Here is a 57,671-nt window from a genome sequence, read left to right on the forward strand (position 1 = left end):
CAATAACATATATGACGATCAGGTTTATATTTCTCATTATTATAATAATCAACACATTATATAAAGAATTAGTTCTGCAAAGACTTTGCAGATTTCGTATATTGGTATGCAAACACAAGAAGTCGTAATCAAACCTACTTTGAAAGTTTTGTTAAAGTCTGATTCTCAGAATCTTGAAGAGGTAGTGGTAACAGCTATGGGTATTAAGCGATCTGAAAAATCTTTAGGTTATGCAGTATCCAGTGTAAAAGGAGATGAGATAACTAAAGCGCGTGAAAGTAATGTGCTTAATTCATTGTCCGGTAAGATTGCAGGTTTGCAAATTGCACAGTCGTCTGGAACGGTAGGTGGTAGTTCAAGTATACAGATTCGTGGTGCTTCTTCTATTGGCACAGTTTCTTCCCCTTTATTTATTATTGACGGACTTCCTATCGACAATGGTTCTTACAATCCTGACAGAACCAATGGTATAGTCGATGTAGGTAACCGTGCAGGAGATATCAACTCTGACGATATTGAATCTATCAACGTATTGAAGGGGGCAGCTGCAACTGCATTGTATGGAGCACGTGCAAAAGACGGTGCAATTGTTATTACTACTAAGAAAGGGAAGAAGAATTCACCGGTATTTGTTACGGTAAACTCTTCAACACGATTTGAGAATGTACTTAAATTGCCTGATTTCCAGAATGAGTATGCACAAGGTAGCTACGGAGTATATAATGTAAAAATGCTGAATGGATGGGGACCGAAGATTTCATCGGTACAAGATCAGCAATTTACAGATTATAAAGGAGATAAAGTGACCTTGAAAGCAAATCCTGATAATGTGAAGGATTTCTATGAAACCGGAATGAGCTATATTAATAATGTGTCAGTAGCCGGAGGTGGTGAAAAGGCTGATTTCCGTTTGAGCTTTACTTCTACTAATCAGACCGGTGTTGTGCCAGGTTCTGACTATAACAAATATGCATTCTCTGTGAATGCAGGTATGAACTTTACTAGCAACTTCACAGGACGCATCTCTGCCCAATATATACGTTCAGATTCTGAAGGTCGTCCGGCACAGGGGGCAAATGATAGCAACTTGCTGATTCCTTTAATCAATGGATTGCCAAGAACGATTGATATTCATGATATTAAGCAGAACTGGATTGATGAAAATGGCAAACAGGTTACGTTGGATCCAGAAGGCAAAAGTAATAATCCGTACTGGATTATTAATAAGAATAAATTTACCAATAATCTGGATCGTATGATCGGTAATATCACATTGACTTATAAGCCGATTGAAGGATTGACTATCACTAACAATGCCGGAACTGACTTCTATACAGAAGGAAGACGTAAACTTTACGCAAAGGGTACTGTAGGAGCCTTAAATGGTAAGTTTCAGACTTGGAATTTGTATAAAAGAATTATAAATAATGACTTAATGGTTTCCTATGAGAAGACTTTTGCCAATGATTATCATTTTAAGGCGATGGTAGGTCATAATCTCTATCAGGAAGAATGGAAGAATGAAAATGTACAAGCTCAGAACCTGGTAGTTGACGGATTGTATACATATACTAATGCGAAATCTACTACTCCGGTGAATTATTATGAAAAGAAACGTCTTGTCGGTTTATACGGAGATATTAGCTTGGGATACAAAGATATGCTTTTTATTAATGTAACAGGACGTAATGACTGGTCGTCTACTCTGCCTATTAATAACCGTTCTTATTTCTATCCATCTATCAGCGGTAGCTTTATTTTCACAGAATTGATGGAGAATAAAGACATCCTGAATTACGGTAAGATTCGTTTAAGTTATGCGAATGTGGGTAGTGACGAAGATCCGTACAATTTGGCATTTAAATATACTCCAGCTAGTACTTACTTTTTGCAATATCTGGGTAATGTCAATACTTTCCCACACATGGGACTGGTTGGTTTTACCGGGCCTCGTGTTCTGCCGAATGAAAACTTGAAACCTCAGAACCAAAGTTCATTCGAAGTCGGAGCTGATTTACGTTTTTTTGGTGGAAAGATTCGTTTGGATATGACTTATTATAGCAATATCACAAAGAATCAGATTGTAAGTATTGATGTCCCGTTATCAACAGGTTACTTTGCTAATAATATCAATGCCGGAAAGATTGCCAATAAGGGTGTCGAAGTAACTTTGGGCTTGACTCCTGTAGAAACACGTAACTTTAAATGGGACTTGGATGCAACGTTTGCTTCTAATAAGCAGACTGTAGAAGAGTTGGCTGAAGGACTTGATGAATATACATTGACTAGCGGATTGAGTGGTTTGCAGATTAAGGCTGCCAAAGGTGATTCGTTCGGTTTGTACGGTACTGCCTGGAAGCGTGATGATCAAGGTAATTATGTAATTAACTCTAAGACAGGTTTGAGAGAAACAGTCAATAACGTACGTTTGGGAGACGTTTATCCTGACTTTACAATGGGTATCAACAATACACTTACTTATAAAGGGCTGACTTTTAGTTTCTTGATTGATATCCGTCATGGAGGTTCCTTATATTCGGAAACAGTAGCTAATTTGAGAAGCAGTGGTTTGGCTGCAGAAACAGTGGCTCACCGTGAAGATGCCTCTTTTATTGAACCGGGTGTTATTCTTCAGGATGACGGAACTTACAGACCTAATGATGTTCCGGTGAAGAGTATGCAGGACTACTGGCAGCATGTGGCGAACTCCAGTAATAATGAAGGAAATATCTATAATGCATCATTTGTGAAACTTAGAGAAGTGCAATTGTCCTATAGTTTTCCGCGTAAATGGTTTAAGAGTTTCTTTGTTAAATCATTGGATTTAGGCTTCGAGGCACGTAACTTATGGATCATCAAAGATCATGTGCCGCATATTGATCCGGAAGCTAACTTCTTCGGTCCTTCTCAGATCGGAGGCGGTGTAGAGTTTAACAGTATCCCTTCTACCAGAAGTTTCGGATTTAATCTCAGACTAACATTGTAAGAATTAAACGAACATGATTATGAAAAAGAAAATATTAGCATATGCATTGAGCGCTTTGACATGTGGGTTATTTACTTCATGCAGCGACTGGCTTGATATCAACCATGACCCCAATACTGCCGAGAAAGTTGATCCCGGATATTTGTTTAACTATGTAGCCGTAAACTGGGCCGGAACACGTACCGGTGGTGACTTCTATATTCCGTTATCAATGAGTTCACAGTGTCAGGTTGATGGTGGACTTGATTATGGTGGCTGGGATGAATCGGTATATACCATTTCCCCTTATAGTACAGGAAATACGTGGAAACATTACTACTCTGTCGGTGGTAATAACTTGATGCTGGCTATTAAAAATGCGGAAGAAGCAGATCCGGTGAATCACAATGCTATTGCACAGTGTAAGATTCTGTTGGCTGAACATATGTATGAAGCGACGATGCTATGGGGGGATATCCCTTTCACTGAATCTTGGAACGGAACAATTAAGTATCCGAAATTTGATTCTCAGGAAAGTGTATTGAATGGGGTGTTGTCATTGCTTGATGAAGCACTGCAGATCATGGATTTGAATGATGCCAATGCGATTGATGAATACGATATCTATTATAAAGGTGATATGAATAAATGGATGACTTTGGCCAAATCTTTAAAGTTCAGAACACTGATGGTTATGGTGGACAAAGATCCTTCTAAAGCTACTGCCATTGGTACGTTGTTACAGGCTGGAGGCATGGTATCATCAGCATCAGATAATTTGGTGTTCCCTTATTCTGCAGAACCGGGTAACCAGAATCCTAAGTATGAACTTATAGAATTGGTTGGCGGTACACAGATATTGTTTTTTGCCAGCAACTATATGCTGAAGCCGATGCAGGAACGTAATGACCCCCGTATTCCTTGTTATTTTGAACCGGGTGCCGACGGTGTATATAGAGGCTTAGGTAACCGTGAACCTGCTGTTACTGATGACAAAGATAATATGTTATCATCTGTTGTGAGCAGTTATCTTTTCAGAAAAGATGCACCGGAGTTAATATACTCTTGCCAGGAGCAGTTGCTTCTGGAAGCGGAAGCTTATGCGCGCGGTTTGGGAGTTGCTCAGAATTTGTCGAAGGCTAATGAATTGTATAAGAAAGGCATTCGGGAAGCATGTGCATTTTATGGAGTAGCGGAAGCGGATATTGATACATATGTTACAGGTTTGCCGGAATTGACAGCGCTGACTCAGGAGAAAGCACTGTATGAGATTCATATGCAGCAGTGGATTGATTTAATGGATCGTCCGTTTGAGGAGTTTGTACAGTGGAGACGTTCTGGTACTGCTGGAAATGAAGTCCCGACCTTACAAGTGCCGGAAGATGCAACTTCAAAAGAACTGATCAGAAGATGGGAGTATAGCCCGGAAGAGATGACTGCTAATATCAATGCACCGAAAGAATCTCCGAAGATTTGGGAAAAGTTATGGTTTGATTTATAATTGAATTACTATAAATGGTTACGAAAAAGAGGACAATACAACATTGTCCTCTTTTTTTTGTTATATTTGCGACCATATTTAGATTTATATAGTAGAAGTTAAAGAATGAAAGAATTTATAATATCCGAAGCCAAAGTAGAAACCGCAGTACTTGTCGGACTCATTACCCAGATGCAGGATGAGCGGAAAACGAACGAGTATCTGGATGAATTGGCTTTCCTTGCTGAGACGGCTGGGGCGGAGGTAGTGAAACGATTTACACAGAAATTACCGACAGCCAATTCGGTTACTTATGTCGGAAAAGGAAAACTGGAAGAGATCAGACAATATATACGGACAGAAGAGGAAGAAGAACGTGAAGTGGGAATGGTCATCTTTGACGATGAACTTTCCGCGAAACAAATACGTAACATTGAAGCCGAACTGAAAGTAAAGATACTAGACCGTACTTCATTGATCCTCGATATATTTGCGATGCGTGCACAGACTGCCAATGCGAAAACGCAGGTGGAACTGGCTCAGTACAAATACATGTTACCGCGTTTGCAACAACTCTGGACCCACTTGGAACGTCAGGGTGGTGGCTCCGGTAGCGGAAGCGGTAAAGGAGGTTCTGTGGGACTTCGCGGACCGGGTGAAACGCAGCTCGAAATGGACCGCCGTATCATCCTCAACCGTATGTCACTGTTGAAAGAACGTCTGGCGGAAATAGACAAACAGAAAGCCACTCAGCGCAAGAATCGCGGACGTATGATCCGTGTCGCATTGGTCGGCTATACAAACGTTGGAAAATCGACCATCATGAACTTGCTGTCAAAGAGCGAAGTGTTTGCCGAAAACAAGCTGTTCGCTACGCTTGATACAACGGTACGCAAAGTGATCATCGATAACCTGCCATTTCTTCTGTCGGACACGGTCGGATTTATCCGTAAGTTGCCCACTGATCTGGTAGACTCATTCAAATCGACTTTGGATGAGGTGCGTGAAGCCGATTTACTGGTGCATGTAGTAGACATCTCTCACCCCGGATTTGAAGAACAGATCGAAGTGGTGAACAAGACACTTGCCGACATTGGCGGCGGTGGCAAACCCATGATACTTATATTCAATAAAATAGACGCCTACACCTACGTGGAGAAAGCGCCGGACGACCTTACCCCCCGAACAAAGGAAAACTTAACACTCGAAGAACTGATGAAGACGTGGATGGCAAAGATGGAAGACAACTGCCTCTTTATTTCCGCCCGCGAACGAATCAATATAGACGAACTGAAAGATGTAGTTTATCAGCGAGTGAAAGAATTGCATGTTCAAAAGTACCCCTATAACGATTTTCTTTATCAGACTTACGAAGAGGAAGAATAATAATCAATGTACCGCTTACTGATTGGGGGAGGCGGTACATATCTATTTTTATCTATATGAAAGACTATCGTAAATTGACTGAGGACGAAGTGCTTCAGTTGAAGAGCCAGTCGTGTCTGGCTGATGATTGGGGAAATGTTTTGGTTGCCGAGGGGTTTAACTGTGAGTATGTTCACCATACCCGCTTTTCGGGTGAAGTGAAATTAGGCGTATTTGATGCCGAATTTACACTGCCCGGAGGGATCAGAAAACATTCGGGACTCCGTCATGTAACTCTGCACAATGTGGTAGTGGGGGATAACTGCTGCATTGAAAACATTCAAAACTACATTGCTAATTATGAAATCGGAAATGATACCTTCATTGAAAATGTGGATATCATTTTGGTAGACGGGCTAAGCACCTTTGGTAATGGGGTGGAAGCGACAGTGCTCAATGAAACGGGCGGACGTGAAGTGCTGATCAATGATAAATTGTCGGCACACCAGGCATACATACTTGCATTGTATCGTCACCGTCCGGAACTGATTAATCGCATGAAGGCGATTGCCGATTATTATTCCAACAAGCATGCTTCTGCGGTAGGTAGTATAGGTGATCATGTGATGATTCTGAACACAGGGTCTATCAAGAATGTACGGATCGGTGATTATTGCCATATCTGCGGTACTTGCCGTTTGACAAACGGTAGCGTCAACAGTAATGTGACAGCGCCAGTGCATATCGGGCATGGAGTAATATGTGATGATTTCATTATCTCTTCTGGTTCCGAAGTAGATGACGGAACGATGCTGACCCGTTGTTTTGTCGGTCAGTCTTGCAAACTGGGACATAACTATTCAGCCTCCGATTCCTTGTTTTTCAGTAACTGCCAGGGAGAGAACGGGGAGGCATGCGCCATCTTTGCGGGACCTTTCACGGTGACTCACCACAAATCGACTTTATTGATTGCCGGTATGTTCTCGTTTATGAATGCGGGATCGGGATCGAATCAGAGCAACCATATGTATAAACTGGGGCCTATCCATCAGGGAACCATGGAAAGAGGAGCCAAAACGACCTCCGACTCCTATATCTTATGGCCGGCACGTGTCGGAGCCTTTTCTCTGGTAATGGGACGCCACGTTAATCATGCCGATACCTCCAATCTTCCTTTCTCTTATCTGATCGAGCAACGGAACACGACTTATCTGGTTCCGGGAGTGAATCTGAGAAGTGTGGGTACCATTCGCGATGCTCAGAAGTGGCCGAAACGTGACAAGCGGAAAGACCCGAACCGATTGGATTATATCAATTATAATCTTCTGAGTCCATACACCATTCAGAAAATGTTCAAGGGACGTTCTATTCTGAAAGAGCTTAAGCGGGTATCCGGCGAAACATCCGAAATCTATTCCTATCAGAGCGCAAAGATCAAGAACTCCTCTTTAAATAATGGTATCCGTTTTTATGAGATCGCTATTCATAAGTTTTTGGGTAACTCCATCATAAAACGCCTGGAAGGCATTAATTTCCAGAGTAACGAAGAAATACGTCAGCGTCTGAAACCGGACACGGAAATCGGAACCGGCGAATGGGTGGATATGTCCGGACTGATCGCTCCTAAGAGTGAAATAGACCGTCTGCTCGATGGCATCGAAAATGGTTCTGTCAATCGGTTAAAGTCCATCAACGCCAGCTTTGCGGAAATGCATGAGAATTATTATACGTATGAATGGACCTGGGCTTACAACAAGATTCAGGAGTTTTACGGCTTGAATCCGGACGAAATAACGGCACAGGACATAATCCGTATCGTAAAAGCGTGGAAAGAGGCGGTAGTCGGTCTTGATAAAATGGTATATGATGATGCCCGTAAAGAGTTCTCGCTGTCTTCGATGACAGGATTCGGAGCCGATGGTTCTCACGATGAAATGAAGCAGGACTTCGAACAAGTACGTGGTGATTTTGAAAGTAACACGTTTGTGACGGCTGTCTTGAAGCATATTGAGGACAAAACTGCGCTTGGCAATGAATTGATCAAAAGAATCGGGTCCATTCAAGAGTAAAATCTAAAGTCGGCTTATTGGTTAGTCGCCTCATTAACAGTAGTTATTGTGATCTAAAGTTCTCAGACCATTCTCATCTCGATGAGAAAAAATTCTCACCACAATGAGAAAATTTTCTCATCGCAGTGAGAAAAAATACTCATAGGCATGAGAAAAAGTTCTCACTGCAATGAGAATAAATTCTTGTTGCGGTGGGCATAGTTCCTTTCTGCGTTATTCATTCTTAATTCTTCATTCTTCCGTTATCATTCTTTATTTTTAATTACTACCTTTGCCTCACTAACTAACATTACGTAATAAAATAAGAAATTATGGCAACACCTCCGTTTAAGTATCAACCCATGTTTGAAAAGGGAAAAGATACCACTGAGTATTATCTGCTTACAAAAGACTATGTATCGGTAAGCGAGTTTGAAGGAAATCCTATCCTGAAAATTGAGAAAGAAGGCTTGACTGCGATGGCAAATGCAGCTTTTCGTGATGTGTCATTCATGCTTCGCCGTTCGCACAATGAACAGGTTGCTAAGATTCTGAGTGATCCGGAAGCCAGCGAGAACGATAAGTACGTAGCACTGACTTTCCTGCGTAATGCGGAAGTGGCTGCCAAAGGTGTACTTCCATTCTGTCAGGATACCGGTACTGCTATTATCCACGGTGAAAAGGGACAGCAAGTGTGGACCGGCTATACCGACGAGGAAGCTCTGTCACTGGGTGTTTACAAAACATATACCGAAGAAAACCTGCGTTACTCTCAGAATGCGCCTCTGAATATGTATGATGAGGTAAATACAAAATGTAACCTGCCTGCACAGATTGACATCGAAGCTACCGAAGGCATGGAATACGAATTCCTCTGCGTAACGAAAGGTGGTGGTTCTGCCAACAAAACATATCTGTATCAGGAAACAAAAGCAATTTTGAACCCTGGTACACTGGTTCCGTTCCTGGTGGAAAAAATGAAGACTCTGGGAACTGCCGCTTGTCCTCCTTATCATATCGCTTTTGTGATCGGCGGTACTTCTGCTGAGAAGAACCTGCTGACAGTGAAACTGGCTTCTACTCACTTCTACGATAATCTGCCGACTACGGGAAATGAGTTTGGCCGTGCTTTCCGTGATATCGAACTGGAAAAACAAGTACTGGAAGAAGCTCATAAGATCGGTCTGGGTGCACAATTTGGCGGTAAATATCTGGCACATGATGTTCGTATCATTCGTCTGCCTCGTCACGGTGCTTCTTGTCCGGTAGGTCTGGGCGTGTCTTGTTCTGCCGACCGTAACATCAAATGTAAAATCAATAAAGATGGTATCTGGATTGAGAAACTGGATTCAAATCCGGGTAGCCTGATTCCGGCAGAATTGCGTCAGGCCGGTGAAGGTGATGTAGTGAAGATTGATCTGAACCGTCCGATGGCTGAGATTCTGAAAGAACTGACCAAATATCCTGTATCTACTCGTCTGTCACTGAACGGTACTATCATCGTTGGCCGTGACATCGCTCACGCTAAACTGAAAGAACGTCTGGATCGTGGAGAAGATTTACCTCAGTATATCAAGGATCATCCTATTTACTATGCTGGTCCAGCCAAGACTCCGGCTGGCATGGCTTGCGGTTCAATGGGACCGACAACTGCCGGACGTATGGACTCGTATGTTGAGTTGTTCCAGAGCCACGGTGGTAGCATGGTTATGTTGGCGAAAGGTAACCGTAGCCAGCAGGTTACAGATGCTTGTCAGAAATATGGCGGCTTCTATCTGGGTTCTATCGGCGGACCGGCTGCAATCCTAGCTCAGAACAACATCAAGAGCATTGAATGTGTGGAATATCCGGAACTGGGTATGGAAGCTATCTGGAAAATAGAAGTAGAAGATTTCCCGGCATTTATTTTGGTAGATGACAAAGGAAATGACTTCTTCAAACAGATTAAACCACGTTGTGCCAAATAACAAGTAATAAGTAACAAGTAATAAGTAATGGCAAGTAATTCTTGCGGTTGATTACATAAACATTCATTTGGGATACCTGTCAGTTTTCGTATGGGTATCCCTTTTTTTATAAACTTGCTTATCTAATAATTAAAACACCATGAAACCACCTGTGATGAATTTATCCAATCAAAAGAACCAGCATATTGTCTGGCTGGATGTCGTTCGTTTTATTGCGATGTTTACAGTTGTCTGCTGTCATTGCACCGATCCGTTTAATTTTTATCCCGGCACGGCTCCGAATATCGGAGAAATAAAACTTTGGGGTGCTATCTACGGATCTGTACTGCGTCCGTGCGTGCCTCTGTTTGTGATGATTACCGGTGCATTGCTTCTGCCTGTAAGAGGTGATGCTTCTACTTTTTACAAGAAACGTATTCCCCGTGTCTTTTATCCGTTCCTGATATGGTCGGTGCTCTATAATCTGTTCCCTTGGATTACAGGCCTGTTGGGACTGAATCCTCAGATTATTCTTGATTTCTTCCCGTATGCGGGAGAGGAAGTGATGCAGCAATCATTCTCTGTATCTTTGGAATATATTTTGATGATTCCGTTCAACTTCTCCATTTTAGCCGTGCATATGTGGTATATTTATCTGCTTATCGGGTTGTATCTGTATTTGCCGGTTTTCTCAGCTTGGGTAGAGAAGGCTTCGGAACGTGCCAAACTGATGTTTCTGCTGGCTTGGGGGGTAACTTTGCTGCTTCCTTATTATTATCAGTTTGTTTCTAATTATTTATGGGGTACCTGTTCATGGAACTCTTTTGGAATGCTGTATGCTTTTGCCGGTTTCAATGGCTATCTGTTGTTGGGGCATTATCTGAAAAATCTGGAATGGAGCTTGAAGAAAACGTTGGCGATTGGCATTCCGATGTTTGCAGTCGGTTATGCGGTGACATTCTTAGGTTTCAGACATATAACCGCATTGCCGGAATATACGGATGAGATGCTGGAACTTTTCTTTACCTATTGTTCTCTTAATGTTGTAATGATGACGATACCTGTGTTTATGTTGGCAAAGAAAGTAAAAGTGAACTCGGAAAGGATGAAAAAGGCATTGGCGAATCTCACTGTTTGCGGATTCGGTATTTATATGATACATTATTTCTTTACAGGGCCGTCAGTCGTGCTGATGAGAGCTATTAATATGCCGATTGGTTTGCAGATACCTGTAGCCGCTATTCTTGCTTTCGCCGTTTCATGGGGATTGGTATGGCTGATCTATCGTGCAGGAAAGGTTGCTAAATATATAGTAGGATAATAAGTCATAGAAAATAGAAATAGATGAGAGGTTATCAAAAGTCAATAGTAACTAAACTCCTTCAGGAAGGAGGAGAGTTTAGTTACTATTGACTTTTGACATCCCCTCTTATCGCATCCTCCGGTATTATTTCCTATTTAATTCCTTCTTCCATTTCTCATATTTTGCCAGTACTTTGCTGCCGTCTTTATTGTACCAGCTATATCCGTTCCGGCGTTCATGTCCGATTTCTGAGATATCGTATTTTTTAATTCCGTCGCGGTCGGAGAAGAAAGGACGATTGGTGTCCAGTTCATAAAAACGTGCCCATAGTACGGGACAATCTTCGCAAGGGATCATCTGGTAATCTCTTTTTCCGTCACTGTTGGTGAAGTATTCTTTTTGTATTCCTTTTATTTCGGACTTCTTGAACCATTTGACGGCTGATTCTATCGATTCAATTACTTTTTCCGATGGATGGGGGAGAGACATGAGCAAAAGCACGATATTGTCAGATTCTTGTCCGCTCAATGAAGGCAACTCATATGCACGTGCCTTGCAGGGCTCCAGTGTGATGCGGTCATGCTGCGCGCACCATACTGTCAGTTCCCCGTTTTGGCGAACCTGTGTCCGGAGGATACATTCTATTCCTTTGTCAAAGGCTTTACGTGCTTGCTGGCAGGTTTCATCGGGGATGAAAGTATAAGGGGACTGCTTTTCGTAGATTTCCCGTAACTGCTGCATGACTCTGACCATTGCGTTATCATTGTAGGTGATTTGGATATAGTATCCTGTAGGACGCGGATAAAACTGAGGCCATCCGCCATTGTCATATTGTGCTTTGAGCAGATATTGGATACCTTTCAGTACTCCTTCTTTGTATTTCTCTTTTTGTGTAGCTTGATAAAGACGGGCCAGATATTGAATTTCGGTTGTCGTGGCGTTGTTGTCAATGGTACTTTGGTTGACGTCTCCTTTCGCATTCCATGCTTTGGTGTATTCTTGCTCTGTCAGTTCTGCCGGCATGTAAATGTTTTTGGGCCAGCCTCCCGTGACTTGCTGATACAATAATACATTGTCTCCGATGCGTTGTGCTTCTTCTGTCCGGAAAAAGGCATCATTGAACTTGGGAGCGAGGTGTACCCATTCTTTGTAATTCTGTTGTTTCCTGTAATCTGTTGTTTGGGCTGAAACTCCGGTCTGAATGAAAAGTAACAGAAAGAAAAAGGCTGTTTGTCTCATGACTTCTATTGTTAAGTGAATGTTATGGTGTGTGCAAATGTAGAAGAAAAGGTCGGGAATGAAGGGTAATATCTGTTCTTAATGGCATAAAAATTGGGCTAATCGCTTTTATCAGATGATTAGCCCAATGAAAACAGGAGAATCAATGTTTTATTGCTCCAGATATTTGGTGATTTTTCCGCTGATTTGCAGTAGTGAAATTTCGCAAAGTTTGGTGTTGTATTCTGCCGAGAGAATACGTTCTTCGGCATCCAGCAGACTCTTTTGTGCCTCGCGTACTTCAAAACCGGAAAGGTCTCCCTGTATATAACGGTCCATGGCGATATCATGATTGTCTTTGGCAGTCACAAGATTCTGCCGTTCCAGATTCAGCAGCTGAAGATTATTACGGTATGCTTGCCACAAGTTGCTGAGATCGGAACGAAGGGCTAACTCCAGTTCCTGTCGTTCCAAACGACGATTCTTGAAGGCAAGGGTTGCGTTGCGCTTTTCACGGCGGCGGTTGCCGTCGAAGATATTAAAACCGACAGTAACTCCGGCATTAAAGCCTAAGTTGCCTCTTCTGCTATTTGCATTGATATCATACTTATTAAAGGTATATCCATAGCCGGTATTCAGTTTGAGGTATGGATAGTTGCGGGAGTTGATCTTTTTGTAATCCAGCTGTGCCAGTACGGTGTTCTGGTCGGCTTTCAGCAAAGAAGCATTGGTGGATAAGGTAGCATTCCATAAATCGTCGAACAGTAAGTCACTGTGTACGTCAATGGTAGAATCTTTGATGACGATAATCTGATTTACATTATTGTTGGCCATCAATTCATTAAGTTGGATGCGTGAGGAGTGCAGCAATTCCTGTTGCTTGATGTATTGGGCACTGTCCGCATTGAAGTCCACTTTGGCTTGCTGATAATCCAAACCTGAGAATTTACCGACAAGATGGCTCGCTTCTGCTATACGCAAGCGTTCTTTGGAAAGTGACATCGCATAATGAAAGTTCTTCAAACGGATCTTTTGCTGGATGAAGTTGTAGTATTCCGAGGCAAGATCGGCGATGAAGTCTTCAATGGCAATGCGGGTATTGATTTCGCCCTGCCGTTCCAGTTCCTTTAGTTGCTTGTACGTAGTGCTGATATTGAATCCGTCGAAGATGGTCCAGTTGAGGTTGAGGCCGACGTTAACTGTCTGGTCGTAGACTCCATTATTTTTGGTGACCTCTCCGGTGGCACGGGCTTTCGTCTCGATGTTGTCCAGGTTTCCGGTATATCCGGCAGAAAAGTCCAAAGTAGGCAGATAACCTGCATTTCCGAGTGTCGCGTTATTCTTGCTGATCTGTTCTTCGTTATGGACGATGCGCAGAGAATAATTGTTTTGCAGCCCTTCTTCCAGGCAGTCTTTTAAGGAATAGATTCGCTGTGCCTTCACTGGAGAAACTAATACGAAGACACATGCGGTAACTATGTATATGATTTGTTTCATGCAAATACTTTTCTGTTTCATTCTTTTGTTATTTTGATTCGGTTAGTCGAAATATAACTGTAGATGGCCGGCACGATATACATAGTAAGCAGTGTGGAAACAACCATACCACCTACTACAGCCGTACCCATGGCGATACGCTGATTGGCGCCTTCTCCGCTGGCAAATGCCAATGGAATAAGTCCCAGTACAGTAGAAGCACTTGTCATTAGAATCGGGCGCAGACGCTGTAATGCGGCATCTTTGATGGCGCTCATTTTATCCTCGCCTGCTTCTTGTTTCTGATTGGCGAATTCCACGATCAGGATACCGTTTTTAGCCACGAGACCAATCAGCATGATAATACCGATCTGGCTGAAAATATTCATTGTGATATCTCCGAAATACATGAATACCAAGGCTCCGGCGATAGCCAAAGGCACTGTTAACATGATTATTAACGGGTCCTTGAAACTTTCAAACTGTGCTGCCAGGATCAGATAAATCAGAAGGATAGCCAAAATAAAGGCAAACATCAGGCTCGAAGAACTTTCACGGTATTCCTTGGAGTCTCCGGATAATGCGGTACGGAAAGTATCATCCAATGTTTCTTTGGCAATCTTGTCCATTTCATCCAGTCCTTGTCCGATGGTCTTTCCGTCAGCCAGTCCGGCGGAAATTGTGGCTGATACAAATCGGTTGTAGCGGTACAGTTTGGGTGGAGCGATACCGTTTTCCAGCTCAATCAGATTATCCAGCTGTATCATATCTCCATTGCTGCTGCGGATGTAGATAGCTTTCAGGTCGGCAGGCTTGTTTCGTTGCTGGCGGTTGATTTCACCCAAAATTTCATACTGCTTTCCGTTCATATAGAAATATCCCATACGCTGGCCGCTCAATCCGTATTGCAGCGTTTGGGCGATGTTTTTGGTACTGACTCCCATTACACTTGCTTTGTCACGGTTGATCTTGATGCGGGCTTCCGGTTTGCTGAACTTCAAGTCTACGTCTGCCATCTGGAAAGCCGGATTCTCATATACTTTGGCCATGAACTGCGGTAATACCTCCTGCAGTTTTTCAAGATTGGTAGCCTGAAGTACGTATTGAACAGGCATACTTCCCCGGCGTCCGCCGAAAGAAGACTGCTGTTGTACGAACGAGCGTGCCATGGTCTTTTTCTGAACTGCCTTTGATATCTTTTCCGCAACTTCCATCTGCGTGTAGTCACGGTCTTTCATGTCTTTCAGTGTAATGCGTACGTTTCCGCTACCACTGGATACACGTGCTGTCACCGCTTCCGCATCCGGCAGAATAGAATCTACAAGCTGGTTGATATCTTCGGTATAGTCCCGGATATATTCATAAGTGACACCCTCCGCACCTCGGGTGTTGATCGAGATTTGCGACCGGTCTTCAAGCGGTGCCATTTCTGCCGGAATAGCATTCCATAAGAAGCCGATCAGGCAGATGGTTATAAAAGTGAACGGAAGTGCCAGCCAGCGCTTGCGCAAAAAAGCAGCGAGCGAACGGCTGTACCATCGGTTCATCCCTTCAAAAAACGGTTCTGTTTTAGTGTAGAACCAGTTTTGTTTCTCACGTTTGATGAGTAACTTCGTGGCCAGCATCGGTGTGAAAGTCAGTGCCGCAAATGAAGAGATAATGACAGAACCGGAAATTACAATACTGAATTCCCGGAACAAACGTCCTGTCATACCTTGCATAAAGACAATCGGGAAGAATACTGCAACTAGTGTGATGGTCGTTGAAATAACGGCAAAGAAGATCTCTTTGGCTCCTTCTATTCCCGCTTCTTTCGGACTCATTCCTTTTTCGATACGGATATAGATGTTCTCCGTCATTACGATGGCGTCATCCACCACCAGTCCCACGGCCAGCACAATGGCAAGCATGGAAAGTACGTTAATGGAGAATCCGGCAAGATACATGACGAAGAATGCTCCAATCAGCGATACGGGAATTACGATGCACGGAACCAGCGTCACCCGCCAGTCGCGTAAGAAAAGGAAGATGATGATGATAACCAGAATAAAGGCTACATATACAGTCTCTTTTACCTCATTGATAGATGCCCGGATAAATTTGGTATTATCAAAACCATAGCTATACGTCACATCTTCCGGCAGGTCCTTCTTCATCTGTTCCATGCGTTTGTACACAGCATCGGCAATTTCGATGTGATTGGCTCCCGGCTGTGGAATAACAACAACACCTACCATGGGTACACCGTTCATTTTCATGTAACTCTTGATGTCGGCAGGACCAAGTTCTGCACGTCCGATGTCACTGAAACGGACGATACGGTTGTTATCTTCTTTTACAATAAGATTATTGAACTCATCGGCAGTATGCATTAATCCCAATGTACGGATTGTCAGTTCGGTAGTGTTTCCTTCAATACTACCCGAAGGAAGTTCGACATTCTCATTGTCTACCGCATTCTTTACATCAATCGGAGTGATGCCATATCCTGCCATCTTGACCGGATCGAGCCAAAGGCGCATGGAATAACGCTTTTCACCCCAAATAGATACACTACTTACATCAGAGATGGTCTGTAACTGCTCTTTGACAGTCAAGTCTGCAATCTCACTTAATTCAAGCAGTGAGCGTTTGTCGCTTTGGAGGGCAACCATTAAAATAGGCATCGCATCGGCATCGGCTTTTGATACAGTCGGCGGGTCACAGTCCCGGGGCAGATAACGTTGGGCACGGGAAACTTTGTCACGTACGTCATTTGCTGCAGTTTCCAGATCGACTGAAAGTTCAAATTCTACCGTAATACGGCTTTGTCCCTGCTGGCTGACGCTGGATAGAGACCGGATGCCCGGGATACCATTGATATTTTGTTCCAGTGGCTCGGTTATCTGGTTCTCAATGACGTCGGCATTGGCTCCCGGATAAGAACAACTGACAGAAATGATCGGGTTGTCCACCGATGGATATTCACGGACACCCAGATAACTGTATCCGATAAATCCAAAAAGGAGAATAATGATTGTCAGTACCGTAGCTAATACCGGACGGCGTATACTTAATTCAGATATATTCATAAGGCATGGCAGGTATTAGTCAATATTATCCAATGTAACAGGAAGTCCCAGGCGAAGTTGCAGTGTTCCTGATGTAAGAATGGTATCTCCTACTTGAAGTCCTCTTACAATTTGTACTTCAGCATCTGTACGAATGCCTGTTGTCACTTCTACAGGTTCGGCTTTTCCTGATTTATACAAGAAAACTTTATCCTTTCCCATCTCCGGTACGATAGCTTCCGTCGGAATGGCAATCGCATTCGGGATTTCTTCTTTCTTTAATTGGATACTTGTATATCGGCCGGGAAGTAAGGCGCGATTGGTATTTGGATAAAGTGCGCGTGCTGTAAATTGATGCAGGTTGGGATCAATCGTTGATTCTACAGCATATACTTTTGCGCTGAAGGCATCTAGTTTTCCTTCAATTCTAAAATTCAGGTTCGTACCTTTCTTAATCTGGCTTGCATAGCGTTCCGGTACTGAAAATTCTACTTTCAGCGGAGTAATCTTTGTCAGTTTGGCAACGATAGTTGTCGGCGAAGCGTATGAACCGACACTGATTTGCCGAAGTCCGATGATTCCGTCAAATGGAGCACGGAGCTCGGTTAGGGCAATGTTCGCTTTTACTATTTCTATATCAGCATTTAGAGTTGCCAGGTCAGTCTTTACTTGTTCATAAGCTTCTTTACTGACTGCATCTCGTTTAAGCAGAGCATCTTGTCGGAATACACGGTCCTCAGCTAACTTTAGTTGTGAAACCAACCGTTGAAGTTGTGCCTGTAGCTGGCGGTCGTTGACTTTGGCAAGAAGTTGTCCTTTTTTTACGGGAGTTCCTTCTTCGAAGTTGATCTCTATTACTTTCCCGGAAGTCTCAAAAGACAAATCAACTTCTTCATCCGGCAGAAGTACGCCGGTAGTAGTGTATTCGTCTGTTAACAGTTGAGGCTTTATTACTTTGGCGTTGACGTTCAGAATCTTTTTTCCATTCTTTTGGGTATTTTTTACCTTGTCAGCAGCAGCCAGTTCGTCGTTAGTTTTTGGTAACTGTGAGTAAATTCCCCCACCGATAATTCCGGCACCGATAAGAATAATGATGCCCCATTTAGTTTTTTTATTCATGGTTTAGTATAGTATATAGCATGTTATATAATATCTTCTGATGATTAGACGACACTTGAAAGAAAAGGTTTAATGCTGGATAAAGTAAAAGAAAGTTAATGTTGTGTCTGGCTTTAATAACAGACAAAAGGAGAATTTCGACTTTTCATCTAATTTACTTATTTAAATTAGTGAGATTTTGCTTGAAGTTTAAATTAAAATCAAAGTTGTGTTTGTTGTTTGAATTTTGGAATCAGAATGTTCGATTGTTGTCGTTTTTTTAATAGAAATTAGATTTATTTTTTATGTGTAATTTCTTGCTGATTAGTTAAGAGATTAGTATGCCGCCCGATACTTTCCCTCCTCCTTATCCTCCAGCATATTCAGATAAGAAGTATAACGAGACTCACTGATAAGATGCTTTTCCACTGCCTCACGTACCGCACATCCCGGCTCATGCCGATGTGTACAGTTACCATATTTGCAATCAGCGGAAACCTTGAATATTTCAGGGAAATAATGCCCGATTTCTTCCTCCTCCATATCGAACGTTCCGAATCCTTTGATTCCCGGAGTATCGATAATATATCCATCCCCGTCTACAGAGAACATTTCAGAGAAGGTAGTCGTATGCATACCTTTGTTGTGATAGGTCGATATCTCACCGGTTTTTACTTTGGTTCCCGGTAAAATGGCGTTGATGAGCGTCGATTTTCCAACTCCCGAATGACCGGAGAAAAGTGTGATCTTGCCTTCCAGGTCTTTTTTGATGGCATCCACTCCGGTTCCTTCCTTGGCAGAAACCTTGAAACAAGGATAACCGATATGCGTATACAGATTAATAAGAGCGTCCAGATAACGGAGCTCATCCTCGTTATAAGCATCTACCTTATTAAATACCAGTTTGACAGGTACACGATATGCTTCGGCAGAAGCGAGAAAACGGTCGATAAAAATGGTGGATGTTTCGGGATAGTTGACAGTAACCACTAACATACATTGATCGAGGTTAGCGGCAAGAATGTGAGATTGTTTGGAAAGATTGGAAGAACGGCGGATGATGTAGTTCTTTCTGTCTTCTATTTCATTGATAAAGGCAGTACCTTCCTGATTGAGTATAATCTGAACGCGGTCGCCCACGGCTACCGGATTGGTGCTGCGAATACCTTTTAACCGGAAATTACCTTTGATTTTACATTCAATAAATTGTCCGTCGTCGGTCTTCACCTGATACCAACTGCCCGTGTTCTTGATTACTAATCCCTTCATTTATTTAATGGATAATGGATAATGGAGAATGGATAATGGAGAATGGGCAATGGGACTGCATAGTAATTATCCATTGTCCATTCTCCATTTTCCATTAAACCGTCATGATTTCTTTATCCTTGTCAGCAAGCATATCTTCAATCTGTTTGATATACTTATCATGGATTTTTTGTAACTTGGCTTCCGCATTCTTCTGCTCGTCTTCTGCCAGTCCGTCTTTTACTGCTTTTTTCAGTGCGTCGATGCCATCGCGACGAGCGTTGCGTACACTTACTTTGGCAGTTTCGCCTTCCGCTTTACACTGTTTAGCGAGCTGTCTACGACGTTCTTCCGTCAGAGGAGGAATACCAATACGGATTACTTCACCATTATTTTCGGGCATAATGCCAAGGTCAGAGTCGATAATGGCTTTTTCGATGGCACGGAACATACTTTTGTCCCACGGTTTGATGGTGATACTGCGAGCATCCGGAGTGGATAAAGCAGCTACATTGCTGATAGGAACCATACTTCCGTAAGAGTCTACGCGGATACCATCCAACAGTCGGGTACTCGCTTTTCCAGCGCGGATATGTGCCAATGCTTCTTCGAGATACATTACAGCCATATCCATTTTTTCTTGTGCATTGTCAAGGCAAGTCTTTACGTCTACCATATTTTTTGATAATTAAAGTTGCTATTTGGTTGATTGATTAGCAAAAGTATACTATTTTTTGCTTATCTGCAACAGCACACTCATCTTTTTTATAAGCGACTTGCCGATGATAATCAATGTAACGGCAGTGATAATCATTAAAATACCGACCATTAATCGGGGAGTCAGTTTTTCGTGAAACAGGAGGACCCCGAAAAATAACGCTGTCACAGGCTCCAGAGCACCGAGTATAGCAGTAGGAGTGGAGCCTATAGATTGAATGGCTAATGCGGTGCAAATCAATGACACGGCAGTGGGGAGAATGGCCAAGGCCAGAACATCTGCCCACAATAAGGGAGAGGGTATGATTTGCAATTCCGTGCAGAAATTCAAGCGGACTATGTAAACCGATAATCCGAATAATATAGCATAAAAAGTCAGTTTGGTAGTCGGTAATGTTTTTAATGAAGACCGGTTGACTCCTACGATATAAATGGCATAGGAGAGAGACGACAGTAAAACAAAGATAATTCCTACGGTGGAGAGTGGTTTGTTGCCATCTCCCTGATAGAGCAGGGCAATGCCCGAAAGTGCCAACAGGATCGAAAAAACGGTGATTGCGGAAATCTTCTCTTTGAAAAAGGCGCCCATGATCACAGCTACCATCACCGGATAAACGAACAGAATGGTAGAAGCAATACCGGCATCCATATAGTTGTAACTCATGAATAGAAGCAGAGATGAAAACGAAAACAGCAATCCCATGATTACCAAGGGGAGAATGTCTGCCTTGCGAAGAGTAAAAGACTGCCCTTGCAGCTTCATCAAGACACCCAATACAATTACGGCAAATGCGTAACGGTAGAATAAAACAGTATCGACACTCATGCCGGCAGCATAGAGCGGGAGTGTGAAGAGAGGATTCATACCGTAGCTTGCAGCGGCAATGGCTCCATAAATAAAACCTTTGGTCTTGTTATTCATTATTTTAGCCTCTTAAAAATGGCGTGCAAAAGTACGTAGTTTGCCGATGATAAACAATAGTTTAGGGCGTTGATAGTATAATTTAATTTTTCGTATGCGACGGATTACTTGGAGAATAGCATGAGATTACTCTTCTGCTAGCCGTAAACTAACATTGTTTATGCTTGAATTTATTCGTCTGACAGCTGTTTTCTTTTCGTCTGACAGCTGTTAGACGAAAGATTAACAGTTGTCAGACGAAAGTTCAACAACTGTCAGACGAATAGTTTTATGCAATGCGAGACTTAGATTTTAGCACTATAGCCATTAAGAAATAGTATTGAAAGCTGTAAATCTTAGTCTTTTTATTATCTTTGCATCAATGACATGCCTTGCATCTTAATACATTAGATAAATACAGAATATAAAATATGAAAGAAAATAAACTGGATTACACCCCCGAACCGATGGACCTTTCATCGGTCGACCTTCCCGAATCTTTAATCCAATTATCAGAGCGCATCGCTGAAAATGTACATGAAGTGTGGGCAAAAGCCCGGATGGACGAAGGCTGGACTTATGGCGGAAAACGCGATGATATCCATAAAAAGCACCCTTGTCTGGTGCCTTATGATGAGTTGCCGGAAGAAGAAAAAGAGTACGATCGGAATACGGCTATGAATACGATCAAGATGGTGAAGAAATTAGGTTTCAGAATAGAAAGGGAGGAGTAAGTTATGAATGCTCGTTGGTTTGACCGGATTATTTATGGCGGGGCCTGGAAACAGATATGTTTCCTGATTATTATAGTCATTTCGCTGATTGTTCTATCTTGTCTGGGAGTACACTGGGGAAGCAAGCATCAGATGGCTCCTTCCGAAGAGATGACTGCGCTGGCTGCCGACTCTGTGGCGAACCATTCTTTCCAGAAGACCCTGTGGAATGTATACAATAACTTTGTTGATTCGGGCAATCTGATTAGTATAAGTCCGGAAGACCGCCCGTGGGCATTGATTATTAGTTTGCTGGGTTCCGTCGTTTTGGGCGGATTGTTGATCTCCACGCTTTCCAATATCATTGAAAGGCGGGTGGAAAATTGCAGAAACGGGTTGATTCATTATAAACTATCTGATCATTTTGTGATCATCGGTGCAGATGCGATGTTGCCCTGTCTGATACGACAGTTATGCCAACGGGAGAAGGATTGCACATTAGTCATTCAGACTTCCAAAGACGTCAATGAAGTACGGATGGAATTATTCTCCAATCTCACAAAGGACGAGGAGAAGAGAATCGTTTTGGTTCATGCCATGAGAGACTCTAAAGAAGAACTGAAAAAGTTGTATGTGGCGGATGCGAAAGAAGTCTTTATATTGGGAGATAACGGAGAGCTGGATGATGTGGAATATTATCATGACTCGATGAATGTCGACTGTCTGAATCTGATAGGCGAACTTTGCAAGGAAGAGAATCGGAAACCTCCTTTGAAGTGCAACGTACTCTTTGAATATCAATCTACTTTTGCCGTCTTCCAATTCTCGGATATTGATGATGATATAAAGGAATATATTGATTTCTGTCCGTTTAACTTTTACGAAACATGGGCGCAAAAAGTATTTGTGCGAAATGCGTGTAGTATCCGTGAGATTAATTATCTGCCTTTGGATTATCAGCCTGTCACTTACGAATCAGAGAAATATGTGCATCTGGTAATTGTGGGAATGTCGAGGATGGGAATTGCTTTGGCTGTCGAGGCTGCCCATATAGCCCACTATCCCAACTTTATCCGGGATAAAAAGAAGAAAACGCGCATCACTTTTATCGATAATGAAGCAATGCGTGAGATGAACAGCTTCAAACAAGCGTATGAAAACCTGTTTGATGTATCTTATTCTACCTTTATAGACACAGAAAACGGTTTGGTCCGCAGGGATGAACCTGCTGAGGTTTATGCTCATTTGGGAACAGATTTTATAGACATAGAATGGCAGTTTGTACAGGGAACTATCGAATCGCCGGAAGTCCGTGATTTGATTACAGACTGGTGTGAAGATGAGGATGCGCTGATGACGGTTGCAGTCTGCCTGAACCTGACTCATCAGTCTATTTCTTCTGCTGTCTATCTCCCGCGTTGTGTCTATGAGAAAGGTGTTCCGGTGTTGGTTCAGCAACGGATAACATCGGCTATCATTGAAAAATTATCCGGTAATCCATTGAAGGGAAAAGGAGGAACCAATCAGCGTTTCAAGAATCTTCGTCCGTTCGGGATGTTGGATGATTGTTTCGACTTGTGCATGGCAGACGAGATGTATGCCAAGCGTGTAAATGCGGTGTATGAAAAGTGTGAAGGAGATAAAGTCTTGACAGAACTGCCATCTGCGAAAGAAATGGATGAACTATGGCACAATCCGAAGTTCAAAACGGTAAAGAAATGGTCTAATATTTATAATGCGAATGCCATTCCTACCAAATTGCGTTCAATCGGCTACACCAAGGAACATTGGGACAACGGAAAGCAACTTAGCGAAAAGCAGGTGGCGATTTTGGCAGAGGTGGAACACAACCGATGGAATGTGGAAGAACTGTTACTGGGATATAGACCTGTGACAAAAAAGGAACAGGAAGAGATAGAACAAAAGGTAGCCTTGAAGAATAAAAAGCGGGATGAAGAATATGCTCATTATGACATTCGCCCTTACAACGATTTGCGGAATGGCAGTGAGAAATATGATATTGCTTTGACACGGCATCTGCTTTTGATTGCGAAGCCGGACGAAAAACTATAAAATGGATTAGGATTTGTGATATGGGGAATCATCAAAAGGAAATATTCTTAGTGCTCTCTATCTTTCTGATTGGCTTTCAGTGCGTTTGGGCACAAACCACTCAGAAGGGAATTGTCATGGAAATGAGTAGCAATAACAAGCCCGTAGCCGGTGCTGAAATAAAAGTAGCGGGTGCTTCGCCTACGGACAGCGATCAGGAAGGGCGGTTTATTCTGAATTTCACCGCTTCCTTGCCGGGCGATCCGTTGATGATTAATGATATCTATAAGAAAGGTTTCAAAATAGTCAATTACGAGAAAGTAGCCAACTGGAATATATCGTCTGCCTCCGAACTGAAAATTGTATTAGGGCGTACCGAAGTCATCAATGCGTTGCGCAAGAAATATTACGATATAGGCGAATCCAATAGCGAGAAAGAATATCGGAAAACATTGGCTGAACTGGAAGAACTGAAGAAACAGAACGCATTGTCCGCAGTGGAATATGATCAGAAAGTTGACTCCATGTCTAAAAGTATGATGGAATGGCAGAAACGTCTGGAAATATATGCGCTTAAATTTGCCTGCATCAATCGTGACGAGCTTGATGCTATGGAAAAGCAGGCAATGGAACTGCTCGATCATGGTGATGTGCATGGAGCTATTCGTCTTTATGAAGAGATGAAACTCGATTCTGCCATGACATTGAAGATTGCAGTCAGACAGGAAGCCAAAGAAGATATGAAACTGCTTCTTCCATCCTTAGTGAATAATTTCCAGTTGCTGAAGCAAGCCGATGATAAAGTGGCGTGTGACTCTGTTGCTCACTTGATTTATGAGATGGCGACGGATATCAAGCTGAAATTAATGTCGGTAGAGTGGTTCTTTCAGCGGAATGACCCGAGTGAAGTTCTGGATCAGTATAGCTTAATCGTAAAGGATACGCAAAGTATGCAAGAGATTGAGCTGGTGGAGAATAGCCTTCAGCAGTCATTGAAAGAAGTAAAACTGAAAGGAGAACTGAAGAAAAAGGCACAGTTGGTTTTCGAACGAATCGAAGACCGCAAGAAATGGATCAGTATAAAGGAAAAAATATAGAAACAGATGAAGAAGATCAAGATTTTTATTGCATCATCGGCGGAGTTGAATGAAGACAAACAGATGTTTGACTTGTACTTTTCGGATAAGAATAAACTTTATCGTGACCGGAATATAGACTTCGATCAGCGTACGTGGATGGACTTCAGCAGTTCGCTGAATGAAGGTCGTCTGCAGGATCGCTATAATGACTATATCCGCGAATGTGATATTGTGATTTTTCTGTTCCACACACGGATGGGGCGCTATACCAAAGAAGAACTGGAAGTGGCCCATGAAATATATCTGAAGACTAAGGCTGCAAAACCTAAAATATTTGTCTATTTCAAGGAGGAGGGGATCGTTGATGAGTCTCTCAAAGATTTTAAATCTTATTGCGAGAAGAATCTCGGACACTTCTGCGACTTGTATACCAATTATGATGATTTGCGTCTCAAGTTCGACAAACAATTGCAGATTTTGGAGAATGAAGGCTTTATCAAGCCCGATCCGGTAGATGTGAAACGGACATTGAGGTTCGTATTATTGTATGTCCTTGTGCCTGTACTGGTGGTGGCACTGGCTTTCTTTGCTTTCTATTATTATTCGCCGGTCACTTCCACGGTGCGTCTTACGGATACTTCCAAATCTTCTTTGCCTTTTTATGGCGCTGATATAACATTGGAGTATGCCGATAAGAGCGAAACCCGTCATGTGGACAGACTTTCTGACGAGGTTGTCTTCAAAGAAATTCATACTAAATATCTGGGTGAGAATGCCCGTCTGAAGATAGAATCGAAAGGATATGTGACGGTAGATACGGTACTGAGCCTGGAAAAGAATGTGACTCTTGGCATCAGTCGGGATTCTTCATTAGCGATGATTTTCGGTACTGTGAAAGATGAGGATAACCGTCCGCTGGCGGATGCTACTGTTCAAGTGCTGGACATGAAAACGGTATCTGACGGAATGGGAAACTTCCAACTACCCATACCTGCCGAGAAACAAAAAGAGGAGCAACGGGTGACGGTATACAAGGATGGATATCAATTATGGGACTTCACCGGACCGGTCTCCGATAAAGTCCCATGGAAGATTATTCTGAGAAAGTAATGCCTTTACTTTCTGTAAATGCTATTATTGTTGGTCCGGTAGTCATTGATAAGGTAGAGCAGAACGGCATCGTTAGGCAGCGTGCCGCTCTTATACTCCAGCCCTGTTTTCAATAATTCCTCGGAGCCGGGCTGAGATAATTTGGCCAGAAGGTCTCCTTTGGCAAACCGGACAACAAGAGGGTAGGAGCTGAAAAGCTGATTGAGTTCTTTCAGTTCGTTTGCGATGTTTTCCGCCTCTTGCAGAAATTTCAGAGCCTCCGCATTATTGCTGTTCTGATAGTAGGCGATACTTGTATTGAGAGTCATCAATAGATAGTTCGTGCCAAGTTGGGCTTTATTATGCGGATATAGTGTCTTGATGATTTCGTATGCTTTCTTTTGCACTTCCAGTGCTTTGGCATATTTTTTAAGTTTGCCGTATCCCAACGACAGGTTATTGTAGGTAGTGGTGATACTGCCCATCATATCCACGTCGTTCGGCTTTTGTTTCAGGTGCTTTTCCCTGTCTTTCTTTACTTTTTCTAGATGTTCCACTCCTAATTCATACAGTCCTCCGCAAACCATTGCGGTGCCTATACTGTTCTCTGTTCTCAAGTCCTGAAATCCCCATACTCCTTGCATGGTGTATAATGCTTCCAGGTCGATGGCGGCTTTCAGAGCTTTGTCATGTTCGGAAAGTTCCAGGAGCATATCGATATACGATGCCTGCGCACTGATAATCTCAAGAACAAATCTTGCCGGATTCAACTGATTCAGTTTTTCGGCATATTGGTATGCTTGTTCCACATGCTTCCTTTCTTCGGGTTTATTTCCGTTTTTGGAGTAATATAGAATGTATTGTTTCTCGATATTGTACAATAATGAGGTCTTTTGTTCTTCACTGTTGATTTTTAATTCGTTGGCTACCTTGTCTTCAAATGCTTTTATGGTCGTGAGGAAGTTTTCCGGTTCTGTTTCTGTGCTTACGCTGATGTAGGCGAAGTTCCATAAAGCATACCAGTAGGCGCGGGACAAGGGACGCATCTTATACAGTTTCTCGGCTTTTGCCAGAATCTCTTTTATACTGCCGGCTGCCAGTTTGTAATCCGCTTTCTCTACTGCCTGATGGAACAGGTATTCTTGTCTTCCTATTTCAGCTTCGAGTATGGCTTCTTCATTATCTCCTGCATTCTTTTTATTTAGCTCGAATAATTTCTCTGACAGTTCGTTGACTTTAGACACATTGCCTTCCTTCTTGTAAATGTCTGTCAGCGAACTGTATATGTTGGCAAGTTGAGAACTTTGAATATTTATGAACAGCTGATTGTCGCTGTCTGCTATCTCTTCACTGATTTCTTTGATCTGGTCTTCATAGATTTCCTTTGCTTCTTTGAATTCGTTCATGGCTTCGTATGTCTTTCCCATTGAATAGAACGTCTGATGGTAGATAGCATAGTAATCGCCCGAAGGCATGGAAATATTTTTGTTGGACAGTATTTCCAGTGCGTTGATGTCATACTCCAAGGCTTTGATATAGTCTTTCTGATGATGACGCGCAAGGGTACTTTTTATGTTCAGTACTTGTACGAGAGATTTCTCGTCAAATGAAAGTTTCTGGCATTTGTCCAACCATTCCATGGTATCACTGTCTTCCAGTCCTATTTTCTGCAATGCGTATTTAAATACGTATGTAAACCTGTCGGGAAGTGCTTCGGCTACGAACTTGTAGGCATCATTTGCTTTCTTCTCGTTTTCCATTCCTCCGGTCAGGGCGCAGAGGTCGGCATATCGGTACATTGTTTCGGCCAGTTTGTCGATGTCTTCCTCTGCTTTTGTTTTCTGTGACAGCTTCTCTCTGGCTTGAGTGATAATTCCGGATTTATTGTATAGCTCGATGGCTTCAGACAGTTTTCCGGCATTGACCAGTTCCAGTACTTGCTTCTCAATGGCGTTGATGTCATCCGGATTTATTCTCGCAAACTTCTCAGCGTACTGATCGATCTGATTCATAAATGATCTGGATTCCTCCGCCATCGCTTTCAGACGGTCGCTGCGCTCTTGCAGACTGATTTTCTGTGCTATATATAGCTGGTTGACTTCTTCAATGGCTTTTTCTTGTTTTTTCGAAAAGTGGGCAACGGAGATGGAATAATACTTGTTCTTGCTTTCTTCTATAGTACCTTCGGGAGCCATCACAATGCTCAACGGACGTTTTTCGGATAGAATCCACCCATTGATCATGTCTTTATTTACCAGTTCATATCCTTTCTTATATACATTCGGAGAAGCGATAGCCATTCCCGGTTTTTGTTTGCTGAAGTTGAACTGGAAATTCCCGTTGGCATCCGTATCGGTGGCAGGGGCATCGGTAGCTGTCAGTTGTACTCCCGGTAGTGGGGACTTATTTGAATTAAAAATCTGTACTGTACCTTTTTGAGACATTTGTGCGTAAGCACTTCCGGATAGTAATAAGAATATCCAGAAACAAGCGTTTTTGGTTTTCATAGCTTTTATTTCTTAATGATGTATATGCAAGTCAACAAAAGGAATGTGGAGGGAGAAAGTAATCGGGACTGACTAAAAAGTCTGAAAGCTGATTATATCCTTTTTAGTCGGCCCCGGGTATATTGGCAGGGAGTCAGGATCAGTTGTGTACTACTGTTCCTATTTCTTCTCCGCTGATTACTTTTTTGAGGTTTCCTACCGTGTCCATGTCAAAAACAACAATCGGCAGGTTGTTTTCCTTGCACATACAGGTAGCTGTGAGGTCCATCACTTTCAGACCGCGTTTCAGTACTTCATCGTATGTGATGTCACTGAATTTTGTAGCTGTAGGGTCTTTCTCCGGGTCGGCTGTGTAGATGCCGTCTACGCGGGTACCTTTCAGCATTACGTCTGCTTCGATTTCGATGCCGCGCAGTGAAGAGCCGGTGTCTGTGGTAAAGAAAGGATTTCCCGTACCGCCGGACATGATAACGATTTCACCGTTTTCCATGCATTCAATCGCTTTCCATTTGCTGTAGAATTCACCGATCGGCTCCATGCGGACTGCTGTAAGTACACGGGCCTTCACTCCGGCTGCTACTAATGCGGAACTTAATGCAAGGCTGTTGATGACAGTTGCCAGCATACCCATCTGATCACCTTTCACACGGTCGAAGCCCTTGTTGGCTCCGCTTAGTCCACGGAAGATATTTCCGCCGCCGATAACGATGCCGATTTGTACTCCCTGTTCATGGATTTCTTTGATTTGTGCGGCATATTCCGCCAGTCTTTTTTCGTCGATGCCGTATTGTTTTTCCCCCATCAGGCTTTCTCCGCTGAGCTTCAGCAGAATTCTTTTATACTTTGCCATATCTTTTTACATTTAGTTTACCGCAAATATAGAGATAATTTGTTGGATAGACCTCATAGTTGCGCGATAACTTTTATATCGCTTTCTTCACTATTTCTCTTCCGATGAAGGTCTGCACGATTCCCCTCAATGAAAGGTAAGTGATGAAAGCCAGCCATAAAGCGTGATTTCCCAAGAGATTGTGGAAGGCATAGTAGATAATAAAAAAGCTGACGGAAGCAACCAGCATTGAATAAAGCATCTGGCGGGTGGCGGTGGCGCCGATAAACACACCATCCCATAAGAAAGCGGAGAAACCTGTCAATGGGATGGCGAGTGCCCAATAAAAGTAAGTGTCTGAGGAGCTTATTACCGAAACATCATTTGTCAGTAACCCGAGAAATTCTTTTCCGCCTATTGCATATAAAAGGGTGAATGCTGCCGAAAGTCCGATGCCCCAATAGAAAAGGTGATTGACCGTATTGCGGAGAGCCGTTTGATTTCTTGCGCCGATATAGCGTCCGGCTAACGCTTCCCCTGCATAGGCGAATCCATCCATAATATAAGAGAAGAGCGTGAACAATTGCATCAGCAGTGTATTTACTGCCAGAACGACTTCTCCCTGTGCAGCTCCTGCAGAGGTGAAGAACATCGTTACGATTACCAGGCAGAGGGTACGGAAAAAGATGTCACGGTTTACCCGGAAGAAACGGTACATTGCCTGCTTCTGTATGATATCTTTCCATACAATACGTTTTCGGAGCGTGCTGTAATAACGCATATACAATAGTATGGCCATAAAGAAACCTGCATACTGTGCGATAAGGGTTCCGGCGGCGACTCCTGCCACTTTCATATCCAAGAGATAGACGAAAGACAAACTGGCGATAATATTGACAATATTCTGCGTGATGGCAATATACATCGGGAAGCGTGAGTTCTGCATTCCGATAAACCAGCCTGCAAATCCATAAAGACCTAGCATTGCCGGAGCTCCCCAAATACAGATATAGAAATAGGTAGTTGCCAGTTGCTTTACTTCTTCTGTAATCTGTATGAGTGTGAATGCCGCATTAAGGATAGGATATTGAAGGATCAGCAGGCATAGGGCAATAAAGAGTCCGACACCGACAGAACGTATCAGTAACCGGTTGATTTCGTTTAAGTCATGCTGCCCGTAGGCTTGTGAGGTCATGCCGCTTGTTCCCATACGTAGGAATCCGAAGATCCAGTAGATGATATTGAACAACATTCCTCCTACGGCAATCGCTCCGATATATGCCGGAGAGCCGAGATGTCCAACGATAGTGACATCGATAAGTCCCAGCAATGGCACGGTAATATTCGAAATAATCGATGGTACGGCAATCTGTAATATTCGTCTGTTTTCGGAGGTCGTCTTTTTATTTATCATCTTGTAGAAACACTTTTATCAAATAGATTGTTCTTTTTGCGAACAAAGGTACATATTTTATTATTTTATTGTATCTTTGCGTGTCACGAACTAGAAACAATGTAACTGATTATGAAAACCTTAACTCTCCTTCTTTTTTCTTTGTTTTCGTTGCCGCTGATGCTGAATGCACAGACGGCCGATGAAATGTTGCATAAAGTCACGGCTGCTATTGAGGCTGGACAGCATGGACAGGCGGTTAGCTATTTCCGTCAGGCTATCAGTCTGAATATAGACCGCTCGGAAATGTTCTATTGGACGAGTATAGACAAGAGTAGTGAGATCAGCTCGAAACTTTCTAATGAGTTGGCTCTTGCCTATAAGAAGAATCGGAATTATGACAAAGCCTTTTTGTTTTATAAAGAACTGTCGCAGAAGGACCCTGATAATGTAGATTATCTGGAGGCTGTTGCCGAAATGCAGGTATGTCGTGGACAGGAGAAGGATGCGTTGCGTATGTACGAGAATATATTGAAGTTGGATGCGGATAATCTGGCAGCCAATATTTTTCTCGGTAATTATTATTATCTGATGGCGGAGCAGGAGAAGAAAAAACTGGAAAGTGACTACAAAAAGCTTTCTTCACCGACAAAAATGCAATATGCACGTTATCGGGACGGGTTGTCGAAATTGTTTGCTACCGGATATGAGAAAGCACGAAGCTCTTTACAGAAAGTGGTGCTACGGTTTCCTTCTACAGAGGCTCAGAAAACGTTAGATAAGATTTTGAGGATAGAGAAAGAGGTGAATCGCTGAGCGGTTCACCTCTTTCTCTATTAGTCTTTTCCTATAAGGATTTAAATTTATCAGAAGTAACCTTAGTATTTGAATTGTATTGGTGGTTTCTCATCACTAGCTAAAGAACGAGTATCAGTAGATGTATATTCTTTAGGCCCGGGTATCAATGGACTATATGAAAGTACATGGCGGATTCTTTTGCGTTGATCGGAAGTGAATACATCAGAGAAACAGTAAGCATAATCCATAATATTGCGTGATATGAATGACTCTCCTTCGCAGTTATGTCTTGCGCTTAAGTAAGTGAGGGTATACTGTTGGTCTCCTGACAGCCCATTTACCCAGTCTGTATATTCTGTAATATTATAAGTTGGAGTATCATCACAATAATCCGTATCCTTACATAAATCTGTATTATCTCCATCCTCGGAAAATGCATGATGAAGACCCAAATAATGTCCTAGTTCGTGTGCGAGGGTGACATAAACATCATAAGGGGTATATTGGATATTATTGCTATTTTCATAGATGTAAGTACTATTGATGGATACACAATGAGGGTATGCTACTTCATTTTTTAAATAGTAATTACCGTTATTCAAACCTGCTAGCGGGTAGGTAGATAGCGCATAAGGTAAATGCGAAATCCCCAAAATACTTTTATTTGTGAATGGATAAATGAAGATGTTAATATATAATTTCGGATTCCAAATCATTTTTGCATATTCTTTTGCTTGACTTTCATTCTTCCCATCCATAAACAGGGTACAGTCCATGGATGGAGTATCCCATTCAATATATTCAATACCCGGTTCCTCTAAAGAAGTACCATCAGGCGCTTCGGTAGCCATAATGAATTCCAAATTCATATCTTGGCTAATGTTATTATTTGCGTTTTTATATATTTTGTTTTGATAAATCGAATTACAGGCATTTATGATTTCAGTAAGTCGTTCTTTTTCTACATATTGATTCCGGTCTGCCGGGTTATTATAGAGTACATGAAAGATGACAGGTAACTTATAATGATATTCATCAACAGGAGTAGTAGTAGCTAATTGAGATATTTTGATGATTTTAGTTACTTTCTTTGAGATAATAGTAACGGTTGCATTTCTTTCTTTAGAAGTATTATTTGCATGAATAGTTAAAATAAGTTCTCCGTCACTGTTAGCACTTTGTTTGTTAGGTATACACCATGACTGGTTGCTACTTGTCTGCCAGGTAGAGTTACACGTCACATCTATTTTTAATGTCTCGCCATTTGCGCTAACATCATCGAAAGTTGATTGCGATAATTCCAGTTTCGCTGTTTCTGAATCTGAATCGCCACAACTAATAAGGAAAAATAGTAATGGAAGTAGGAAGATTAATCTTGTTTTCATAAATAAGCGAGTTTTTATAGTATATATAAACGTATGGCTCAAAGATAATGTTTTTTGAAACAATAGAGGCTTTTATTTAAAGATGTATTCTACCTCTTTAAACATATATCCTCTTTTTTTCTGCGCATCATCTTCCAGAATCAGCTTCCCTTCAGGCTCTACGCAAATAATTCTCGCAAAGAACTCTCCATCAGCATCTTTATATCGATGCATCCCTTCTTTTCTGAAAAGAGCTTTTTCATATCGGTGGGCTATGAGTTCAGTGTCACCGTTCCGGAGCAATTCATAACCGGATTGAATGCGGAGCATGATATTCTTGAGAATTTCGAAAATGTCATACTGCTTTCCTGTGATTTGCCGGAGCGATATCGGATTTGGAGCAGTACTATGGAATACTTCCTGATTCACATTGATCCCGATTCCGGAAATACTCTGACTGATATTACGCCCCATCAAATCATTTTCGATCAGCATCCCACATATTTTTTTGTCTTTCCAGTAGATATCATTCGGCCATTTGATGGAAAAATCGTCAGCATAGCTATCTAGTTCCTCTTTAATAGCCAAAGACACAATCTGAGAGATCAAGAACTGCCGGCGTGCTTCCAAGAAATCCGGGAAAAGAACAAAACTGAAAAGAAGATTCTTTTTGGGTTCAGATTCCCAGGAATTGCCACGTTGCCCACGTCCGGATGTCTGGAAGTCGGCAACTACAGTCGTAAATGCTGCAACTCCCTGTTGCTTGGCACAAAGAGTCTGCAGATAACTGTTTGTAGAGTTTGTCTCACTGATGTGAATCAATGGGACAGGAAATGACATATCAGGGGAGGGCATCATATTCAGCACGCAGTTTCTTAGTGAATTTCTTGATAACTTCCTCGTAAGAATGATCGACGAGTTCCTTTATTAATTTATCGTCTACGTCTCTATCGAAGTAAACGCCGTTCCAATATTTTTTGTTGAAATGGTAGGCTCCTTCAATGCCTGTATAATGTTCGCGCAGTTCAATGGCACGTTCCGGATCGCATTTCAGTGAGATGGAGTTGGCTCCTTCCAAGTCGATGAGGGCAAACATTTTGTCCATCACCTTCATAACCAGCGATACATCATCAAACGGGAATGATTCGGTAACCCCTTTTTTACTTAAGCAGTATTCCCTGATCGTTTCTACATTCATAAGTCTTTCGATTTTATGTTTTTGCTCTTAGTTAAAATACTTGTTTCCTATTAAAATAAAGGAGGATAAAAAGCTTCCTTTATATGGTCTATTCTGAAATTTCCGTTCTCGCCAATGACAGTGATGATATCGAAACGTACCGGAACGTCAATCTGAAATAGTTTCATATATGCGTCGGCAGCACGTACTGTCCGTTTAATCTTTGGTAAATCGACGGCTTCTTCCGGTTGGGCAAACAAAGTGTTACTGCGTGTTTTCACTTCTACTATCACCAATTCGTTCTCTTTGGCGGCTACGATGTCCAGTTCGAAGTGACCTTTTCTCCAGTTCCGGTGGCGGATAAGATAACCATGCTCTTCGAGATAGGCTACTGCGGCATTTTCTCCTGCTTTCCCTAATTCATTGTGTTCAGCCATCTTTTTTTGCAAATTTACAGCTTTTATTCTTTGTTTTTACAGAAGTAAAAGTAATTTTGCAGAAGATATGAGAAAAAGGAGCAAAAAGTGCCTGAAAATGCACGCTGAGTATACCAAACGGGAACGGCGGATGAGCATTTTGTTGAGCGAAGACGAGCAGTTGATTGTCGATCGTTATCTGGAAAAATACAAGATAACGAATAAGTCACGCTGGCTTCGCGAAACCATTCTCATGTTTATCCATAAAAATATGGAAGAAGATTATCCTACCCTCTTCGGAGAACATGACATGAGACGCTGATGATGACGCTGGACGATACTTACTTCATGAAACAGGCATTGATAGAAGCCGGCAAGGCTGCAGAGCGGGGCGAAGTCCCTGTGGGAGCAGTGGTTGTCTGCAAAGAACGGATCATAGCCCGTGCCCATAACCTGACAGAGACATTGAATGATGTGACAGCCCATGCCGAAATGCAGGCTATCACTGCTGCTGCCAACGTACTTGGCGGAAAGTACCTGAACGAATGTACGTTGTATGTTACAGTAGAACCCTGTGTGATGTGTGCCGGTGCCATTGCTTGGGCACAGACCGGCAAACTGGTTTTTGGTGCGGAAGATGATAAGCGTGGGTATCAGCGATATGCGGCTCAGGCGCTGCATCCTAAAACGGTCGTTGTAAAAGGAATCCTTGCAGATGAATGTGCCACATTGATGAAGGACTTTTTCGCTTCTAAGAGAAGATGAAACAGTGATTAGTAAGTTGCTGACTACACGTTACTAACCACTTTCTATATTATATTATTTTACTTCCTCGAAATCCACATATTCACCGTCATCCTGAGTGAATATTTTCTTATGTTTGGTTCTTGGACTGTTTTCAGCAAAGATTTCCCCTTCGTTATCGGCACGGCTGTCCGTGTTCTGGTTATAGCTGGGACGACCTTGCTGCTGGCCGTTTTGTCCACTCCTTGCCTGCTTCGTCCGGGAAGACGAACCACGGCCAAGCCCGAAAATGGCTCTTAATACAAATCCGACAATCGAAAGGCCAAATATGACAATGGCAACTAGAAAAAGAAGTAAGAATAAAAGTATATGCATTGGGCTATGATTTTATGTTGTAACTTCGATAAAACTCATAGTACAACAAACGTGCCAAGAGATTGTTTATTTACTTTTTCTTGTAAAAAGTGAAAGTAAAATATACCAGACAATGATCGCTGCGAAGCTGCTGATACCTAAGAAAACAAGGAATGGTATACATACAATCAAGAAAATGAAACTGATTTTATTTGTATTCCATGAAAGATTCTTGAATTTCAGCGAGAACATTGGTATCTCTGACACCAGCAACCACGAAAACAGACAAACCAATAAAATAAGGTAGACAGGATGGCAGTTCTCGGAAACGAGGAAGTCATGCGCCCCTACTACGAACGATCCCCAGAATAAGGCGTTTGCCGGAACAGGAAGACCTACGAAAGAACTGGTCTGCCGGGTATCATTATTGAATTTAGCCAGTCGTAACGCTGAGAATACGGAAATCAAAAAGGCTGCGTATGGCAGGTAAGGAGCAAGAAATTCCATATTTGCCGGATAGTACATCTCTTTAAATAAGGAGAATACAATCAGTGAGGGAGCTACACCGAAGCTGACATCATCTGCAAGTGAATCCAAGTCTTTTCCGATGATTGAGTGTGCATTGAGAATACGAGCCAGCATGCCATCGAAAAAATCGAAGACTGCACTCAGAACAATAAAAAGCAGTGCCAGGTCATAACGGGCTTCGAAAGCCATGACACAAGCGATACAACCGGAGAAAAGGTTCAGGCAGGTTACTGTATTCGGAATATTGTTCTTTATAACATTTGTCATTGTGACCGAATTATTTAAGTTTGGCGATAACCGTCTGGTTACCGGTCGTTAATTGTCCCATGTTGACACAGACTTCCGTGCCGAGGGGCAGATATACATCCACACGGGAACCGAATTTGATAAAGCCCATGTGTTCGTCGATATAGCATTCTTCTCCTACTTCTGCGTAGGTGACAATGCGTCGTGCCACGGCTCCGGCGATTTGTCGGGTCAGCACTTCCACTCCTTCCGGAGTTTCTATGACTACGGTAGAACGTTCGTTCTCCGTACTGGCTTTAGGTAACCATGCTTTCATGAAGTTACCGTTGTGGTGGGCTACCTTTTTAATGGTGCCGTCCACCGGATACCAGTTGGCATGTACGTTAACGATGCTCATGAAGATAGAGATCATCAACCGGCGGTCATGGAAGTATTCGTTTTCGTCCACTTCTTCAATGACTACGATTTTGCCGTCAGCAGGAGCGACGACTATCTTTTCTGTATCCTTTCCGAAAAGTCGGATCGGACAGCGGAAGAAGTTAACCATCAGCAGATATACTGCAATACTGGCTACTGCAACCACATAAAAAGGAATTTTGCAATCTATTCCCCAATAAAGGGCCGCATTAATCAGTAGCAGTAGCAGAAAGCTAGCCCATAATATATGTGTTCCTTCGCGGTGAATACGTATCTTTTTTAATTTCTTTAGTCGGCCCATGAATGCTGTTTAATGATATTGTGTGCAAAAATATACTTATTTTAAAAAAACAGCAAGTAAATGAGCAGAGAAATGCGAGTGTTGATAACTTTTTGAGGATTATTTTTGTTTATAACGCGGGAGGTAGTAATTTTATGCCTTCAAATTAACTACTTATCATTATGCAGGATTTCGTTCATTTACACGTTCATACGCAATATTCTCTACTGGATGGTCAGGCAAGTGTCGCCCGTCTGGTAGATAAAGCCATGAAAAATGGGATGAAGGGTATTGCCGTGACCGATCATGGAAATATGTTCGGCATCAAGGAATTTACGAACTATGTCAATAAGAAGAATAGCGGTCCGAAAGGGGAAATCAAGGATCTGAAGAAGCGGATTGCAGGGATTGAAGCCGGCACAGTGGAGTGTGAGGATAAGGAGGCGGAGATAGCTGCCTGCAAGGCGAAGATCGTGGAGGCGGAGAACAAGCTCTTTAAACCGATTATCGGTTGTGAGATGTACGTCGCCCGCCGTACGATGGACTTGAAAGAAGGGAAGCCGGACCAAAGCGGTTATCACCTGATTGTACTTGCCAAGAATGAGAAAGGTTATCATAACCTTATTAAATTAGTATCGCACGCGTGGACGCGCGGGTACTATATGCGTCCGCGTACCGACCGCAGTGAGCTGGAGAAGTATCACGAAGGTCTGATTGTCTGCTCGGCGTGTCTGGGTGGCGAGGTGCCGAAGCGTATTACCGCAGGGCAGTTTGCCGAAGCCGAAGAAGCGATCCAATGGTATAAGAACCTGTTTGGTGATGACTACTATCTGGAGATGCAGCGTCATAAGGCGACTGTACCCCGTGCCAATCATGAATGTTATCCGCTACAGGTAAATGTGAACAAATACTTGCAGGAGTATGCCCGGAAGTATAATATCAAGCTGATCTGCACCAACGACGTTCACTTTGTGGATGAAGAGAATGCCGAGGCACACGACCGTTTGATCTGCCTGAGTACGGGTAAAGACTTGGATGACCCTAGCCGTATGCTATATACCAAACAGGAATGGATGAAGACCCGTGAAGAGATGAATGAACTCTTTGCAGATGTTCCCGAGGCACTGAGCAATACGCTGGAAATTCTAGATAAAGTCGAATATTATTCGATTGACCATGCACCTATCATGCCTACCTTCGCTATTCCTGAAGACTTCGGAACAGAAGAAGGATATCGTGCCAAATATACGGAGAAAGACCTGTTCGATGAGTTTACACAGGACGAAAATGGTAATGTGGTGCTGAGCGAAGAGGAAGGACAAGCCAAGATCAAACGTTTGGGGGGATATGAGAAACTGTATCGTATCAAACTTGAAGGCGACTATCTGGCAAAGTTAGCATTTGACGGTGCGAAAAGAATATATGGCGACCCTTTGTCGGAAGAAGTGAAAGAACGGCTCAACTTCGAGTTGTACATCATGAAAACGATGGGTTTCCCCGGATACTTCTTGATAGTGCAGGACTTTATCAATGCCGCACGCTCGGAACTGGGCGTATCGGTAGGCCCCGGACGTGGTTCGGCTGCCGGTTCGGCAGTGGCTTACTGTCTGGGTATCACCAAGATCGACCCTATCCAATACGACTTGCTGTTCGAGCGTTTCTTGAATCCGGACCGTATTTCGTTGCCCGATATCGATGTGGACTTCGATGACGACGGTCGTGGTGAAGTGCTTCGCTGGGTAACCAATAAATATGGTCAGGAAAAAGTAGCGCATATCATCACGTATGGTACGATGGCTACCAAACTGGCTATCAAAGACGTTGCCCGTGTACAGAAACTTCCTCTCTCGGAGTCCGACCGTCTGGCAAAGCTGGTGCCGGATAAAATCCCCGACAAGAAGCTGAACCTGCGGAATGCCATCGAATACGTCCCCGAACTGCAAGCGGCTGAGGCATCGTCCGACCCGTTGGTGCGAGACACTCTTAAGTATGCCAAAATGCTTGAAGGTAATGTTCGTGGTACCGGTGTGCATGCCTGCGGTACGATTATCTGTCGTGACGACATCACCGACTGGGTGCCTGTAAGTACAGCCGACGATAAGGAAACGGGCGAAAAGATGCTCGTTACCCAGTATGAAGGTTCGGTGATCGAGGATACCGGATTGATCAAGATGGACTTCCTCGGGTTGAAAACATTGTCTATTATTAAGGAGGCAGTTGAGAATATCCGTCTGAGTCGTAGTCTGGAGATAGACGTAGACCAGATCGATATTACCGATCCGGCAACTTACAAATTATATAGTGACGGACGTACCATCGGAACGTTCCAGTTTGAATCTGCCGGAATGCAGAAGTACCTGCGCGAATTGCAGCCTTCTACCTTCGAAGATTTGATCGCCATGAATGCCCTCTATCGTCCGGGTCCGATGGATTATATTCCGGACTTCATCGACCGTAAGCATGGTCGTAAGCCGATTGAATATGACATTCCGGTGATGGAGAAATATCTGAAAGATACGTATGGCATTACGGTCTATCAGGAACAGGTGATGCTTTTGTCACGTCTGCTGGCGGATTTTACCCGTGGTGAGTCCGATGCCCTTCGTAAAGCGATGGGTAAGAAGCTGCGTGATAAGCTGGATCACATGAAGCCTAAGTTTATCGAAGGTGGACGCAAGAACGGGCATGACCCGAAAGTACTTGAAAAGATTTGGACCGACTGGGAAAAGTTTGCCTCTTATGCGTTCAACAAATCGCACGCTACTTGCTACTCATGGGTAGCTTATCAGACAGCCTATCTGAAAGCGAACTACCCGTCGGAATACATGGCGGCTGTCATGAGCCGAAGTTTGTCCAACATTACCGATATCACGAAGCTGATGGACGAATGCAAGGCAATGGGTATCCAGACGCTCGGTCCGGATGTGAATGAGAGTAACCTGAAGTTTACGGTTAACCACGACGGTAATATCCGTTTCGGACTGGGAGCGGTGAAAGGCGTAGGCGAAGCTGCCGTGCAAAGCATTGTAGAAGAACGTAATACCAACGGACCATTCAAAGGTATCTTTGACTTCGTACAACGTGTCAATCTGAATGCCTGCAATAAAAAGAATATGGAATGTCTGGCGTTGGCGGGAGGTTTCGACAGTTTCCCCGAATTGAAGCGGGAGCAGTACTTTGCCGTCAACTCTAAGGGCGAAGTATTCCTCGAAACTTTAATGCGATACGGTAACCGCTATCAGGAAGACAAGAGAGCTGCCATCAATTCATTGTTCGGTGGAGTGAATGTTGTCGATATCGCCACCCCCGAAATACCTCAGGGAGTAGAGCGCTGGGGCGACCTCGAACGTCTGAACAAGGAACGCGACCTGGTAGGTATCTACCTTTCCGCCCATCCGCTGGATGAGTTTGCGATTGTGCTGGATCACGTCTGCAATACCCGTATGGCAGATTTGGAAGATAAGGCGGCTTTGGCAGGCCGGGAGATTACAATGGGTGGCATTGTGACCAGTGTCCGTCGTGGAGTCAGCAAGAATGGTAATCCGTATGGCATTGCCAAGATCGAAGACTATTCGGGCTCTACGGAAATACCTTTCTGGGGAAATGACTGGGTGACTTATCAGGGCTATCTGAATGAAGGGACGTTCCTGTATATCAAAGCCCGTTGTCAGGCCAAGCAATGGCGGCAGGACGAGCTGGAAGTCAAGATCACTTCGATGGAACTTCTGCCCGACGTGAAAGAAGAACTGGTGCAGAAGATCACCATTATTATTCCTCTGTCGGTGTTAAATTCGGGATTGGTTACCGAACTGGCCACTTTGACCAAAGAACATCCCGGCAATACGGAACTCTACTTCAAAGTGACGGACGATACGGACAGCCGTATGTCGGTCGATCTGATTTCCCGTCCGGTCAAGCTTTCGGTAGGCAGAGATTTAATAACATATTTAAAGGAGCGCCCCGAACTTGGATTCCGTATAAATTGATTATCTTTGTAGCGCAAATCTACAAATGAAGTAATACATAATAATTAATACTTAATACTTAAAAAGAAATGGCTTTAGAAATTACAGACAGCAACTATAAGGAAATCCTTGCAGAAGGAAAGCCTGTTGTGGTGGATTTTTGGGCTCCCTGGTGTGGCCCTTGTAAAATGGTGGCTCCTATTATTGAAGAATTGGCTGCGGAGTTTGAAGGACAAGTCATCATCGGTAAATGCGATGTGGATGAAAACAGCGATGTGGCTGCCGAATATGGTATCCGCAACATTCCTACTGTTTTGTTCTTCAAGAATGGTGAGATTGTAGACAAGCAGGTAGGCGCAGTCGCCAAACCGGTATTCGTGGAAAAAGTGAAGAACCTTCTCTAAACTTTGTATAATACTTAATACTTATTACTTAATACTTACAACCATGGGACTGGAAGATGATTTTTTATTAGAAGATGCCGATGACGAAAAGACCGTCGAGTTTATCAAGAACTATCTGCCTCAGGAACTGAAAGAGAAGTTCGAGGACGATGAACTGTACTATTTTCTCGATCTGATAGACGAGTACTACTCAGAAAGTGGCATTCTTGACGCTCAGCCCGATAACGACGGCTACGTAAACATCGACTTGGAAGAGGTCGTAGCTTACATCGTGAAAGAAGCCAAGAAGGACGAAATGGGAGAATATGATCCCGAAGAAATCCTTTTTGTGGTTCAGGGAGAAATGGAATATGGAAACTCTCTGGGGCAGGTGGACTAATTGTCGCTAGTCACCACTGTAGATAAATGAAAGGAATATAGCCTGAAAGATTTGCGTCTTTCAGGCTATTTCTTTTTCCATCCTTATGTTTTTTCTTTCCGGTATTTCCTGCCAAGTAAATTGGCTGCACTTCCTCAGAATACACTGTACCTGCTATCTGCTTATTTTATTAAACACCCATGTGAAAAATAGTTTCGGGGCTTTCAGATTTTTAGTATCTTTGTTCGTTGTTTTTTGCGTATCACTAAGGTCTGATAATTGAAGCACATTAGTGCTTCAATTGTTGCACCTAGGTAACTCTTTCGTTGCACCTAAGTGCAACGAAAGAAAATAACCAAGCAAACGACTAATTGCTTAAATAGTAACCGATAAGTTATTAACAGCCAAACATAAAATTATTCTTATGAGCATTTATTACGACCTTTATGAGAATCCGGATAAAGAGGGTACCGAAGAACAGAAGTTGCTGCATGCACGGGTAGTACCAAGCGGAACGTATACAACCAAAGAGTTTGTGGAACGGGTATCCATGATGCACCATATTCCTCATGCGCAATTAGTTGGAGCAGTGGAAGCGATCACCGACGAGTTGCAGACGCTGCTGTCCAGAGGATATATTGTGGAGTTTGGAGATTTGGGGCATTTTTCTCTGACCCTCTCTTTGGAGAAAGAAATCACTGACAGAAAAGAAGTGCGCTCTCCATCTGTCCATCTGAAAAATATCAAATTAAAGGTAAAGCAAACATATAAGAGAGAACTGAACTCTAAAATGGATTTAGAACGAATATCTTCCCCTACGCGTTCCAATATGAACATATCAGAAGAAGAATGTCTGAAAAGATTGCAGGACTTTCTGGAGAAACATCCTTGTATCAATCGGGCAGATTATTGTGCTATCACCGGAATGAATAAAACACAGGCTATACGGCAATTGAATCTTTTCATTGAAAAGGGAGTTATTCAGAAATATGGGACTGGGAAGACGGTAGTGTATATACGTGTTGTGTAAATTCTTATTTTAGATTTCCTCCAACGCATAATACTGATAATCCCGAAGTACCGTTTGAAGAAACTTCTCCTGATTATTCTCTCGTGGAGTAACAGATAAGATTTCCTGCACCTTTTTGGCGAGTAATGTAACGCGCCTTACCCGATCCTTTTCACCGGACTCCAGCGTTCGGGTGATTACGTTCACCTGTTCCAATGATAAATCAGCAGATTGTGGATACGTCGGATGATAATTCTTGGTCAGATAGTCAAATTCATCGAGGCTGACGTGTATCTTGCGATAATTCTTCTCTTTGATCACCATCGTTCCGGCTGCTAAATCACCCAGTCTCTGACTGTTTTTAGTCAGCAGAACGACTAAAAGCCCTAAACCGCCCGTGCCGGGACCGTCAATGATGAAGAGAAGCCAGCGCAACAGATAAGCACTGATGCTGGGAGTAGAACCGTCTGATTTTACGACGCGTATATTCATCAGACGTTTTCCGAAACTCTGCCCGTGATTGAACATTTCGCAGAGGAACGAGTAAAGAAGTACAGGCAAATAAACGAGGCACAGAAAAAAGACCGTACCGACTCCGGAAGATAAATGCAGTTTAACAATGAGTGTCGTCACAGAATATAGATAAATCACAATCAGGGAATAATCGATGACCAAAGCCAGCAATCGTTCGCCGATACTGGCGGGCGTTTGGCTGATTCGAACAAACTGACCGGTAATAATCGTAGATTCTGCCATTCTTGGTTAAACATTTTTAGATTTAAGTTGCAAATATATCATAATTCTTTTACTTTTGCTTCCGGTTTCGGACAAAACTTATCCGAAATCTCTGAAAAGCATGAAGGAAGTTACGTTTATCCGTCGGAACATTGAAAAATGGAAAGGGACCGAAAAGGTGGTGGAACAGGCTGCAAACCTGTCCCCTGACCAACTTGCCGACGCCTATACGGAACTGACTGCCGACCTGGCTTTTGCACAGACCCATTTCCCGACTTCCCGCATTACCATTTATTTAAATAATCTCGCTTCAGCCCTGCATAATGAAATCTATCGGAGCAAGCGTGAGAAATGGACACGCATTATCACTTTCTGGACACGGGAAGTGCCGCAGACCATGCATGATGCGCGGCGTGAGTTACTGATTTCTTTTATCATCTTTGCCGTCAGTGCGTTGATCGGGGCAGTATCTGCCGCCAATGATCAGGAGTTTGTACGTTTGATAATGGGCAATCAGTATGTAGATATGACATTGGACAATATTGCCAGGGGTGAGCCGATGGCAGTATACAACGGTTCTCCCGAAGCTCCGATGTTTCTGGGCATTACAATCAATAATATAAGAGTATCCTTCCTGTGTTTTGCCTCGGGGATACTGACCAGTTTTGGTACGGGGTTTATACTTCTTCAGAATGGAATTATGCTCGGTTCATTTCAGATGTTCTTTTATCAGCACGACCTGCTTTGGGAGTCGGCACTTGCCGTCTGGCTGCACGGAACTCTTGAAATATGGGCGATCATCGTAGCCGGTGCTGCCGGACTTGCTTTGGGCAACGGCTGGCTGTTTCCCGGCACCTATTCGAGACTCGAATCTTTCCGCAGAGGAGCGAAAAGAGGGCTGAAGATTGTAATCGGTACGGTGCCCGTGTTTATCATGGCGGGATTTATCGAAGGCTTTATCACCCGTCACACCGAACTTCCGGATATGCTGAGGCTCGGCATCATCCTTACATCCCTTGCATTTATCATCTTTTACTATATTTATTTACCAAATAGAAAAAAACATGGAATCACAGAAACCTAAGGTTGCAATGTACGTGAAACGTTCTTTCGGTGATAAGTTGAACGCTTCTTTTGACTTCATAAAAGAGAATTGGAAAATACTGTTGAAGTTTACGACTTATCTGCTTTTGCCTGTAAGCCTTATTCAGGCGTTAAGTCTGAACGGACTGATGGGAGGAGCGTTTGCCATGACTGCTATGTCCAAGACTGCGACGGTGCCGGATACTGCATCTTTATTGGGATTTATGTCCTATTACGGTCTGTATATGATTGTATTTATGATAGGCAGCATTTTGCTGACCTCCATGATCTATGCATTGATCCGTACCTATAATGAACGTGAAGAACGCTTGGAGGGAATCACGTTGGGCATTTTGAAGCCTTTATTGTTCCGCAATATCAAGAGACTGCTTGTAATGACTCTTTTCTCCATCTTAGTCATGCTTTTGGTGGGGCTTGTAGTAGGTCTGCTGGCGTTTCTGTCACTGTTCACCTTGTTTCTGACCATTCCGCTTCTTATCGCTTTTGTAGTGCCGCTTGCGTTATGGGCGCCTATCTACCTGTTTGAGGATATTACAGTGATGGAGTCTTTCAAAAAGACATTCCGGCTGGGTTTTGCCACTTGGGGAGGTGTCTTCTTGATATCTCTGATCATGGGATTTATTGCTAATGTATTGCAGGGAGTGACTATGATGCCGTGGTATATCGCTACGCTGGTGAAATATTTCTTCTCATTAAGTGATGTCGGAAGCGAGACGACAGTATCGGCAGGATATAGCTTTATCCTTTATCTGCTTGGTATTGTACAGGCATTCGGCGCTTATCTTTCCATGATTTTCACTTTTGTCGGAATGGCCTACCAGTACGGTCATGCTTCCGAAGTGGTAGATAGTGTAACTGTAGAGAGCGATATTGATAATTTCGATAAACTCTAAACATATATAATTCAGAATAGATGCTGACATCCCCGGCTGATACATTGGTTTGCGACACCGTGCAGATTGCCAAATGGCAATCCGAATCGGCGTATGACTACAATCGTGAACTGATAACTCCTGAAATCAATATCTTTGAATGGTTTCGCAGGCAGTTTGGGGAATTGTTGCGGAAGATATTCGGCAGCCGTTTTGCCGAAGAGTATTCCGAACTTATATTAATATGTCTGGCCATTATTATTCTGCTCCTGATTATATGGTTTGTTTATAAGAAGCGTCCGGAGTTATTCATGCGTTCGCCCAAGAATAAACTGCCTTATGAAGTGGGGGAAGATACGATTTACGGTGTGGATTTTTCGGGAGGGATTGCCGATGCGCTTTCCCGTTCCGATTATCGGGAGGCGGTGCGTCTGCTTTATTTGCAGACATTGAAACGGCTTAGCGATGAGAAACGCATTGACTGGCAGCCTTATAAAACACCCACACAGTATATCAATGAAGTACGGATGCCCGTTTTCCGTCAGTTGACCAATCATTTCCTGCGGGTTCGTTACGGTAACTTTGAGGCTACGGAAGAACTGTTCAATTCCATGAAATCCTTGCAGGAAGAAATCGGGAAAGGAGGGGGCTCATGAGGGGAAGCCGCTGGTTTATCTTCTTTGTCCTTGCTTTTCTGCTGCTGATGTTTGCCATAGAGTATCATCTGCCGAAGAAATTTGTATGGGTGCCTACCTTTAGCCATTATGATGAGCAGCCTTTCGGATGCGCTGTGTTCGACAGTCTGCTGACCGTTTCCCTGCCTTCGGGATATACACTGTCCCGAAAGACTTTTTATCAGATGGAACAGGAAGATACCGTTCACAATAAAGGAATACTACTGATTGCCACTAATTTACCTTTCGGACGGGTGGATATAGAAGCCCTGCTCAAAATGGCGGACCGGGGAAATAAGATCATGCTGGTAAGCAGTTCTTTTACCAAGATTCTGGAGGATACGCTGAAGTTTGATTGCACTTATTCTTATTTCAGATCGGTCGATTTGAAAAAATATGCCGCTTCGTTATTGAAGCGGGACAGTATTTATTGGATCGGTGATCCGGAAGTTTATTCGCGGCAGGTGTTCCGTTTTTATCCGCAGTTCTGCAAGTCCTATTTCCGCCGTTATGATTCGCTGCCGGTACGTAAACTGGCGGAGGTCAATCTGGCAAGCGGTATGGGGCACGCATTGGATGAATTGGATTCTACGACCGTTTCCCGTAATTATCATCCGTTGGTGGCTATGGTGCGTCCGTGGGGAAAGGGGGAAATCATTCTGGTTTCTACTCCTTTGCTTTTTACTAATTACGGAGTGCTGGATGAGAAAAATGCGACTTACATATTCCGCATCCTGTCGCAGATGGGAGAACTGCCTATTGTCCGCACCGAAGGATATATGAAGGAAACTGCACAGACGCAGCGATCTCCTTTGCGTTATTTTCTGTCGCAAAGGCCGCTTCGCTGGGCGATCTATCTGTCGATGTTCGCTATCTTGCTCTTTATGGTGTTTACAGCGCGGAGGCGGCAACGGGCAATACCTGTCATACAGGAACCGGAAAACAAATCCCTTGAATTTACCAAGTTGATAGGCACGCTTTATTATCAGAAGAATGATCATGCCAATCTGGTTCATAAGAAGTTCACCTACTTTGCGGAAGTACTGAGAAGAGAGATTCAGGTAGATGTGGAGGAAGTAGCAGATGATGAACGTTCTTTCCACCGGATCGCTCAGAAGACGGGGATGGAGGTGGAAGAAATCAGCAGGTTGATTCGCGAAATCAGACCGGTGATTTATGGAGGACGTGTCCTTTCCGGTGAAGAAATGAAGGGATTTATTGATAAAATGAATGAAATAATCAATCATATTTAAAGAAGATATTTATGGAAGAGAATACAGAACAACGAGTGGATTTAACTCTCTTTTCCGAGAAGATACAGGAATTGAAGGATCAGATTGCTTCCGTTATTGTCGGTCAGGAACAGACGGTGGACTTGGTGCTGGCAGCCGTCCTTGCCAATGGTCATGTACTGATAGAAGGTGTGCCGGGAGTTGCAAAGACATTGCTTGCCCGATTGACGGCTCGTCTGATCGATGCGGACTTCAGCCGTATCCAGTTTACGCCGGACCTGATGCCGAGCGACGTATTGGGTACCACTGTGTTCAATATGAAAACCAATGATTTTGACTTTCATCAGGGACCGATCTTTGCCGATATCGTATTGGTGGACGAGATCAACCGTGCTCCTGCCAAAACGCAGGCTGCCTTGTTCGAGGTGATGGAAGAGCGTCAGATAAGTATTGACGGAATTACTCATAAGATGGGTGAACTCTACACCATCCTTGCCACACAAAACCCCGTGGAACAGGAAGGAACTTATAAACTTCCCGAAGCACAGCTCGACCGCTTTCTGATGAAAATAACGATGGACTATCCTTCGCTGGAAGAAGAAGTGGATATTCTGGAACGTCACCATACGAACGCTTCATTAATCAAGCTGGACGATATCAAGCCTGCCATCACCAAAGAAGAACTCCTGTCACTGCGTGCCTTCATGAATCAGGTATTTGTAGACCGTACGCTGCTCCAATACATTGCATTGATTGTGCAGCAGACGCGTACCAGCAAAGCTGTATATCTTGGCGCTTCTCCGCGTGCATCAGTTGCAATGTTGCAAGCCTCCAAGGCGTATGCCCTTTTGCAGGGACGTGACTTCGTGACACCAGAAGATATTAAGTTCGTTGCTCCGTATGTGCTTCAGCATCGTCTGATCCTGACGGCGGAAGCGGAAATGGAAGGATACTCTCCGGTAAAGGTTACGCAACGTCTGATTGATAAAGTAGAGGTCCCCAAATAAGAACCGAATCTCTATAATTCGTAACTCAAAACTTAAAACTCAAAACTCAGAACCCGAGATTGTACTTAACCCGTCGTTTCTATATTGCCCTTATTCTGGTTATCCTCTTATTGGGTAGCGGATATCTGTTTGCTCCGTTTTTTGTCATCGGGCAGTGGGCGCTTTTTGCCTTATTCGTGTTGGTATCGGCAGACGGATATATTCTCTACCGTACCCAGGGGATTCAGGCATTCCGTCGATGTTCCGACCGTTTTTCCAATGGCGATGACAATGAAGTGAGCATTCGTGTCGAAAGTACTTATTCGCGTCCGCTCTCTCTGGAGATCATAGATGAAATACCTTTTATCTTCCAGAATCGGGATGTCTGTTTCCGGACTACCCTTCAGCCGAACGAGGGGAAAACAATCAGTTACCATCTTCGTCCGACCCGTCGCGGAGTATACTCTTTCGGTCAAATCCGTGTATTTGTGACCGATAAGATCGGGCTGCTTTCCCGTCGGTACACTTGTGGACAGGCGCAGGATATCAAGGTATATCCTTCTTATCTGATGCTTCACCGATACGAATTGCTGGCAATGAGTGATAACCTTACCGAACTGGGTATCAAGCGTATCCGCCGGGTAGGCCATCAAACGGAATTTGAGCAGATCAAGGAATATGTAAAAGGAGACGACTACCGGACTATCAACTGGAAAGCGAGCGCCCGCCGACATGAACTGATGGTAAATGTCTATCAGGACGAACGCTCTCAGCAGATTTACAGTGTGATAGATAAAGGCAGGGTGATGCAGCAGGCTTTTCGGGGAATGACTTTGCTCGATTATGCGATTAATGCTTCACTGGTGCTCTCGTATGTGGCGATGCGGAAGGAGGATAAAGCGGGGTTGGTGACTTTTGACGAGCATTTTGATACGTTCGTTCCGGCTTCCAAGCAGCCCGGACATATGCAGACGCTGCTTGAAAAGCTGTATAGCCAGCAGACTACTTTCGGTGAAACGGACTTCTCGGCTCTTTGTGTGCATCTGAACAAGCACGTCAATAAGCGTAGCTTTTTGGTTCTGTATACCAACTTTGCCAGTATCAGCAGTATGAATCGCCAGTTGGCTTACTTGCAGCAGCTCAACCGTCAACATCGTTTGCTGGTGGTTTTCTTTGAGGATGCTGACTTGAAAGCGTACATCGAAAGTCCGGCGAGGGATACGGAAGATTATTACCGGCACGTGATTGCCGAAAAGTTCGCTTTTGAGAAGCGACTGATCGTTTCTACATTAAAGCAGCATGGCATTTACTCTCTGCTGACGACACCCGAAAATCTGTCTATTGACGTAATCAATAAATATCTGGAGATGAAATCACGGCAACTGCTATGATAAGTCTTTAATAATATTTTCTACTGTTTCTTTTAAAGGAGGAAGGTGCTTTGTTATGACTACCCATATAATCTCATAGTCAATGTTGGCATATTCATGGGAAATAATATTTCTGAGTCCAATAACTTTTGCCCATGGAACTTGTGGATAATCTTTGAAAAATGATCTTTGGGTTTTATCATCAATAGCCTTAATTGTTTCTCCGATTACCTGTATTCGCATAATGCAGGCATCCAAAACAGTCATTCCCCAAGGGGATAACAAGAAATCGTCTACATTCTGTATATTCTTGCATCTGTCTTCAATGATAGAGATTGATTCTGATAATTGAAGAAACTTATCTAGAATTTCCTCTTTAAGCGTAGATTCCATCTTTTTCTATTCTTTGGGATATGAGTGAACGAAGGTTTTTGCGTAAACGGAGGAGATCTATTTTGCAATTACAGATATGCTCCAGTTCTTCTTTAATATCGAACATCACGAAAGGATCGGGTTCTTTCAATTCTACGAAAACATCTAAATCACTTCCTTCGTGTTGTTCACCACGGGCAACAGAACCAAAGATACCGATAGAAATAATTCCATATTTCTCGGCACACTGTTGCTTGAATTGGCGGATTTTTGTAAGGTATTCATTCGTTGTTTTCATAATTACATACTCCTTTCTCTACAAAAATAGTAAAAAACGGGAAGATAACAAGCGCATTTCTTTGAAAATAGCTTATTATAGAATTGCCTTCCGTGTTTCTATAAAGAAGAATACAGCCATTCCTATTATAATGACTCCCAGTATGCCGTAAAAGAGCCGCGCTCTGCCGCGGCCTACATTCCGGACGATTGTCTGGGCATTGCGTGTGGTGAAGAACCAGTTCCAGTTCAGTAAGGAAGCTAGCAGGGAAGTGATTCCCGCTAGCGCAAAAATTCCTAGTACGATGTATTGTCCGGTCATAGTCTGATCACTCTGCTTCCGTCTTCCAGTTCTTCAATCGTCACTTTTACGGCATCTCCCGGTAGTAATTCTTCTACCAGTTCCGGCCATTCGATAAAGCAAAGGGCGCCGCTGTAGAAATAATCTTCGTATCCCATGTCATATACTTCACTTAGCTTTTTGATGCGGTAAAAGTCGAAGTGATAAATCAATTCTCCGGTTTCGTCCGAACGATATTCGTTAACGATAGCGAAAGTAGGAGAACTGATAACGTCTGATACACCTAATTCTTCGCAAAGAGCTTTGACGAAGGTCGTTTTGCCGGCTCCCATTTTACCATATAAAGCGAAAACGGTGTTATCACCCATAGCAGCGATAAATTCCCGGGCTGCCTCATGGATACTTTCTAGTGATTGAATCTTGATTTCCATATATTATTCTATTATTATGACTGTTTCTTGCAACAACTCTTTCCGATCTTGCAAACGGCATAAATCAGGATAGAGAAGAATATAATCGAAGCGCCCGAAGGGACTTTCCAGTGGTAAGAAATAAACAGACCGCCCAGACATCCCAGAAAACCGATACCGATGGACAACCAGATGATTTTCTTGAAACTGTAGGTAAAGAGGTTGGCCGTCATTTGCGGAATGGTGAGTAGCGATATTGCGAGAACGATGCCTACCATACGCAGACAAGCGACGATGGTCAACGCAATAAACATCATCAGCACATATTCGAATATCTCTACCGGAATCTTTTGCGAACGGGCAAACTCGCGGTCGAATGCAATATATACGATAGGACGGATAAACAGATAAAAGAATCCGGTTAATATCAGAGCCAATATGCCCAGCATCCACAAGTCCGCCTGATTGATGGTCAGGATATTACCGAAAAGATAAGCTGACAAGTCCGGAGCAAATCCCGGTGACAGGAAACTGAACATGATTCCCAAAGCCATTCCCAGCGTCCAGAATACGGCAATCGCAGAATCTTCGCGCATATCTTTCCGCCGGCTCAGCCACTCGACACCGAATGCGGACAATACAGAGAAGACGGCGGCTGACAGTATGGGAGAAATTCCCGCAAACAGTCCCAGTCCTATCCCTCCGAAAGAGGCGTGTGTGATTCCTCCACTGATAAATACCAGACGGCGGGTAACAATGTAAGTACCGATAATCCCGCAGGCAATACTTGCCAGTAAGCTGCCCAGCAAAGCGTGTTGGAAGAATGTATATCGAAGTAGATCCACTTTTTAATTAAAGATTAAAGATTGAAAATTAAAAATCAAAGCAAGAATAATGCCATCCATCAATAAAAACAACTTCAACGCCCTCCTAATACTTAATACCTAATACCAAATACTTATTACTTATTACCTCTCCCCCTTCCTTCTCTCTCCGATAATCAGAAAGACTTCATCTTTGAGGTCATCCGGCAACTCGATACCCCGTAGTTGCAAACTACGTACCCAGCCTGCGACATCAATGTCCTGCATGGTATATAACACATCCCTGAATTGGTTTGTTTCTTCGTCAGTATACGCATTTGCTTCCTTTCCGATGAACTGATCCAGTTCTTCGTCATCGTAATATTCAATTTTCTTGCTTACGGCGGCAAGCAAACTATCTTTCTCGCACACTTCGTGTTGTCCGCAGCATTCTATATCTGCTTCTTTCACTTCCGGCATACGGTCCAGCTCACCTTTTTCTATCTTCTGTTGCAGTCTTTTGTTGCGGATATATCCGGCTATCAATGCGATGATACCTAGCAACACCAAACTTATAATAAGTATCCACATAGTCTGTACTGATTCAAATTTCTGCAAAGTTACTTATTAATTTGCATTCTATCATGGATGGTATCTATTTCTTTTCTTACTTTTGCACGTTGCTAACTTAAATATACATTAGACGATGAAGCATAAGAAGTGGTTGACTGTCTTATTTATACACGGTAACAGGAGAAGATATCAGGTAAGTATATGGGCGGAAGGAAATGACTGGATGATAGAAAAAAGGGTGGATTAAAGAAAGAAATAGCCGGAACTGTAGGGTACCGACAAAGGTGATTTCCATCTGCTTAGGCGGTTATTTAAAATAATCCTGTATATTTGTGATAATAAATCGAAAGACTATGATACGACGTAGGCTTTGCCTCTTATTCCTACTGACTGGAATGACTCTGTTTGCTTATTCGCAAGGATTGTTGTTTCAGGCTAATGATAAAGAAATTAAAGAAAGGACTTCTCTTCAGATATTTCAGGAAGGGGAGATACCTTGTTTTACGAAAAACTTTCAGTTGAGCTTTGAACTTTCTATTCGCGATTTTGATACTTTTGGATATGTTTTTCTGCTGAAGGAAGATCAGGGGAAAACTAAATATAGCTTTACGTATACTTATCTGGACGGTGAAAACAGTACATTCAAGTTTAATACCGACGGAAAAGAGAATCATTATTCTTTAAATCTGCGGAATGATGCACTGGCTTATCAATGGATTCCTGTGTCTTTTGCATTCGATTTGCAACAGGACGTACTTACGATTCGTATCGGAGATAACGAAAAGAAGATCACTTCTTTAGGATTGAAAGAGACTTTTTGTCCGCACCTGTTCTTCGGACGTTATGACTATATTCTGGATATGCCCACTTTTGCCATCCGCAATCTGAAGCTGGAAGGTGACAGAAGTCATTCATATACTTTCCCTCTGAATGAAAATGAAGGGGAAGAAGTGCATACTTCTACAGGGAAGGTTTTGGGTACGGTTGTCAATCCGGTGTGGCTCATCAACGGTTCTTATCATTGGGAGAAACTTTTTGAGTATTCTTTTCAGACTCCTTCGGGAATCACTTTTGAACCGGACAGTCAGCGACTGATTATTTTCAGCCAGGATTCACTTTTTACTTATAATCTGTTGAAACGTCAGCCACAAAAGTATTCTTATAGCAACAAGCTACCCGTAAAATTGCAGCTGGCTACTCACTTCATGAATACAACGGATGGCAAACTTTATGTTTATGAATTAAATAACCTGCCGTTGGGAGATGCTACGGTAGCGGCGCTCGATCTGAATAATCGGGAGTGGAAACAGACCGGAGTAGCAGCCTTGCCGGTACAGTTGCACCATCATGACGGCTTTTGGGATGAAACAACCGGGAAGTATCTCGTTTTTGGCGGTTTTGGTAATAAGCGTTTTAATAATACATTCCTCGAATATGATATCGAAGCCGACCGTTGGGACACCCTTTCTTATTCCGGCGACCGGATTATCCCCCGTTATTTCTCGGGTATGGCAGTCAATAAGAACCGGGAGCATGTCTATGTCTTTGGCGGGATGGGAAATGAATCGGGTGAGCAGAGTGTAGGCCGAAATTATCTTCACGATCTTTATCTGCTTGACAGAAAGCAGCAGTCTGTGCGACGTTTGTGGCAGAACGCTTCGGATCATCGTTTGGTCGTCGCCCGTGATATGATATTGACACCTGATGAGAAGTATATCTATGCCCTGTGTTATCCGGAATATCTTTCGGATACCTATCTGCAACTTTATCGCTTGACGGTTGATGATGGAACGATGAAGGCTTTGGGAGATTCCATCCCGATGCGTTCGGAAGAGATTATGACGAATGCTAACCTTTACTATAATTCATTGACGCATGAGTATTACTGTACGACCACGGAATTTGACAAGAAGGGGCATACGGTGATTCGGACTTATGTGTTGTCCGCCCCTCCGGTTTCTCTGGATGAAATCCGTTCTTACGGTTCCAGGTCTTCTCTGGAGATTCGTTGGTTATGGATAATGGCAGGAATAGGAGTATTATTGCTTGCCGGAGGTGTGCTGTTTGTCAGGAGAAAGCGGGGAAAACAAAGAAATGCGGTTCCGGAATCATCTTCTGTGCTCATGTCACCACCTGTCGGGAGAGAACCGGATAAAAGTGTACAGGGAAAAGAAACGCTTGCAAAAGAAGATTTTGAGTCATCCCTCGTTCGTCCGAATGCAGTTTATTTATTCGGTCCTTTTACGGTAATTGACCGGAATGGGCGGGATATTACTCATTTGTTCAGTTCCCGTTTACGGCAGGTTTTCATCTATATCTTGCTTCATAGTACCCATAATGGAGTATTATCTGCCTCCTTGAATGAGGTTTTCTGGGCCGATAAACCCGACGACAAGGTGAAAAACCTGAAAGGGGTAACGATCAATCAGATTCGCAAAAATCTGGCTGAGCTGGATGGAGTGGAACTTGTACACGACAAGGGATATTTCAGACTGGTGTTTACTGACTGTTATTGTGATTATTTCCGTTTCCGCACCTTGAAGAATGCTGAAGAGGTGGAGAATGAACTCGGCATTTTATTAATGCGTGGCAAATTCCTTGATGGTATGGATGCGGGGATGATGGACCACTTCAAACAAAAAGTAGAAGAGTTCTTGTCTTCCTTTCTGCCACTGGAAATCGAACGTCTGTATCAGCAGCATAAGTATGATGCCGTCATTCGTTTCTGTAATGTGCTTTTCCGGGTTGATCCGGTTAATGAGCTGGCACTGGCCTATGGTATGCATGCCCTTAACCATACAGGTTCGTCACAAGAAGCGATTCTGCAATATTCCCTGTTTGTGCGTGAGTACAAGCAAATGATGAATGAAGAATATTCTACTTCTTATGCAGAGCTGATGAGCAAAAATCCTCCTTTTCATCGATAAAAACATATCGGTTAATGATATTTATTCGCTTATTAATCCGTTATTAACCCATCACTAATAAGTTGCTTAACCTCGCTACATTATGTTTGCAGCGATGTTATTTACTTATTGTTTTATTTAAAAACCTAATACGTATGAAAACAAGATTCTTTATGAAACTTTGTTTATTCAGTTTGTTGGTTTGGTGTATCAGCTCGTGCAAGAGCGATAACGGCGATTCGGTGCGGCCTATTGCACTTGAATGCATGTACACGCATCTGACCGACATGACAAACATGCTTGATACCGCAAAGATCGGTACAAGTGACGGTACTTTCCCATTGGCAAATGCCCAGAACCTGCAAAAAGCTGTCGAAGAACTGCAAACAGGTATTTCTAAAGGTATGGCAGGCTACTTTGTTCTACAGTATGAAATAGATAACTACTGTATAGCCGCCGAAAAAGCAATTGCCGAATTTCAGGATTCCTATCAACAGACATTGCAACCGGGTACGCCTGCCGAATTAAAGGTATTCGGTATTGACGGTAAAGGGCGTATTGAATTTGGGTCCGATCCTGCTTATGGTGGCGGTAATACTTTCACCGTAGAAAGCTGGGTGAAGTATGATGCCGGTTTCTTTGAGTCGGGAATTGGAAGTTTCCTCTCTACTTTTGACGGTAAGCAGCCGAATGAAGGATGGATGATCAACTTCTTAGGCTCAAATCTTCGTACAACGATCGGTATGGGACCACAGGAAGGCCGCGTATTGGAAGAAGGCCGCGCTTATCCTGATAATTTTGGTAAATGGAATCATGTCGTGACGGTGTGGGATAATACTTTGTCTGAAGGACAGTTGAAGATGTATGTCAATGGTGAATTATTCTTCAGTAAGACAAATGATGTGAAGAATGATGCCGGAGTATTACAGAATTATATGCCTAACACCCGTAACCAGAATATGTGGGCATTCCAGGAACCGACTGACAACACACGCTGTATGACCGGATTTATTAAGAAATTCCGTATGTGGAGTACTGCGAAATCGGCGAATGAAGTAAAAACGTTGATGAACTCGGATGTAACGGGAACAGAAAGCGGACTGGTATGTGCATGGGATTTCACGACAGTGGCCGAAGACGTTACCAACATTCCGGATAAGACAGGAAAACACGTTGCGAAAATTGTAGGTAACTACAAATGGTTTAAAGTTGAGAACTAACCTTAATAGACAGACGAAGAGTATGAAAAATAATACGATAAAAATAAAGGCTTTCCTCTGCCTGCTACTTCTGATGTGCGGATGGGTAAGTGTGCAGGCACAGCAGGTGCTTACAGTAAAAGGTGTGGTAGTAGACGCTTTAAAAGAACCGTTGCCCGGAGCCAGCGTTCAGGTGGTAGGAATGTCTACCGGTACGGTGACTGACTTGGATGGTAATTTTAGTCTTCAGGTTCCGAAAGGAAAAACGATTGCTGTTTCTTTTATAGGATACGTGACGCAGGAACTGACTGTAAACCAGAATCAGTCGAGCCTTACCATTCAGTTGAAAGATGATTCCAAGCAGTTGAATGAAGTAGTCGTTATTGGTTATGGTACGGTAGAAAAGAAAGATTTGACAGGTTCTATCCAATCCGTTACCAGCAAAGAATTAAGTAAACTGGTGACTACCGATGTCACTGAAACACTGAACGGACGTGTCGGTGGTGTACTTGTGAATAAGACTTCCAATCGTCCCGGTTCGGATACGAAAATAGAGATTCGCGGTATCAACTCGTTCAATTTCTCGAATGAACCTTTATACGTGATTGACGGAGTACCTTCCCAAACAGGAATGCGTCATCTGAACTCTGCCGATATTGAATCTATCGACATTTTGAAAGATGCCTCTTCCAGTGCAATCTACGGTTCGCGTGGTGCAAACGGGGTGGTGATTATCACTACCAAAGGGGCTAACAAACGTCAGGGCTTTAATATCGACTATTCGGGTTACGTTGGTTTCAAGACTCCTACCCGTATTCCTGAAATGATTGGTAACATGGGCAATGGACTGGAATATGTAGACTATCGCACCGCTTTGTGGAAAAAGAAGTATGGTGATGCTTCACTGAGCCGTCCGGACTTCTTGACTGATGATGAAAAACGCCGTATCAAACATGGCGAATACTATGACTGGTTGCGTGAACTGTCGCAGAATGCATTGACTACCAGTCATTCTGTTTCCGCTACCGGAGGTACAGACAAACTCTCTTTCTCATTCGGCTTGGGATACTTGAAGGATGACGGTATGGTAGGCGATGAAAGCTTTGAACGTATTACGGCTAATGTTGGGTTGGAATATCGTTTTTCTGATAAATTCAAAACTGGGATTAACAGCTATGTTTCTCTGAATAACACGAATGAAGGAGCCAATGATGCTTTGATTAATGCATACTTCCTGCCGCCTACGGTCAGCCCGTACGATAAGGACGGAAGCTACCTGTTTAATTGTCAGCCGACTTCCAGCAAGATCAATCCATTTGTT

Annotated in this window: 50 protein-coding genes (1 of these 50 running past the window's edge); 26 read left to right on the plus strand and 24 right to left on the minus strand. The window is 43.1% G+C overall.

Going from position 1 to position 57,671, the window contains the following annotated elements; all coding sequences use genetic code 11:
• Positions 1-67 precede the first annotated feature (67 nt).
• The 6 genes from NBH01_RS12500 (at position 68) to NBH01_RS12525 (ending at position 11,125) form a co-directional block, all read left to right on the plus strand.
• Positions 68-2,986: a SusC/RagA family TonB-linked outer membrane protein gene (locus NBH01_RS12500; RefSeq protein ID WP_255309644.1), complete on the plus strand. Its 2,919-nt coding sequence runs from the start codon at positions 68-70 to the stop codon at positions 2,984-2,986.
• 19 nt (positions 2,987-3,005) lie between these two features.
• A complete protein-coding gene (locus tag NBH01_RS12505) occupies positions 3,006-4,466 on the plus strand; it encodes a SusD/RagB family nutrient-binding outer membrane lipoprotein (protein WP_008764022.1) in 1,461 nt (486 codons plus the stop codon).
• A gap of 105 nt (positions 4,467-4,571) precedes the next feature.
• Positions 4,572-5,831 carry a GTPase HflX gene (gene hflX / locus NBH01_RS12510; RefSeq protein ID WP_250700131.1) on the plus strand — a complete coding sequence of 420 codons (1,260 nt, stop codon included), beginning with the start codon at positions 4,572-4,574 and terminating at the stop codon, positions 5,829-5,831.
• A gap of 56 nt (positions 5,832-5,887) precedes the next feature.
• On the plus strand, positions 5,888-7,879 hold the full coding sequence (locus NBH01_RS12515) for a DUF4954 family protein (protein ID WP_008759582.1): 1,992 nt from the start codon (positions 5,888-5,890) through the stop codon (positions 7,877-7,879).
• Positions 7,880-8,190: 311 nt separating this feature from the next.
• Positions 8,191-9,825 (plus strand): fumarate hydratase, encoded by a 1,635-nt coding sequence (locus NBH01_RS12520; protein WP_008759583.1) that lies wholly within the window; start codon positions 8,191-8,193, stop codon positions 9,823-9,825.
• Positions 9,826-9,964: 139 nt separating this feature from the next.
• Positions 9,965-11,125 (plus strand): acyltransferase, encoded by a 1,161-nt coding sequence (locus NBH01_RS12525; RefSeq protein WP_008759584.1) that lies wholly within the window; start codon positions 9,965-9,967, stop codon positions 11,123-11,125.
• Between the two features lie 126 nt (positions 11,126-11,251).
• Here NBH01_RS12525 and pelA read toward each other — a convergent pair whose 3' ends face one another.
• The 7 genes from pelA to NBH01_RS12560 all read right to left on the minus strand — a co-directional run bounded on the left by pelA (position 11,252) and on the right by NBH01_RS12560 (position 20,836).
• On the minus strand, positions 11,252-12,346 hold the full coding sequence (pelA, locus tag NBH01_RS12530) for a pectate lyase (protein ID WP_072066162.1): 1,095 nt from the start codon (positions 12,344-12,346) through the stop codon (positions 11,252-11,254).
• A 150-nt stretch (positions 12,347-12,496) separates the two neighbouring features.
• Complete coding sequence (locus tag NBH01_RS12535; protein WP_074859056.1) at positions 12,497-13,843, minus strand: TolC family protein; 1,347 nt, start codon at positions 13,841-13,843, stop codon at positions 12,497-12,499.
• Positions 13,840-16,872, minus strand: coding sequence for an efflux RND transporter permease subunit (locus tag NBH01_RS12540; protein ID WP_055230101.1), 3,033 nt, complete (start codon positions 16,870-16,872; stop codon positions 13,840-13,842). The genes NBH01_RS12535 and NBH01_RS12540 overlap by 4 nt, the downstream gene beginning before the upstream one ends.
• Positions 16,873-16,887: 15 nt before the next feature.
• Positions 16,888-17,970 carry an efflux RND transporter periplasmic adaptor subunit gene (locus NBH01_RS12545; protein ID WP_008764016.1) on the minus strand — a complete coding sequence of 361 codons (1,083 nt, stop codon included), beginning with the start codon at positions 17,968-17,970 and terminating at the stop codon, positions 16,888-16,890.
• Positions 17,971-18,285: 315 nt separating this feature from the next.
• Complete coding sequence (gene rsgA, locus NBH01_RS12550; protein ID WP_008764015.1) at positions 18,286-19,218, minus strand: ribosome small subunit-dependent GTPase A; 933 nt, start codon at positions 19,216-19,218, stop codon at positions 18,286-18,288.
• Positions 19,219-19,312: 94 nt separating this feature from the next.
• Positions 19,313-19,873, minus strand: coding sequence for a ribosome recycling factor (gene frr / locus NBH01_RS12555; protein WP_008764014.1), 561 nt, complete (start codon positions 19,871-19,873; stop codon positions 19,313-19,315).
• 51 nt (positions 19,874-19,924) lie between these two features.
• Entirely contained in the window at positions 19,925-20,836 is a 912-nt protein-coding gene (locus tag NBH01_RS12560; RefSeq protein WP_048693993.1) for a DMT family transporter, read from the minus strand.
• Positions 20,837-21,246: 410 nt separating this feature from the next.
• Here NBH01_RS12560 and NBH01_RS12565 point away from each other — a divergent pair, with 410 nt between their 5' ends.
• Genes NBH01_RS12565 through NBH01_RS12580 form a run of 4 tightly spaced genes read left to right on the plus strand, consistent with a single transcriptional unit; the run spans position 21,247 to position 25,769 of the window.
• Positions 21,247-21,549 carry a RyR domain-containing protein gene (locus NBH01_RS12565; RefSeq protein ID WP_048693997.1) on the plus strand — a complete coding sequence of 101 codons (303 nt, stop codon included), beginning with the start codon at positions 21,247-21,249 and terminating at the stop codon, positions 21,547-21,549.
• 3 nt (positions 21,550-21,552) lie between these two features.
• On the plus strand, positions 21,553-23,601 hold the full coding sequence (locus tag NBH01_RS12570) for a hypothetical protein (RefSeq protein ID WP_117578737.1): 2,049 nt from the start codon (positions 21,553-21,555) through the stop codon (positions 23,599-23,601).
• A 20-nt stretch (positions 23,602-23,621) separates the two neighbouring features.
• Positions 23,622-24,677, plus strand: a complete 1,056-nt coding sequence (locus tag NBH01_RS12575) for a hypothetical protein (protein ID WP_225665219.1) — start codon at positions 23,622-23,624, stop codon at positions 24,675-24,677.
• Positions 24,678-24,683: 6 nt separating this feature from the next.
• Positions 24,684-25,769 (plus strand): carboxypeptidase-like regulatory domain-containing protein, encoded by a 1,086-nt coding sequence (locus NBH01_RS12580; RefSeq protein WP_008764009.1) that lies wholly within the window; start codon positions 24,684-24,686, stop codon positions 25,767-25,769.
• 5 nt (positions 25,770-25,774) lie between these two features.
• Here NBH01_RS12580 and NBH01_RS12585 read toward each other — a convergent pair whose 3' ends face one another.
• The 3 genes from NBH01_RS12585 to NBH01_RS12595 form a co-directional block, all read right to left on the minus strand.
• A complete protein-coding gene (locus NBH01_RS12585) occupies positions 25,775-28,255 on the minus strand; it encodes a tetratricopeptide repeat protein (RefSeq protein WP_055219701.1) in 2,481 nt (826 codons plus the stop codon).
• Between the two features lie 139 nt (positions 28,256-28,394).
• Complete coding sequence (gene pyrH / locus NBH01_RS12590) at positions 28,395-29,105, minus strand: UMP kinase (RefSeq protein ID WP_008759596.1); 711 nt, start codon at positions 29,103-29,105, stop codon at positions 28,395-28,397.
• Between the two features lie 73 nt (positions 29,106-29,178).
• Positions 29,179-30,498, minus strand: coding sequence for an MATE family efflux transporter (locus tag NBH01_RS12595; protein ID WP_250700132.1), 1,320 nt, complete (start codon positions 30,496-30,498; stop codon positions 29,179-29,181).
• 111 nt (positions 30,499-30,609) lie between these two features.
• Between NBH01_RS12595 and NBH01_RS12600 the strand changes: the two genes are divergently transcribed.
• Positions 30,610-31,293, plus strand: coding sequence for a tetratricopeptide repeat protein (locus tag NBH01_RS12600; protein WP_008764006.1), 684 nt, complete (start codon positions 30,610-30,612; stop codon positions 31,291-31,293).
• 62 nt (positions 31,294-31,355) lie between these two features.
• Here NBH01_RS12600 and NBH01_RS12605 read toward each other — a convergent pair whose 3' ends face one another.
• The 4 genes from NBH01_RS12605 to NBH01_RS12620 all read right to left on the minus strand — a co-directional run bounded on the left by NBH01_RS12605 (position 31,356) and on the right by NBH01_RS12620 (position 34,253).
• Positions 31,356-32,660, minus strand: a complete 1,305-nt coding sequence (locus NBH01_RS12605) for a zinc-dependent metalloproteinase lipoprotein (RefSeq protein ID WP_074859065.1) — start codon at positions 32,658-32,660, stop codon at positions 31,356-31,358.
• Positions 32,661-32,732: 72 nt separating this feature from the next.
• A complete protein-coding gene (locus tag NBH01_RS12610; protein ID WP_234155876.1) occupies positions 32,733-33,497 on the minus strand; it encodes a biotin--[acetyl-CoA-carboxylase] ligase in 765 nt (254 codons plus the stop codon).
• Complete coding sequence (locus NBH01_RS12615; RefSeq protein WP_250700133.1) at positions 33,481-33,837, minus strand: MmcQ/YjbR family DNA-binding protein; 357 nt, start codon at positions 33,835-33,837, stop codon at positions 33,481-33,483. Before NBH01_RS12615 ends, NBH01_RS12610 begins: the two co-directional genes overlap by 17 nt.
• 50 nt (positions 33,838-33,887) lie before the next feature.
• Entirely contained in the window at positions 33,888-34,253 is a 366-nt protein-coding gene (locus tag NBH01_RS12620; RefSeq protein ID WP_008764002.1) for a YraN family protein, read from the minus strand.
• Between the two features lie 67 nt (positions 34,254-34,320).
• Between NBH01_RS12620 and NBH01_RS12625 the strand changes: the two genes are divergently transcribed.
• Entirely contained in the window at positions 34,321-34,554 is a 234-nt protein-coding gene (locus tag NBH01_RS12625) for a hypothetical protein (protein ID WP_008759602.1), read from the plus strand.
• A 2-nt stretch (positions 34,555-34,556) separates the two neighbouring features.
• Positions 34,557-34,997, plus strand: a complete 441-nt coding sequence (locus NBH01_RS12630; protein ID WP_008759603.1) for a nucleoside deaminase — start codon at positions 34,557-34,559, stop codon at positions 34,995-34,997.
• 54 nt (positions 34,998-35,051) lie between these two features.
• Here NBH01_RS12630 and NBH01_RS12635 read toward each other — a convergent pair whose 3' ends face one another.
• The 3 genes from NBH01_RS12635 to NBH01_RS12645 form a co-directional block, all read right to left on the minus strand.
• Positions 35,052-35,351, minus strand: a complete 300-nt coding sequence (locus NBH01_RS12635; protein WP_250700134.1) for a DUF4834 family protein — start codon at positions 35,349-35,351, stop codon at positions 35,052-35,054.
• Positions 35,352-35,417: 66 nt separating this feature from the next.
• On the minus strand, positions 35,418-36,125 hold the full coding sequence (gene pssA / locus NBH01_RS12640; RefSeq protein ID WP_008759605.1) for a CDP-diacylglycerol--serine O-phosphatidyltransferase: 708 nt from the start codon (positions 36,123-36,125) through the stop codon (positions 35,418-35,420).
• Positions 36,126-36,135: 10 nt separating this feature from the next.
• Complete coding sequence (locus NBH01_RS12645) at positions 36,136-36,822, minus strand: phosphatidylserine decarboxylase family protein (protein WP_008759606.1); 687 nt, start codon at positions 36,820-36,822, stop codon at positions 36,136-36,138.
• A gap of 161 nt (positions 36,823-36,983) precedes the next feature.
• Between NBH01_RS12645 and dnaE the strand changes: the two genes are divergently transcribed.
• The 4 genes from dnaE (at position 36,984) to NBH01_RS12665 (ending at position 42,558) form a co-directional block, all read left to right on the plus strand.
• Positions 36,984-40,787, plus strand: a complete 3,804-nt coding sequence (gene dnaE, locus NBH01_RS12650; protein ID WP_225679660.1) for a DNA polymerase III subunit alpha — start codon at positions 36,984-36,986, stop codon at positions 40,785-40,787.
• A gap of 68 nt (positions 40,788-40,855) precedes the next feature.
• On the plus strand, positions 40,856-41,170 hold the full coding sequence (trxA, locus tag NBH01_RS12655; RefSeq protein WP_225679658.1) for a thioredoxin: 315 nt from the start codon (positions 40,856-40,858) through the stop codon (positions 41,168-41,170).
• 43 nt (positions 41,171-41,213) lie between these two features.
• Positions 41,214-41,549 carry a hypothetical protein gene (locus NBH01_RS12660; RefSeq protein ID WP_008759609.1) on the plus strand — a complete coding sequence of 112 codons (336 nt, stop codon included), beginning with the start codon at positions 41,214-41,216 and terminating at the stop codon, positions 41,547-41,549.
• 403 nt (positions 41,550-41,952) lie between these two features.
• Positions 41,953-42,558: an HU family DNA-binding protein gene (locus NBH01_RS12665; protein ID WP_225679655.1), complete on the plus strand. Its 606-nt coding sequence runs from the start codon at positions 41,953-41,955 to the stop codon at positions 42,556-42,558.
• A gap of 9 nt (positions 42,559-42,567) precedes the next feature.
• Here NBH01_RS12665 and NBH01_RS12670 read toward each other — a convergent pair whose 3' ends face one another.
• Positions 42,568-43,293, minus strand: coding sequence for an RDD family protein (locus NBH01_RS12670; protein WP_016268648.1), 726 nt, complete (start codon positions 43,291-43,293; stop codon positions 42,568-42,570).
• 100 nt (positions 43,294-43,393) lie between these two features.
• Between NBH01_RS12670 and NBH01_RS12675 the strand changes: the two genes are divergently transcribed.
• The 6 genes from NBH01_RS12675 to NBH01_RS12700 are packed head-to-tail and all read left to right on the plus strand — an operon-like array spanning position 43,394 to position 49,531.
• On the plus strand, positions 43,394-44,356 hold the full coding sequence (locus tag NBH01_RS12675; RefSeq protein ID WP_055220261.1) for a stage II sporulation protein M: 963 nt from the start codon (positions 43,394-43,396) through the stop codon (positions 44,354-44,356).
• Entirely contained in the window at positions 44,337-45,269 is a 933-nt protein-coding gene (locus NBH01_RS12680; RefSeq protein ID WP_016268646.1) for a hypothetical protein, read from the plus strand. Before NBH01_RS12675 ends, NBH01_RS12680 begins: the two co-directional genes overlap by 20 nt.
• A gap of 20 nt (positions 45,270-45,289) precedes the next feature.
• A complete protein-coding gene (locus NBH01_RS12685) occupies positions 45,290-45,904 on the plus strand; it encodes a DUF4129 domain-containing protein (protein ID WP_225679653.1) in 615 nt (204 codons plus the stop codon).
• Entirely contained in the window at positions 45,901-47,175 is a 1,275-nt protein-coding gene (locus tag NBH01_RS12690) for a DUF4350 domain-containing protein (RefSeq protein WP_196069780.1), read from the plus strand. Before NBH01_RS12685 ends, NBH01_RS12690 begins: the two co-directional genes overlap by 4 nt.
• A gap of 11 nt (positions 47,176-47,186) precedes the next feature.
• Entirely contained in the window at positions 47,187-48,161 is a 975-nt protein-coding gene (locus NBH01_RS12695) for an AAA family ATPase (protein ID WP_225679651.1), read from the plus strand.
• 59 nt (positions 48,162-48,220) lie between these two features.
• A complete protein-coding gene (locus NBH01_RS12700; RefSeq protein ID WP_011108171.1) occupies positions 48,221-49,531 on the plus strand; it encodes a DUF58 domain-containing protein in 1,311 nt (436 codons plus the stop codon).
• Here NBH01_RS12700 and NBH01_RS12705 read toward each other — a convergent pair.
• From NBH01_RS12705 to NBH01_RS12730, 6 genes are all read right to left on the minus strand, one after another.
• Entirely contained in the window at positions 49,526-49,903 is a 378-nt protein-coding gene (locus NBH01_RS12705) for a HepT-like ribonuclease domain-containing protein (RefSeq protein ID WP_008759699.1), read from the minus strand. The genes NBH01_RS12700 and NBH01_RS12705 overlap by 6 nt on opposite strands.
• Positions 49,887-50,180, minus strand: a complete 294-nt coding sequence (locus NBH01_RS12710) for a nucleotidyltransferase family protein (protein WP_008759700.1) — start codon at positions 50,178-50,180, stop codon at positions 49,887-49,889. Before NBH01_RS12710 ends, NBH01_RS12705 begins: the two co-directional genes overlap by 17 nt.
• 75 nt (positions 50,181-50,255) lie before the next feature.
• Positions 50,256-50,480, minus strand: a complete 225-nt coding sequence (locus NBH01_RS12715) for an immunity 17 family protein (protein WP_250700135.1) — start codon at positions 50,478-50,480, stop codon at positions 50,256-50,258.
• Positions 50,477-50,890, minus strand: a complete 414-nt coding sequence (gene tsaE / locus NBH01_RS12720) for a tRNA (adenosine(37)-N6)-threonylcarbamoyltransferase complex ATPase subunit type 1 TsaE (protein WP_008759702.1) — start codon at positions 50,888-50,890, stop codon at positions 50,477-50,479. Before tsaE ends, NBH01_RS12715 begins: the two co-directional genes overlap by 4 nt.
• A 14-nt stretch (positions 50,891-50,904) precedes the next feature.
• Positions 50,905-51,714, minus strand: a complete 810-nt coding sequence (locus NBH01_RS12725) for a metal ABC transporter permease (RefSeq protein WP_008759703.1) — start codon at positions 51,712-51,714, stop codon at positions 50,905-50,907.
• A gap of 123 nt (positions 51,715-51,837) precedes the next feature.
• Positions 51,838-52,263 carry a YidH family protein gene (locus NBH01_RS12730; RefSeq protein WP_151209498.1) on the minus strand — a complete coding sequence of 142 codons (426 nt, stop codon included), beginning with the start codon at positions 52,261-52,263 and terminating at the stop codon, positions 51,838-51,840.
• 335 nt (positions 52,264-52,598) lie between these two features.
• Between NBH01_RS12730 and NBH01_RS12735 the strand changes: the two genes are divergently transcribed.
• The 3 genes from NBH01_RS12735 to NBH01_RS12745 form a co-directional block, all read left to right on the plus strand.
• A complete protein-coding gene (locus tag NBH01_RS12735) occupies positions 52,599-55,172 on the plus strand; it encodes a Kelch repeat-containing protein (protein ID WP_225679646.1) in 2,574 nt (857 codons plus the stop codon).
• Between the two features lie 134 nt (positions 55,173-55,306).
• A complete protein-coding gene (locus NBH01_RS12740; protein WP_225679644.1) occupies positions 55,307-56,371 on the plus strand; it encodes a LamG-like jellyroll fold domain-containing protein in 1,065 nt (354 codons plus the stop codon).
• Between the two features lie 22 nt (positions 56,372-56,393).
• A protein-coding gene (locus NBH01_RS12745; protein ID WP_234141318.1) for a SusC/RagA family TonB-linked outer membrane protein crosses the window boundary here: on the plus strand, positions 56,394-57,671 show its start. It continues 1,713 nt past the right edge of the window; the window shows 1,278 of its 2,991 coding nt (coding positions 1-1,278); it begins with the start codon at positions 56,394-56,396; the stop codon falls past the right edge of the window.

The organism is Bacteroides sp. B1-V-101 (genome assembly GCF_023656585.1).
GTDB lineage: Bacteria > Bacteroidota > Bacteroidia > Bacteroidales > Bacteroidaceae > Bacteroides > Bacteroides thetaiotaomicron.

Excerpts from the sequence above, each read along its gene's own strand:
- NBH01_RS12505 (WP_008764022.1), top strand. The coding sequence starts at position 3,006 with ATGAAAAAGAAAATATTAGCATATGCATTGAGCGCTTTGACATGTGGG.
- hflX (WP_250700131.1), top strand. The coding sequence starts at position 4,572 with ATGAAAGAATTTATAATATCCGAAGCCAAAGTAGAAACCGCAGTACTT.
- NBH01_RS12515 (WP_008759582.1), top strand. The coding sequence starts at position 5,888 with ATGAAAGACTATCGTAAATTGACTGAGGACGAAGTGCTTCAGTTGAAG.
- NBH01_RS12520 (WP_008759583.1), top strand. The coding sequence starts at position 8,191 with ATGGCAACACCTCCGTTTAAGTATCAACCCATGTTTGAAAAGGGAAAA.
- NBH01_RS12525 (WP_008759584.1), top strand. The coding sequence starts at position 9,965 with ATGAAACCACCTGTGATGAATTTATCCAATCAAAAGAACCAGCATATT.
- pelA (WP_072066162.1), bottom strand. The coding sequence starts at position 12,346 with ATGAGACAAACAGCCTTTTTCTTTCTGTTACTTTTCATTCAGACCGGA.
- NBH01_RS12535 (WP_074859056.1), bottom strand. The coding sequence starts at position 13,843 with ATGAAACAGAAAAGTATTTGCATGAAACAAATCATATACATAGTTACC.
- NBH01_RS12540 (WP_055230101.1), bottom strand. The coding sequence starts at position 16,872 with ATGAATATATCTGAATTAAGTATACGCCGTCCGGTATTAGCTACGGTA.
- NBH01_RS12545 (WP_008764016.1), bottom strand. The coding sequence starts at position 17,970 with ATGAATAAAAAAACTAAATGGGGCATCATTATTCTTATCGGTGCCGGA.
- rsgA (WP_008764015.1), bottom strand. The coding sequence starts at position 19,218 with ATGAAGGGATTAGTAATCAAGAACACGGGCAGTTGGTATCAGGTGAAG.
- frr (WP_008764014.1), bottom strand. The coding sequence starts at position 19,873 with ATGGTAGACGTAAAGACTTGCCTTGACAATGCACAAGAAAAAATGGAT.
- NBH01_RS12560 (WP_048693993.1), bottom strand. The coding sequence starts at position 20,836 with ATGAATAACAAGACCAAAGGTTTTATTTATGGAGCCATTGCCGCTGCA.
- NBH01_RS12565 (WP_048693997.1), top strand. The coding sequence starts at position 21,247 with ATGAAAGAAAATAAACTGGATTACACCCCCGAACCGATGGACCTTTCA.
- NBH01_RS12570 (WP_117578737.1), top strand. The coding sequence starts at position 21,553 with ATGAATGCTCGTTGGTTTGACCGGATTATTTATGGCGGGGCCTGGAAA.
- NBH01_RS12575 (WP_225665219.1), top strand. The coding sequence starts at position 23,622 with ATGGGGAATCATCAAAAGGAAATATTCTTAGTGCTCTCTATCTTTCTG.
- NBH01_RS12580 (WP_008764009.1), top strand. The coding sequence starts at position 24,684 with ATGAAGAAGATCAAGATTTTTATTGCATCATCGGCGGAGTTGAATGAA.
- NBH01_RS12585 (WP_055219701.1), bottom strand. The coding sequence starts at position 28,255 with ATGAAAACCAAAAACGCTTGTTTCTGGATATTCTTATTACTATCCGGA.
- pyrH (WP_008759596.1), bottom strand. The coding sequence starts at position 29,105 with ATGGCAAAGTATAAAAGAATTCTGCTGAAGCTCAGCGGAGAAAGCCTG.
- NBH01_RS12595 (WP_250700132.1), bottom strand. The coding sequence starts at position 30,498 with ATGATAAATAAAAAGACGACCTCCGAAAACAGACGAATATTACAGATT.
- NBH01_RS12600 (WP_008764006.1), top strand. The coding sequence starts at position 30,610 with ATGAAAACCTTAACTCTCCTTCTTTTTTCTTTGTTTTCGTTGCCGCTG.
- NBH01_RS12605 (WP_074859065.1), bottom strand. The coding sequence starts at position 32,660 with ATGAAAACAAGATTAATCTTCCTACTTCCATTACTATTTTTCCTTATT.
- NBH01_RS12610 (WP_234155876.1), bottom strand. The coding sequence starts at position 33,497 with ATGATGCCCTCCCCTGATATGTCATTTCCTGTCCCATTGATTCACATC.
- NBH01_RS12615 (WP_250700133.1), bottom strand. The coding sequence starts at position 33,837 with ATGAATGTAGAAACGATCAGGGAATACTGCTTAAGTAAAAAAGGGGTT.
- NBH01_RS12620 (WP_008764002.1), bottom strand. The coding sequence starts at position 34,253 with ATGGCTGAACACAATGAATTAGGGAAAGCAGGAGAAAATGCCGCAGTA.
- NBH01_RS12625 (WP_008759602.1), top strand. The coding sequence starts at position 34,321 with ATGAGAAAAAGGAGCAAAAAGTGCCTGAAAATGCACGCTGAGTATACC.
- NBH01_RS12630 (WP_008759603.1), top strand. The coding sequence starts at position 34,557 with ATGACGCTGGACGATACTTACTTCATGAAACAGGCATTGATAGAAGCC.
- NBH01_RS12635 (WP_250700134.1), bottom strand. The coding sequence starts at position 35,351 with ATGCATATACTTTTATTCTTACTTCTTTTTCTAGTTGCCATTGTCATA.
- pssA (WP_008759605.1), bottom strand. The coding sequence starts at position 36,125 with ATGACAAATGTTATAAAGAACAATATTCCGAATACAGTAACCTGCCTG.
- NBH01_RS12645 (WP_008759606.1), bottom strand. The coding sequence starts at position 36,822 with ATGGGCCGACTAAAGAAATTAAAAAAGATACGTATTCACCGCGAAGGA.
- dnaE (WP_225679660.1), top strand. The coding sequence starts at position 36,984 with ATGCAGGATTTCGTTCATTTACACGTTCATACGCAATATTCTCTACTG.
- trxA (WP_225679658.1), top strand. The coding sequence starts at position 40,856 with ATGGCTTTAGAAATTACAGACAGCAACTATAAGGAAATCCTTGCAGAA.
- NBH01_RS12660 (WP_008759609.1), top strand. The coding sequence starts at position 41,214 with ATGGGACTGGAAGATGATTTTTTATTAGAAGATGCCGATGACGAAAAG.
- NBH01_RS12665 (WP_225679655.1), top strand. The coding sequence starts at position 41,953 with ATGAGCATTTATTACGACCTTTATGAGAATCCGGATAAAGAGGGTACC.
- NBH01_RS12670 (WP_016268648.1), bottom strand. The coding sequence starts at position 43,293 with ATGGCAGAATCTACGATTATTACCGGTCAGTTTGTTCGAATCAGCCAA.
- NBH01_RS12675 (WP_055220261.1), top strand. The coding sequence starts at position 43,394 with ATGAAGGAAGTTACGTTTATCCGTCGGAACATTGAAAAATGGAAAGGG.
- NBH01_RS12680 (WP_016268646.1), top strand. The coding sequence starts at position 44,337 with ATGGAATCACAGAAACCTAAGGTTGCAATGTACGTGAAACGTTCTTTC.
- NBH01_RS12685 (WP_225679653.1), top strand. The coding sequence starts at position 45,290 with ATGCTGACATCCCCGGCTGATACATTGGTTTGCGACACCGTGCAGATT.
- NBH01_RS12690 (WP_196069780.1), top strand. The coding sequence starts at position 45,901 with ATGAGGGGAAGCCGCTGGTTTATCTTCTTTGTCCTTGCTTTTCTGCTG.
- NBH01_RS12695 (WP_225679651.1), top strand. The coding sequence starts at position 47,187 with ATGGAAGAGAATACAGAACAACGAGTGGATTTAACTCTCTTTTCCGAG.
- NBH01_RS12705 (WP_008759699.1), bottom strand. The coding sequence starts at position 49,903 with ATGGAATCTACGCTTAAAGAGGAAATTCTAGATAAGTTTCTTCAATTA.
- NBH01_RS12710 (WP_008759700.1), bottom strand. The coding sequence starts at position 50,180 with ATGAAAACAACGAATGAATACCTTACAAAAATCCGCCAATTCAAGCAA.
- NBH01_RS12715 (WP_250700135.1), bottom strand. The coding sequence starts at position 50,480 with ATGACCGGACAATACATCGTACTAGGAATTTTTGCGCTAGCGGGAATC.
- tsaE (WP_008759702.1), bottom strand. The coding sequence starts at position 50,890 with ATGGAAATCAAGATTCAATCACTAGAAAGTATCCATGAGGCAGCCCGG.
- NBH01_RS12730 (WP_151209498.1), bottom strand. The coding sequence starts at position 52,263 with ATGTGGATACTTATTATAAGTTTGGTGTTGCTAGGTATCATCGCATTG.
- NBH01_RS12735 (WP_225679646.1), top strand. The coding sequence starts at position 52,599 with ATGATACGACGTAGGCTTTGCCTCTTATTCCTACTGACTGGAATGACT.
- NBH01_RS12740 (WP_225679644.1), top strand. The coding sequence starts at position 55,307 with ATGAAAACAAGATTCTTTATGAAACTTTGTTTATTCAGTTTGTTGGTT.